This window comes from Microbacterium sp. MEC084 (assembly GCF_004514465.2).
Lineage (GTDB): Bacteria > Actinomycetota > Actinomycetes > Actinomycetales > Microbacteriaceae > Microbacterium.
On sequence record NZ_MYFP02000018.1, the window covers coordinates 1 to 46,942 of the forward strand.

General features: G+C 71.7%; 40 protein-coding genes and 1 tRNA gene. 14 read left to right on the forward strand and 27 right to left on the reverse strand.

What is annotated here, in order from left to right:
• Positions 1 to 222 (forward strand): integrase core domain-containing protein (locus tag B5M43_RS12365; protein WP_230668052.1); only part of this gene is annotated, 222 nt, incomplete at its 5' end.
• Here B5M43_RS12365 and B5M43_RS12370 read toward each other — a convergent pair.
• The 3 genes from B5M43_RS12370 to B5M43_RS12380 form a co-directional block, all read right to left on the reverse strand.
• Positions 174 to 1,037 carry a hypothetical protein gene (locus B5M43_RS12370; RefSeq protein WP_134747067.1) on the reverse strand — a complete coding sequence of 288 codons (864 nt, stop codon included), beginning with the start codon at positions 1,035 to 1,037 and terminating at the stop codon, positions 174 to 176. The genes B5M43_RS12365 and B5M43_RS12370 overlap by 49 nt on opposite strands.
• On the reverse strand, positions 1,037 to 1,465 hold the full coding sequence (locus tag B5M43_RS12375) for a hypothetical protein (RefSeq protein ID WP_134747065.1): 429 nt from the start codon (positions 1,463 to 1,465) through the stop codon (positions 1,037 to 1,039). The genes B5M43_RS12370 and B5M43_RS12375 overlap by 1 nt, the downstream gene beginning before the upstream one ends.
• 272 nt (positions 1,466 to 1,737) lie before the next feature.
• Positions 1,738 to 1,828 (reverse strand) — tRNA-Ser (locus B5M43_RS12380).
• Between the two features lie 83 nt (positions 1,829 to 1,911).
• Between B5M43_RS12380 and B5M43_RS12385 the strand changes: the two genes are divergently transcribed.
• A complete protein-coding gene (locus tag B5M43_RS12385; protein ID WP_134747063.1) occupies positions 1,912 to 2,868 on the forward strand; it encodes an L-lactate dehydrogenase in 957 nt (318 codons plus the stop codon).
• Between the two features lie 59 nt (positions 2,869 to 2,927).
• Positions 2,928 to 4,292 carry a DNA repair protein RadA gene (radA, locus tag B5M43_RS12390; RefSeq protein ID WP_134747061.1) on the forward strand — a complete coding sequence of 455 codons (1,365 nt, stop codon included), beginning with the start codon at positions 2,928 to 2,930 and terminating at the stop codon, positions 4,290 to 4,292.
• A 108-nt stretch (positions 4,293 to 4,400) separates the two neighbouring features.
• On the opposite strand, the gene B5M43_RS12395 is transcribed toward radA, so the two are convergent.
• From B5M43_RS12395 to B5M43_RS12420, 6 genes are all read right to left on the reverse strand, one after another.
• Positions 4,401 to 4,841, reverse strand: a complete 441-nt coding sequence (locus B5M43_RS12395) for a dehydrogenase (RefSeq protein WP_134747059.1) — start codon at positions 4,839 to 4,841, stop codon at positions 4,401 to 4,403.
• 247 nt (positions 4,842 to 5,088) lie between these two features.
• The gene (locus B5M43_RS12400; protein WP_055993546.1) at positions 5,089 to 5,424 is read right to left on the reverse strand and encodes a hypothetical protein; all 336 of its coding nucleotides are present in this window, start codon (positions 5,422 to 5,424) and stop codon (positions 5,089 to 5,091) included.
• Positions 5,425 to 5,519: 95 nt separating this feature from the next.
• Positions 5,520 to 6,170: a hypothetical protein gene (locus B5M43_RS12405; protein WP_134747057.1), complete on the reverse strand. Its 651-nt coding sequence runs from the start codon at positions 6,168 to 6,170 to the stop codon at positions 5,520 to 5,522.
• Positions 6,171 to 6,222: 52 nt separating this feature from the next.
• The gene (locus B5M43_RS12410) at positions 6,223 to 6,738 is read right to left on the reverse strand and encodes an amino-acid N-acetyltransferase (protein ID WP_055993542.1); all 516 of its coding nucleotides are present in this window, start codon (positions 6,736 to 6,738) and stop codon (positions 6,223 to 6,225) included.
• A gap of 184 nt (positions 6,739 to 6,922) precedes the next feature.
• Complete coding sequence (locus B5M43_RS12415; protein ID WP_134747055.1) at positions 6,923 to 9,448, reverse strand: ATP-dependent Clp protease ATP-binding subunit; 2,526 nt, start codon at positions 9,446 to 9,448, stop codon at positions 6,923 to 6,925.
• 135 nt (positions 9,449 to 9,583) lie between these two features.
• The gene (locus B5M43_RS12420; RefSeq protein WP_134747053.1) at positions 9,584 to 11,353 is read right to left on the reverse strand and encodes a sodium:proton antiporter; all 1,770 of its coding nucleotides are present in this window, start codon (positions 11,351 to 11,353) and stop codon (positions 9,584 to 9,586) included.
• Between the two features lie 51 nt (positions 11,354 to 11,404).
• Between B5M43_RS12420 and B5M43_RS12425 the strand changes: the two genes are divergently transcribed.
• A complete protein-coding gene (locus B5M43_RS12425) occupies positions 11,405 to 12,457 on the forward strand; it encodes an LLM class flavin-dependent oxidoreductase (protein ID WP_230668054.1) in 1,053 nt (350 codons plus the stop codon).
• A gap of 45 nt (positions 12,458 to 12,502) precedes the next feature.
• Here the strand turns inward: B5M43_RS12425 and B5M43_RS12430 are convergent, their stop codons facing one another.
• Together B5M43_RS12430 and pheA are read right to left on the reverse strand one after the other, a co-directional pair.
• Positions 12,503 to 13,510, reverse strand: a complete 1,008-nt coding sequence (locus B5M43_RS12430) for a hypothetical protein (RefSeq protein WP_134746124.1) — start codon at positions 13,508 to 13,510, stop codon at positions 12,503 to 12,505.
• A 127-nt stretch (positions 13,511 to 13,637) separates the two neighbouring features.
• On the reverse strand, positions 13,638 to 14,591 hold the full coding sequence (gene pheA, locus B5M43_RS12435) for a prephenate dehydratase (protein WP_134746123.1): 954 nt from the start codon (positions 14,589 to 14,591) through the stop codon (positions 13,638 to 13,640).
• Between the two features lie 65 nt (positions 14,592 to 14,656).
• Here pheA and pgm point away from each other — a divergent pair, with 65 nt between their 5' ends.
• Positions 14,657 to 16,300: a phosphoglucomutase (alpha-D-glucose-1,6-bisphosphate-dependent) gene (pgm, locus tag B5M43_RS12440; RefSeq protein WP_134746122.1), complete on the forward strand. Its 1,644-nt coding sequence runs from the start codon at positions 14,657 to 14,659 to the stop codon at positions 16,298 to 16,300.
• 112 nt (positions 16,301 to 16,412) lie between these two features.
• Entirely contained in the window at positions 16,413 to 18,515 is a 2,103-nt protein-coding gene (locus tag B5M43_RS12445) for a PhoX family phosphatase (protein ID WP_134746121.1), read from the forward strand.
• A gap of 74 nt (positions 18,516 to 18,589) precedes the next feature.
• On the opposite strand, the gene B5M43_RS12450 is transcribed toward B5M43_RS12445, so the two are convergent.
• From B5M43_RS12450 to B5M43_RS12495, 10 genes are all read right to left on the reverse strand, one after another.
• A complete protein-coding gene (locus B5M43_RS12450; protein WP_205829505.1) occupies positions 18,590 to 20,302 on the reverse strand; it encodes an alpha-amylase family glycosyl hydrolase in 1,713 nt (570 codons plus the stop codon).
• Positions 20,299 to 21,273, reverse strand: a complete 975-nt coding sequence (locus B5M43_RS12455) for a TIGR03885 family FMN-dependent LLM class oxidoreductase (protein WP_134746120.1) — start codon at positions 21,271 to 21,273, stop codon at positions 20,299 to 20,301. The genes B5M43_RS12450 and B5M43_RS12455 overlap by 4 nt, the downstream gene beginning before the upstream one ends.
• 75 nt (positions 21,274 to 21,348) lie before the next feature.
• Positions 21,349 to 22,467 carry an AI-2E family transporter gene (locus B5M43_RS12460; protein WP_230668063.1) on the reverse strand — a complete coding sequence of 373 codons (1,119 nt, stop codon included), beginning with the start codon at positions 22,465 to 22,467 and terminating at the stop codon, positions 21,349 to 21,351.
• A 136-nt stretch (positions 22,468 to 22,603) separates the two neighbouring features.
• Positions 22,604 to 23,167, reverse strand: a complete 564-nt coding sequence (locus B5M43_RS12465; protein ID WP_134746118.1) for a TetR/AcrR family transcriptional regulator — start codon at positions 23,165 to 23,167, stop codon at positions 22,604 to 22,606.
• 239 nt (positions 23,168 to 23,406) lie between these two features.
• Positions 23,407 to 24,837: an MFS transporter gene (locus tag B5M43_RS12470; RefSeq protein WP_230668055.1), complete on the reverse strand. Its 1,431-nt coding sequence runs from the start codon at positions 24,835 to 24,837 to the stop codon at positions 23,407 to 23,409.
• A 68-nt stretch (positions 24,838 to 24,905) separates the two neighbouring features.
• Positions 24,906 to 25,892 (reverse strand): LLM class F420-dependent oxidoreductase, encoded by a 987-nt coding sequence (locus B5M43_RS12475; protein ID WP_134746117.1) that lies wholly within the window; start codon positions 25,890 to 25,892, stop codon positions 24,906 to 24,908.
• Positions 25,893 to 25,902: 10 nt separating this feature from the next.
• Positions 25,903 to 26,823: a site-specific DNA-methyltransferase gene (locus B5M43_RS12480; protein WP_230668057.1), complete on the reverse strand. Its 921-nt coding sequence runs from the start codon at positions 26,821 to 26,823 to the stop codon at positions 25,903 to 25,905.
• Between the two features lie 26 nt (positions 26,824 to 26,849).
• A complete protein-coding gene (locus B5M43_RS12485) occupies positions 26,850 to 27,899 on the reverse strand; it encodes a biotin/lipoate A/B protein ligase family protein (protein ID WP_134746115.1) in 1,050 nt (349 codons plus the stop codon).
• 175 nt (positions 27,900 to 28,074) lie between these two features.
• A complete protein-coding gene (locus B5M43_RS12490) occupies positions 28,075 to 30,621 on the reverse strand; it encodes a thrombospondin type 3 repeat-containing protein (RefSeq protein ID WP_205829504.1) in 2,547 nt (848 codons plus the stop codon).
• Positions 30,622 to 30,760: 139 nt separating this feature from the next.
• Positions 30,761 to 31,732 (reverse strand): helix-turn-helix domain-containing protein, encoded by a 972-nt coding sequence (locus B5M43_RS12495; RefSeq protein ID WP_134746114.1) that lies wholly within the window; start codon positions 31,730 to 31,732, stop codon positions 30,761 to 30,763.
• 98 nt (positions 31,733 to 31,830) lie between these two features.
• Between B5M43_RS12495 and B5M43_RS12500 the strand changes: the two genes are divergently transcribed.
• From B5M43_RS12500 to B5M43_RS12510, 3 genes are read left to right on the forward strand one after another with little or no spacing between them, the layout of a single operon-like run.
• Complete coding sequence (locus B5M43_RS12500; protein WP_134746113.1) at positions 31,831 to 33,585, forward strand: circularly permuted type 2 ATP-grasp protein; 1,755 nt, start codon at positions 31,831 to 31,833, stop codon at positions 33,583 to 33,585.
• Positions 33,579 to 34,511, forward strand: a complete 933-nt coding sequence (locus B5M43_RS12505; RefSeq protein WP_134746112.1) for an alpha-E domain-containing protein — start codon at positions 33,579 to 33,581, stop codon at positions 34,509 to 34,511. Before B5M43_RS12500 ends, B5M43_RS12505 begins: the two co-directional genes overlap by 7 nt.
• Position 34,512: 1 nt before the next feature.
• The gene (locus tag B5M43_RS12510) at positions 34,513 to 35,358 is read left to right on the forward strand and encodes a transglutaminase family protein (RefSeq protein WP_134746111.1); all 846 of its coding nucleotides are present in this window, start codon (positions 34,513 to 34,515) and stop codon (positions 35,356 to 35,358) included.
• A 135-nt stretch (positions 35,359 to 35,493) separates the two neighbouring features.
• On the opposite strand, the gene B5M43_RS12515 is transcribed toward B5M43_RS12510, so the two are convergent.
• Both B5M43_RS12515 and B5M43_RS12520 read right to left on the reverse strand, forming a co-directional pair.
• Complete coding sequence (locus B5M43_RS12515; protein ID WP_167626790.1) at positions 35,494 to 36,867, reverse strand: MFS transporter; 1,374 nt, start codon at positions 36,865 to 36,867, stop codon at positions 35,494 to 35,496.
• Positions 36,868 to 36,872: 5 nt separating this feature from the next.
• Positions 36,873 to 37,295, reverse strand: a complete 423-nt coding sequence (locus B5M43_RS12520; RefSeq protein WP_055993505.1) for a MarR family winged helix-turn-helix transcriptional regulator — start codon at positions 37,293 to 37,295, stop codon at positions 36,873 to 36,875.
• Between the two features lie 77 nt (positions 37,296 to 37,372).
• Here B5M43_RS12520 and B5M43_RS12525 point away from each other — a divergent pair, with 77 nt between their 5' ends.
• Positions 37,373 to 38,239, forward strand: coding sequence for an alpha/beta fold hydrolase (locus B5M43_RS12525; RefSeq protein WP_134746110.1), 867 nt, complete (start codon positions 37,373 to 37,375; stop codon positions 38,237 to 38,239).
• Between the two features lie 64 nt (positions 38,240 to 38,303).
• On the opposite strand, the gene rocD is transcribed toward B5M43_RS12525, so the two are convergent.
• From rocD to B5M43_RS12545, 4 genes are all read right to left on the reverse strand, one after another.
• Positions 38,304 to 39,482, reverse strand: coding sequence for an ornithine--oxo-acid transaminase (gene rocD, locus B5M43_RS12530; protein ID WP_308068497.1), 1,179 nt, complete (start codon positions 39,480 to 39,482; stop codon positions 38,304 to 38,306).
• A complete protein-coding gene (gene ddaH / locus B5M43_RS12535; RefSeq protein ID WP_134746108.1) occupies positions 39,479 to 40,345 on the reverse strand; it encodes a dimethylargininase in 867 nt (288 codons plus the stop codon). The genes rocD and ddaH overlap by 4 nt, the downstream gene beginning before the upstream one ends.
• A gap of 139 nt (positions 40,346 to 40,484) precedes the next feature.
• Positions 40,485 to 40,688, reverse strand: coding sequence for a hypothetical protein (locus B5M43_RS12540; RefSeq protein WP_134746107.1), 204 nt, complete (start codon positions 40,686 to 40,688; stop codon positions 40,485 to 40,487).
• Positions 40,689 to 40,748: 60 nt separating this feature from the next.
• A complete protein-coding gene (locus B5M43_RS12545) occupies positions 40,749 to 44,735 on the reverse strand; it encodes a bifunctional proline dehydrogenase/L-glutamate gamma-semialdehyde dehydrogenase (RefSeq protein WP_167626789.1) in 3,987 nt (1,328 codons plus the stop codon).
• Between the two features lie 116 nt (positions 44,736 to 44,851).
• Between B5M43_RS12545 and B5M43_RS12550 the strand changes: the two genes are divergently transcribed.
• The 4 genes from B5M43_RS12550 to B5M43_RS12565 all read left to right on the forward strand — a co-directional run.
• Positions 44,852 to 45,601 carry a hypothetical protein gene (locus B5M43_RS12550; protein WP_134746106.1) on the forward strand — a complete coding sequence of 250 codons (750 nt, stop codon included), beginning with the start codon at positions 44,852 to 44,854 and terminating at the stop codon, positions 45,599 to 45,601.
• On the forward strand, positions 45,598 to 46,188 hold the full coding sequence (locus tag B5M43_RS12555) for a hypothetical protein (RefSeq protein ID WP_055993491.1): 591 nt from the start codon (positions 45,598 to 45,600) through the stop codon (positions 46,186 to 46,188). Before B5M43_RS12550 ends, B5M43_RS12555 begins: the two co-directional genes overlap by 4 nt.
• Positions 46,185 to 46,697, forward strand: coding sequence for a hypothetical protein (locus B5M43_RS12560; protein ID WP_134746105.1), 513 nt, complete (start codon positions 46,185 to 46,187; stop codon positions 46,695 to 46,697). The genes B5M43_RS12555 and B5M43_RS12560 overlap by 4 nt, the downstream gene beginning before the upstream one ends.
• Before the next feature lie 46 nt (positions 46,698 to 46,743).
• Positions 46,744 to 46,942: transposase (locus B5M43_RS12565; RefSeq protein ID WP_230668060.1), on the forward strand; the 199-nt coding region annotated here is incomplete at its 3' end.

Genomic DNA, 46,942 nt, shown 5'->3' on the forward strand with positions numbered 1-46,942 from the left:
ATCGGGCTGTTCAAGAACGAAGCCATCCGCGACGACTCCCCATTCCGCAACGGGCCGCTGCGGACCGTCGACGACGTGGAATGGGTCACCGCCGAATGGGTCGACTGGTACAACCACCGGCGCCTGCACTCCACGCTCGGCGATGTCCCGCCCGACGAGTTCGAGGCCGTCTACTACGCTGACCTCGAAACGCCATCCCACCCGGTGCTGGCACCCGCATAGGAGCGGCAGAGAACCGGGGACGCTTCAGTCTCGTCCGTTTCGTCCGTGATGTCGCGCCGTCGCAGTGCGAACACGTGCGAGGGGTGGAGAGCCACGTACGCTCGAGCCGCCGTCGTCTTCTCCACGTATCCGCTCGCGACAGCACCGTCCGGGAACGCGGCTTCCAGGTCGATCGGCGCCGGATCGAGCTGCAGCTCCAGGCCATCGGGACTGAGGTCGCCCGTCACGCGGTCTCCTGGTCGTACCGCCAGCCCGACCGACAGCTCCGCCGGGAAGCGGTCGCCACGGATCATCACGTTGCGATCGTCGTCGAGCCGGCCGGTGGCGAGTGACCCGTCGCCGTAGACCTGCAGCACCGTGGCCGTCGCTCTGGTGGAGGCTTCCACAGCCTCGGGGCTTGAGGTGAAGGCGACACCCGTGCCGCCTGCCTCGTCGCCGTCTCGGATGAGGTCCTCGTCATGGGCGACGCCGGCGAAGCGGAGCGTGCTGCGCTGCCAGACGGGGTCGACCCAGAAGTCGGGGGCGTACACGCGCGCGGCGCCGTTGAAGACCTGGCACTTGGGTGGCAAGCGGTCCTGCATGGCCATCGAGACAGGGCCGGTCTCGATCGTGACGACCTCGGCGCGGTCGCCTAGGGCATCTGCAATCCGGGCCGCGTCAAAGCGGATCGTGAGAGTGCCCGGCTCAGTGGAGATGACGACTAGTGGCTTGGTGCGCCGGGCGAGGATCTCCTCCGCCAGCATCCAAGCGGTAGCCGCATTGCTGACATGGCGAACGCCCGGCACGGGAGCCGTGATGAGAGTCGTGGTGGTCATCAGTAGGTGTCCCACCGCCGCGACAGCCGCGGCCGGATGGTTCCGCGGCGAAGTGCAGGCTCTCCTGCCTCCTGAGACTCAATCCGCTTGATTCGCTGAATCATCTTCGTGTCGTCGACAGCTTTCGCTTTGGCTCGGTCGACCTGCTCGGGGGTGCGCGCATCTTCGGCTTCAGCGAAGCTCGCGATGAGACGTTCGAACAACTCCTGCACTTCGGGCGACATCCGTGCAAGATCCGCTTCCCGTTGGCGACGCATAGCGTCGAGCACCTGCTCTTGGTTCTCGTGCAGCAGCGTCTTGATCCGATGGCGATCCGCAGGAGTCAGATCGCGAAGGAGCGTCTTCTTTCCGTCGCTCGCGGTCCAGTACTTCCCGTCGTCCTTCCATCCGAGCGGCAGCTCAGTGTCTGTGACGACGTCCCGCTTCATCCTCGGCATCAAGAACACCGCCCCGTCTGTTGCCCGACGATCGATTCAGCGTCTGCTGATTGCCCCACATCGTATGGCCGGGCACAGACATAAGCGGATGTTCCCTTGGCCGATCGCAGCAAGTGGCGCCTGGCTAGTGGTAGTTCCCTCCGCCGCCCGTTCGTCAAGCGACTGTGAACGATCTTGCTCGTTTCTTGCTCACGAGCCCTGCTCCGGACAACGCAAAAGCCCCGCGATCCCAGTGTTTCCAAGGGTTCGCGGGGCTTCGACGATGGCGGTGACGGTGGGATTTGAACCCACGGTAGGGGGTTACCCTACACAACTTTTCGAGAGTTGCACCTTCGGCCGCTCGGACACGTCACCGCGTTCGAGTTTACGGGAGGTTCATCGGGCGGCCAAATCGACGGGGCCTTACCGGGCTGGGCATCCGCTGACAGGATGGCGCCATGGCCGTCATCGAGAATGCGAAGCTGACCGTCGTGGGCGCGGGGGCGGTGGGGTCCGCGACCGCGTACGCGTCGCTCATCCGGGGCGCGGCGCGGCAGGTCGCGCTGTACGACATCGACGCGGCGCGGGTCGAGGCCGAGACTCTCGACCTGGCGCACGGCGCGCTGTTCACGGGTTCGAGCCAGGTCACCGGATCGGCCGACATCGCGGTGACCGAGGGGTCGCACGTCGTGATCGTCACGGCCGGCGCCGCGCAGCGGCCCGGCCAGACGCGGCTGGAGCTGATCGGGACGAACGCGCGGATCTTCCGCACGATGATCCCGCAGCTGGTCGAGGCCTCCCCCGACGCGGTGTTCGTGATCGTCACCAACCCGTGCGACGTGCTGACGCTGCTCGCACAGGAGCAGACGGGCCTGCCGCCCGAGCGGATCTTCGCGTCCGGCACCGTGCTCGACACGTCGCGGCTGCGGTGGCGGCTCGCGGAGCGGGTGGGCGTGGCGGCGCGGTCGATCCACGCGAACATCGTGGGCGAGCACGGCGACACCGAGTTCCCGCTCTGGTCGAGTGCCTCGGTCGGCCCGGTGCCGCTGAGCGAGTTCGCCGCGCGGGGCGCCGATCCGCTGACCCGGGACGAGCTGGACCGGATCGCGCAGGAGGTGCGGACCGCCGCGTACAAGGTGATCGAGGGCAAGGGCGCCACGAACTACGCCATCGGGCTCTCGGCCACGCGGATCGCCGAGGCGGTGCTGCGCGACGAACGGGGGGTGCTGCCGGTCTCGACGGTGCTCGACGACTTCCACGGCCTATCGGGCGTCGCGCTCTCGGTGCCGTCGATCGTGGGCTCGTCGGGCGCGTTCCCGATCCGCGAGACGCGCTTCTCCGACGAGGAGCTCGCGCTGCTGCACGCGTCGGCCGACACGATCCGGGCGACGGCGGACCAGGTGCGCGAGGGCTGAACGCCGGGCGCGCGGCGCGGTTCGAACGGATGTCCGAGCCCGCGCCTACGCTGGATCCCATGCCCAGCAAGCGCCCCGCCCCCGCCGCCTACCGCTGCACCGAGTGCGGATGGACGGCCGTCAAGTGGGTGGGCCGGTGCGGCGAGTGCCAGCAGTGGGGCACGGTCGTCGAGGCCGCCGAGCAGACGGGGATCACGCGCCGGCTGGACCCGATGATCCCGACCGCCGCGGCGACGCCCATCACCAGGATCGACACGGCCGAGGCACCGCGCCGCGCCAGCGGGGTGGGCGAGTTCGACCGCGTGCTCGGCGGGGGCATCGTTCCCGGCGCGGCCATCCTGCTCTCCGGCGAGCCGGGCGTCGGAAAGTCCACGCTGCTGCTCGAGGTCGCCGCGCGCTCGGCCGCCGAGGGCCGCCGCGTGCTCTACATCAGCGCCGAGGAGTCGCCCGCACAGGTCCGGATGCGCGCCGAGCGCACGGGCGCGCTGCACGACGAGCTGTACCTCGCGAGCGAGACGGATCTCGCAACCGTGCTCGGCCAGATCGACTCCGTCGAGCCGCAGCTCGTGATCGTCGACTCGGTGCAGACCGTGTCGTCGTCGCTGTCCGAGGGCGCCGCGGGCATGCCGGGGCAGGTCCGCGAGGTCGCGTCGACGCTCATCCGGGTCGCCAAGGACCGCGGGCTGCCGATCATCCTGGTCGGGCACGTCACCAAGGACGGGCAGATCGCCGGACCGCGCCTGCTCGAGCACCTCGTGGACGTCGTGTGCCAGTTCGAGGGCGACCGGCAGACCGCCCTCCGCTTCGTGCGCGCGCTCAAGAACCGCTTCGGCCCGACCGACGAGGTGGGCTGCTTCGAGATGACCGGCGACGGCATCGCCGAGGTGCCCGACCCGAGCGGCCTCTTCCTGTCGCAGGGCATCCCCGAGCCGGGCACGTGCGTCGCGATCGCGCTCGAGGGCCGCCGCGCCATGCCCGTCGAGGTGCAGGCGCTCACGATCCCGACCAACGCGCCCAACCCGCGCCGGATCGTGCACGGCGTCGACTCCTCCCGCGTGGCCATGGTGCTCGCGGTGCTAGAGAAGCGCGCCGGGATCAAGACCAGCGACCAGGACGTCTACGTCTCGACCGTGGGCGGCGTGCGGTTCACGGAGCCGGCAGCCGACCTCGCGATCGCGATCGCGGTCGCCGGGTCGGTCAAGCACTGGGCCGTGACGCGGGACATCGCGGCCGTGGGCGAGCTCAGCCTGGCGGGCGAGGTGCGCCCCGTCACGCAGGCCGCGCAGCGCCGCACCGAGGCGGCCCGGCTCGGCTACCGCGCCGTGATCGACGACCGGTCGGGCAAGCTGCGCGCCGCGCTCGACGACGTGCGCGCCCAGGGCCGGCCGCGGCCGCGCAAGCTCGAGGCCGTTCCGGAGTTCTGAGGCGGGGGCTTCGGCTCGCTGCGCCCGCTCATCTCGTTTCGACTCGCTTCGCTCGCTCAACGACCACGGGGTTCGCTCGCTCGACCACCGCGGCCGGGAGTGGGGGCGTCAGGTGGCCAGGTCGAGGGCCGCGAGGAGCTCGGCTGGGGAGGCCTGCATGGGGTGCGGGCCGGCGATGTCGAGGAAGACGGTCGTGATCGTGTCGCGGTGCTTGGTCAGGAACGACTTCAGCCACGCGGGCGAGTACAGCGCCACCCCGGGCGGCAGGTTCTCGGGCTTGTTGCGCGCATCGCTGAACAGCAGCAGCGCGACCTGCCCGGTGGCGGGGTCGCGGTACGTCCAGACCTCGCCGCCGTCGAGGGGATCGTCGCGCTTGCCGGGCTTGAGCAGCGGCACCACCGTGCTGCCGTTGCGCAGCGCCAGCGCGATCGCCGCCATGTCCTGCCGCTCGAGGGCCTGGGCGAGCGCCTCGGAGCGGAACTCCTGCGGATCGAGCGCCTGACGGGACGACTTCTTGCGGGCGGACGACGGGCGCTTGCGGGACACCATGTGTTCAGACTACGGCTACGCAGATCTAAGGATCCGGCCACCGCGGTTCAAGCATTCTGTCAGGTTCGCAAAATGGCCGTTGATAGTGTTGACCATGCCCGTTCGGGTGCGGCATCGGTGGGGACTGGTGGATCTACCGCACTCACAGCAGGTTTGGCGCTCGGCGCCCTGGGGGCCTGCGCGGGACGACGTGACAAGGCCCGGAGCATCGCTCCGGGCCTTCTCCGTTCCGCGCCGCGATCGGCGCTCAGCTGGCCTTCGTCTCGGGCACCAGCGTGGTACCGCCGTCGTCGGTGCGCTCGGGCACGAGCGTGATGCCGCCGAGCAGGTTGGCCGACTCGGCGAGCTCCTCGAGCCATCGCGCGTTGAGCTCGGGGCGCTGCACCTCCTCGAACGTGAACCGCAGCGGGATGGCGGAGCTCAGCCAGATCGCGCTGCGGCCGCTGCCGTCCTCGTGCTGGAACGAGAGCGTGAACGCCTCACCGCGACGCAGCTTCGAGACGATCACCATCTTCACGTGCGCGAGCGCACGGTCGTTGATCTCGATCGGAGTGCCCTGGGATCCGTAGTACAGCGTGCCCATCTCTCCACGCTATGCCGGTCGGCCGCCGCGCGCCAGGGACCCGGCTTCGCGACGTCCCACACACCGGGACCCGATCTCGCCCAGCGGGAGCGGGCTCACAGCAGGAAGAACTGCGCGGTCTCCTTGGACTTCACGTCCCCCACCTCGACCTGCAGGTGATATGCGGCGCCGCCGCCGGGCGCCCGCGGACGGGTCTCGCTGTCGCACGTCGAGACGTCCGACCGGGTGCGATCCCACACCAGCGGCTCGGCGCTCTCGACCGTCTGGCCCGCGGCGAGGGTGACGACCAAGCTGCTGGGCTCGCTCTGGCAGTCGGTCGAGCGCCACCACGTGTCCTTGCCGCTGGTCACCACGAACCGCTGCTGCGACGTGCCGACATCCATGGTGCAGTCCACCGAGCCCGTGTTGGTGAGCCGGATGCGCATCTCGACCGGCCGGGACGCGAACTTCTCGCCGCTCACGAGCGGAACCAGCTCGATCACGCTCGGGTCGCACGGCTGCGGCGTCGGCGGCACCGTCGAGGTCGGGGTGGGCGTCGGGGTCGGGTTCGACGTCGGGGTGGGCGTCGAGGTCGTCGGCGCGGCCGAGGGCTCCGCGTCGGCCTGGGACGCCGCGAGCGCCTGCCAGGGCTGCGCGATCAGCAGCCACGCCACGGCGCCGATCACGATCAGGGCGAGCAGCAGCACGACGAGTCGGCGCCGCCGGTACACGGCGGGCGACGGTCGACGACGCAGCTCGGATCCCACGTCATCCAGGGTAGGCGCGCACGCTGAGCGCCCCGGGCGAACGCGCCGGGCTCTAGAGGAGCTTGAGCATGCGCGTGTTGCCCAGCGTGTTGGGCTTCACGTGCGCGAGGTCGAGGAACTCGGCGATGCCCTCGTCGCGGCTGCGCACCAGCTGCGAGTACACATCCGGGTCCACGATCTGCTCCCCGATCGGCGCGAAGCCGCGGCGCAGGAAGAACTCGACCTCGAAGGTCAGGCAGAACAGGCGCTTCAGGCCCAGTTCGCGCGCCTTGTGCTCGAGACCCTCGACGATCGCGCGCCCCACGCCGTGATGCAGCCACGCGCGGTCGACCAGGAGCGTGCGGACCTCGCCGAGGTCCTCCCACATGACGTGCAGCGCGCCGCATCCGATGACCGTGCCGTCCACCTCGGCGACCAGGAACTCCTGCGTCGCCTCGTACAGCACCACGAGGTCCTTGCCCAGCAGGATGCGCTCCTGCACGTACGGCTCCAGCATGCGGTGGATGTGCACCATGTCGGCCGCGCGGGCCGGGCGCACGAGGAACGGCGCGCCCGTGGTCTCGGTCATGCGGTCAAGCTTAGGGGCGGATTCCTGGGAGCCTTCGGCTCGCTGCGCTCGCTCAGGCCGTTTCGTCTCCGCTCCTGCGTTTCGTCTCCGCTTCGCTCCGCTCAACGACCGCCGCTCAACGACCGGCGGTGAACGCCGAAGGGGCGGGCACCCGCAGGCGCCCGCCCCTTCGGGGAACGGAGGATCAGCTCGCGTTCGCGGCCATGTCCGGCGTGCCGGCGATGCCGCCGCGGGTGTTCACACCCACCGCGAGCGTCTCGCCGCGCGGCGCGTTCTGGAACACGAAGCGACCGCCCTCGACGTCGACCTTGATGTGGTGGCCGGTGTCGAGCTCGCCGCTCAGGATGCGCTCCGACAGACGGTCCTCGATCTCGTGCTGCATCGCACGACGCAGCGGGCGCGCGCCGAGCGCGGGGTCGAAGCCGATCTCGATCAGGCGCTCCTTGGCGGCCTGCGACATCTCCAGCGTCATGTCGCGGTCCAGCAGACGCTCGTTGAGACGCTTGGTGAACAGGTCCACGATCTGGATGAGCTCGGGCTTCGACAGCTGCGGGAACACGATGATGTCGTCCACGCGGTTGAGGAACTCGGGCTTGAAGTGACGCTTCAGCTCCTCGTCGACCTTGCCCTTCATCCGCTCGTAGGTCGTCGTCGTGTCGCCCTCGATCTGGAAGCCGACCGGGCCACCGGCGATCGCCGACGAGCCCAGGTTCGTCGTCATGATGATCACGGTGTTCTTGAAGTCGACCACGCGGCCCTGACCGTCGGTCAGACGACCCTCCTCGAGGATCTGCAGCAGCGAGTTGAAGATGTCCGGGTGGGCCTTCTCGATCTCGTCGAACAGGACGACCGAGAACGGCTTGCGGCGCACCTTCTCGGTGAGCTGGCCGCCCTCCTCGAAGCCGACGAAGCCGGGAGGGGCTCCGAACAGGCGCGAGACCGTGTGCTTCTCGCCGAACTCCGACATGTCGAGCGAGATCAGCGCGCCCTCGTCGTCGAACAGGAACTCGGCGAGCGCCTTGGCGAGCTCGGTCTTTCCGACGCCCGTGGGGCCGGCGAAGATGAACGAGCCCGAGGGGCGCTTCGGGTCCTTGAGGCCGGCGCGCTGGCGGCGGATCGTCTTCGACAGGGCGGCGATCGCCTCCTCCTGGCCGATGACGCGCTCGTGCAGCGCCTTCTCCATGAAGACGAGACGGCTGGTCTCCTCCTCGGTGAGCTTGAACACCGGGATGCCCGTGGCCTGGGCCAGGACCTCGGCGATCAGGCCCTCGTCGACCGTCGCGGCGGTGGTCACGTCGCCCGAGCGCCACTGCTTCTCGAGGCGCAGGCGCTCGGCCAGCAGCGACTTCTCCTCGTCGCGGAGAGCCGCGGCCTTCTCGAAGTCCTGCTCCTCGCTCGCGGCCTCCTTGGCCTCGCGGACCTTGGCGATCTTCTCGTCGAACTCGCGCAGCTCCGGCGGCGACGACAGGATCGACAGGCGCAGGCGGGCGCCGGCCTCGTCGAGCAGGTCGATGGCCTTGTCCGGCAGGAAGCGGTCGCTGACGTAGCGGTCCGAGAGGTTCGCGGCGGCGACGATCGCGCCGTCCGTGATCTGCACCTTGTGGTGCGCCTCGTAGCGGTCGCGCAGGCCCTTCAGGATGTTGATGGCGTGCGGCAGCGACGGCTCCGCGACGTTCACCGGCTGGAAGCGGCGCACGAGCGCGGCGTCCTTCTCGAAGTGCTTGCGGTACTCGTCGAGCGTCGTGGCGCCGATCGTCTGCAGCTCGCCGCGGGCGAGCATCGGCTTCAGGATCGAGGCGGCGTCGATCGCGCCCTCGGCCGCGCCCGCGCCGACGAGCGTGTGGATCTCGTCGATGAAGATGATGATGTCGCCGCGCGTGCGGATCTCCTTGGTCACCTTCTTCAGGCGCTCCTCGAAGTCGCCGCGGTAGCGGGATCCGGCGATCAGCGAGCCGAGGTCCAGCGAGTACAGCTGCTTGTCCTTCAGCGTCTCGGGCACGTCGCCCTTGACGATCGCCTGGGCGAGGCCCTCGATCACGGCGGTCTTGCCGACGCCGGGCTCGCCGATCAGCACCGGGTTGTTCTTGGTGCGGCGCGACAGGATCTGCATGACGCGCTCGATCTCCTTCTCGCGCCCGATGACCGGGTCGAGCTTGTTGTCGCGCGCGGCCTGCGTCAGGTTGCGGCCGAACTGGTCGAGCACCTGCGAGCCGCCCTTGGCGCCCTCGCTCTCGGTCTGGCTGCCCGCGGCGACGCCGACGGGCTCCTTGCCCTGGTAGCCCGACAGGAGCTGGATGACCTGCTGGCGGACCTTGTTCAGGTCGGCTCCGAGCTTGACCAGCACCTGGGCGGCGACGCCCTCGCCCTCGCGGATGAGGCCGAGCAGGATGTGCTCGGTGCCGATGTAGTTGTGGCCCAGCTGCAGCGCCTCGCGCAGAGAGAGCTCGAGCACCTTCTTGGCGCGCGGGGTGAAGGGGATGTGACCGGTCGGCTGCTGCTGGCCCTGGCCGATGATGTCCTGCACCTGCTCGCGCACGGCGTCCAGCGAGATGCCGAGCGACTCGAGCGCCTTGGCGGCGACGCCCTCGCCCTCGTGGATCAGCCCGAGCAGGATGTGCTCGGTGCCGATGTAGTTGTGGTTGAGCATCTTCGCCTCTTCCTGGGCGAGGACGACCACACGACGGGCACGGTCGGTGAATCTCTCGAACATGTCACTCCTCCGGGCGCATAGGCCAGTGACGCCTTCCGACGCCGTGACTCCACGGTAACGAGCAGGCGGGCGCCGCGGTCGCGTGTTCGCCGTGGGCATAGCGCGCGACCCGGGGGCTTGACGCGGCGAGCGCACTCAGTCGCGGGCGAAGTCCCGGACCGCGCCGCGGGTGTCGATCGCGAGCTCCTCGGCGTCGATCGCCGTCATGAGCTCGCGCATGACCTCCTCGCCGAGGTTGCCGCGGTCGCGCTCCTCGAGCAGCATCGCGCGCCGCGCCTCGAGCCACCCCTTGGACAGTGCGACGAGGTCCTCGTACGTCGGGCCGACCGGCGCCGCGCCGTCGGCCGTCTCGAGCACCTGGCCGGCGCGGTCGGTGTCGCGCTCGACCTTCAGCAGCGACTGCGCCATCCGGTCGAAGACCTCGGCGCCGCCGGGGCCGAAGCGCTCCTTCCACTCCGAGCGGCGCGCGCGCAGGTACGCCTTGCCGACCTCCTGGCTGCGTGCCTGGATCGCCCGCACCTGCGCGGCGTCCTGGCGGTGCTCCTCGTCGGCGCCGACGCCGAGCGCCCGGATGAGCGGCGCGAGGGTGAGGCCCTGCAGCAGCAGCGTGCCCACCGTCACGACGAAGGCCACCACGACCAGCTTCTGGACGTGCGACTCGGGCATCGCGTCGCCCGTGAGGTCGGGCAGCGCGGCGGCCATCGCGAGCGTGACGACTCCGCGCATCCCGGCCCACGACACCACCGCGCGCTCCTGCACCGAGAGCGCGGGCTCGAGGATGCGCTGGCGCAGGTTGCGCTCGTTCAGCTCGATGCCGCGCGCGGCCAGCTTGTCGCGCCGCTTGCGGATGATCGCGGCGCGCGGGTCGTCCGGGTTCCTTCGGAACGCCTCCTGCGCGTGCTTCCAGCGCATGATCCGGATGCGCTGCCACATCCGCCCCCACGCGTAGCTGGCGTAGACGAACACGGGCCGCACCGCGAGCACCACGGCGAACACCGCCAGGGCGAGCGCGATCGTCACGCCCGCGCCGCGCGCGCCGAGCTCGCTCAGCACGCGCGGGAACTGCAGCCCGATGTAGGCGAACACGAAGCTCTCGAGCAGGAAGTCGGCCGACTGCCAGAGCGGACGCTCCTGCAGTCGCGTCGTGTAATCGGTGCGAGGGGCGTGGAAGCCCACGTACAGCCCCATGGCGACGACCGCGAGCACGCCCGATCCGCCGAGGTGCTCCGCGATCGCGTACGCGCCGAACGGCACCACCAGCCCGGCCGTCCCGACCACGACCGGGTCGTCGAGCCGCACGCGCAGCTGGTGCAGCACGATGCCGAAGACCAGGCCGATCGCGACGCCGAGCACCACGGCGACCGCGAACGCCCACAGCCCGTCCCACACCGTGACCGTGGCGCCGGCGACGATCGCGGCGAACACCCGCACGAGCGTGAGCGACGTGGCGTCGTTGATCAGGCTCTCGCCGGACAGCACGGTCATCACCCGGCGGGGGAGCCCGAGCTTGCGCCCCACCGCGGCGGCCGAGACGGCGTCGGGCGGGCCGACGATCGCGCCCAGCAGCAGCGCGCCCGCGAAGCCGAGCTCCGGCATGATCCACCACGCCACGAGGCCGACGACCAGCGTGGTGACGAGCACGAGCCCCATGCCGAGCCGCCGGATGTGCGGCAGGCTGCGCGCGAAGCCGACGAAGGACACCTCGAGCGCGGCCGAGTACAGCAGCGGCGGCAGCGTCAGATTCAGCAGCAGGTGGCCGTCGATGTCGAGCGTCGGGATCGCCGGGATGAGCGAGACCAGGATGGCCGCGACCGTGATGACGAGCGGCGCCGGCCAGCCGCGCCAGCGCGCGAGGGCTCCCACGGCGAGCGCGCCGACCAGCACATAGAAGACCTCGGCATCCATGCGTTTCAGGCTATGGGAATGCTCTCGCTCAGCGGCGGGTTGGGGCTGACGATGAGCGACGCGAAGAGTCTGTCCCTGTCCGTGCTCGACCTGGTGCCGGTGCGCACCGGTCAATCCAGCGTCCAGGCGGTGACGGCGTCGATGTCACTCGCCCGGCGGGCCGACGAGCTGGGCTACCGGCGGTACTGGTTCGCCGAGCACCACAACATGCCGGCGGTGGCATCCACGGCCCCGCCGGTGCTGATCGCGGCCGCCGCGATGCAGACCTCGCGCGTCCGGGTCGGCTCGGGCGGCGTGATGCTGCCGAACCACGCGCCCCTGATCGTCGCCGAGCAGTTCGCCGTCCTCGAGGCGATCGCGCCGGGCCGGGTGGACCTCGGCATCGGCCGCGCGCCCGGCAGCGACCCCGTCATCACCCAGCTGCTGCGGCGCTCGGGCACGACCAGCGAGGTCGAGCAGTTCCCGCAGCACATCACCGACATCCTCAAGCTCGTGGGCGCGGAGGGCGCGACCGTGCGCTTCACGAGCGGAGGCGAGTACGAGGTGCACGCGACGCCCGCGGCATCCGGTGTGCCCGAGGTGTGGCTGCTCGGTTCGAGCGACTACTCCGCCACCCTGGCCGCGGCGTACGGTCTGCCGTACGTGTTCGCTAACCATTTCGCGGGCGACGGCCTCGAGCGCGCGATGGAGCTGTACCGCAAGCAGTTCCAGCCGAGCGAGCACCTCGACGCCCCGCGCACGTTCGTCACGGCGAACGCGGTCGCGGCGGCGACGACCGAGGAGGCCGAAGAGCGGGCGCTCCCTCAGCTGCGGCAGTTCGCGCGCCTGCGCAGCAACAAGCCGATGCGCGCGCTCGAGACGGTCGACGAGGCCCTCGCGACCCCGTCCGATCCGCTCGAGCAGAGCCTGGTCGACGGCGTGCGCTCGCGCTGGTTCGTGGGCACGGGCCCGGACGTCGCCGCCGGCCTGCGCGAGTTCGCCGCGCGGTACGGCGTGGACGAGGTCATGATCTCGCCCGCCGCGGGCACCTACGCCGCGGAGCCCCTCGACGCCTCCCCCGGCCGCACCCAGACCCTCGAGCTCCTCGCCGACGAGCTGGGCTGAAGGTATGAGATATGCACCTCCGGGCTGCCCCGAAGGGTCCATATCTCATACCTTCGCGACGCCCTGGCGGATGAGCGCTGCGCGGGCGCGGCGGACGACCTCGCGCTCAGGTCCCCGGAGGTCGCGTGCGGTGAAGTGCAGCACGTCCCCGCCGAGATCGGCGAGCCACTCCCGCTTGGCCACATCGCGCTCGAACTGCGCCTGGGTGCGGTGACCGGAGCCGTCGTACTCGTACCCGACCTTCCACTCCGGGTACGCGAGATCGAGGCACGCGACGAACGCGCCATACGGAGCTGACACGTCGTAGTCCAGCACGGGCTCGGGCAGGCCGCCGTCGACCAGGATCAGGCGAAGCCGCGACTCGCGTGGCGAGGAGGATCCGGTGCGAGCCCGAGCCAGCGCGCGACGCAGCCTCTCGGCGCCGCGACGCCGCCCGATCGCGTCCGCAAGCTGCTCTCGCGTGACGTGCGGCCCGCGCTCGGGTGGCCGGAACCCGCCCGGGTGGCGCGGGATCCGCAGCAGGTGGTCCGCCGCCGCGACGAGATCGCGCTCACCCAGCTCGACGCCGAGCATCGCCCAGGTCGAGGCGAGATCCGTCACACGAATGCCGTCGACCTCGACGACCGGGGCCAGTGCCGGATCGAGATGGATGCCGCGCACACGGGCGCGCCGCACCGGCGAGCGCGGCTTGTGGACGCCGACGACGAGCGGCGTGAGCTCGGGAGGCCCACCCCCGCCGGCCCGCCTCACCGAGTGATGGAACGGCGGGAGTGGGATGCCGTGCACCATCGCCGCGGTGATTCCCGCGAAGAACGCGTGATCGGCGAGCACGGCCGCGAGCTCGCGGACCTGCGCGAGCACTCGCGCGCGCTCCTTCGCGACATCCGGCACGTCATCCGGATCCGGACGCTCGACCCGGACCGACCGCGCCCCGTGGAACGTCGACGTCAGGTCCGATCCGCGGAGGCGACCGCGTCCGACACCCGCGTCGCGCGCCCGTCCCACCGCGAAGACGCCGCCCAGCTCCGGTGGCAGCTCGCGCCGAATCCCCATCCCCTCACGGTGCCGCACGCTACGCGAGCCGGGGTCCTGCTCTCCACAGGTTCACGAAGGTATGAGAAACGCACCTTTCCGCGCCCGGGAAGGTGCGTTTCTCATACCTTCAGGACCGCGCCCCGGGCTACTGGTCGGGCTCGCCCGCGATGAGGCCGCGGAGCCAGTCGCGCGCCTCGACGAAGACCTCGTCGGAGTAGCGGTCGCTGTACTGCACGATCGCGCGGTCGGCGCGCGGGTACGAGCCGAGGAACACCACGTTCGGGCTGAAGCGGCGCAGGCCCATCAGGGCGTCCGCCATGCGCTCGTCCAGGATGTGGCCGTCCGCGTCGATCACGAAGCGGTAGCGCCCCAGGGCGTCGCCGATCGGGCGCGACTGGATGAGGCTCAGGTTGATGCCGCGCGTCGAGAACTGCTCGAGCATCTCGAGCAGGGTGCCCGCGCGGTCCTCGGGCAGCTCGACGATCACGCTGGTCTTGTCGGCGCCGGTCGGCGCGGGCGGCGGGGTCGGGCCGCTGACCAGCACGAAGCGCGTCACGGCGTCGGGGTTGTCGCCGATCCCCCGCGCCAGCACCTCCACGTCGTGGTGCGCCGTGATGCCGGGCGGGGCGATGGCGGCGTCCGCGGGGCTCGAGCCGTCCAGGACGCCGACTGCGCTCGCGACGTTGCTCGAGGCGGGCACGTGCTGGTGCGTCGGCAGGTGCTCCGAGAGCCACCCGAGGCACTGGGCGTACGCGACCGGATGCGCGCTCACGAGCTGCACGTCCTCGAGCCGCGCGCCGGGCTTGCCGACGAGCACGAACTCGACCGGGACGAGGTACTCGCCGACGATCCGCAGGTTCGGGATGCGCGCGAGCGCATCCTGCGCGGTCGAGACGCCGCCGTCGATCGAGTTCTCGATCGCGATCATGGCGGCGTCGCTGCGGCCCGCCGCGACGTCGGCGAGCGCCTCGCCGACGTTGTGCACGGAGTGCCAGATCTGGCCGCGCGCCTCGGGCACCTGGTCGAGCGCCGCCTCCGTGAAGGTGCCGGCGGGGCCCAGGTAGCTGTACGTGCGACGAGGAGCGGCATCCGACGGCATGGCCCTCAGCCTAGCCATCGAACACCGATGGGCGCGGCCGGGTGACGCGTGCGAGGATGGGCGCCATGACGAGCCGAGCCGGACTCCCTGCCGAAGCCTCCGACCTCATCGACGTCGATGAGCTGATCAGCGCCTACTACGACCGCGTCCCCGATCCGTCGCAGCCCTCGCAGCGTGTGGCGTTCGGCACGAGCGGCCATCGTGGCTCGAGCCTCAGCACGAGCTTCAACGAGCAGCACATCCTCGCCACGACCCAGGCGATCGTCGACTACCGCGCCGAGCAGGGCATCCAGGGCCCGCTCTTCCTCGGCCGCGACACCCACGCGCTGTCGCTGCCGGCCGAGCGCAGCGCGATCGAGGTGCTGGTCGCGAACGCGGTGGACGTGCGCATCGACTCCCGCGACTCGTGGGTGCCGACGCCCGCGCTGAGCCTCGCCATCCTGACCTTCAACCGCGACCTCGCGGACGCCGACCCCGGCCGAGCCGACGGCATCGTCGTGACCCCGAGCCACAACCCGCCGGCCGACGGCGGCTTCAAGTACAACCCGCCGCACGGCGGCCCGGCGGACACCGACGCCACGAGCTGGATCGCCGCGCGCGCCAACCAGCTGATCGAGGCGGGCCTCGAGGGCGTCAAGCGGGTCCGCTTCGCCGACATCGACGCCGGCGCCCTGGGCACTTACGACTTCCGCGACGCGTACGTGCGCGACCTCGCCTCGATCATCGACATCGACGCTATCCGCGAGGCGGGCGTGCGCATCGGCGCCGACCCGCTCGGCGGCGCGTCGGTCGAGTACTGGGCGCTGATCGCGGAGCACTACGGGCTCGACCTGACCGTCGTGAACCCGGATGTCGACCCGACCTGGCGGTTCATGACGCTGGACTGGGACGAGAAGATCCGGATGGATCCGTCGTCGCCGTCCGCGATGGCGTCGCTCGTCGCCAAGCGCAGCGAGTACGACATCCTGACCGGCAACGACGCCGACGCCGACCGGCACGGCATCGTCACGCCCGACGCGGGCCTGATGAACCCGAACCACTACCTGGCGGTCGCGATCGACTACCTGTTCTCGCACCGTCCGGGCTGGTCGTCCGACGCCGCGGTCGGCAAGACGCTCGTGTCGTCGATGATGATCGACAAGGTCGCCGCGTCGCTCGGCCGCACGCTGCTCGAGGTGCCGGTCGGCTTCAAGTGGTTCGTGCCCGGCCTGATCGACGGCTCGGTCGCGTTCGGCGGCGAGGAGTCGGCGGGCGCGTCCTTCCTGCGCAAGGACGGCACGGTCTGGACGACCGACAAGGACGGCATCCTGCTGTGCCTGCTCGCGGCGGAGATCCTGGCCGTGACGGGCAAGACGCCCTCGCAGCGCTACGCCGAGCTCGAGGCCGAGTTCGGGGCGTCGGCCTACCAGCGCGTGGACGCCGCCGCGACGCCCGAGCAGAAGGCCGCGCTCGGCAAGCTCGGCCCCGAGGCCGTGACCGCCACGACGCTCGCGGGCGAGGAGATCGTCGCCAAGCTCACCGAGGCACCGGGCAACGGCGCGGCGATCGGCGGGCTCAAGGTGCAGACAGCAAGCGCATGGTTCGCCGCGCGCCCGTCGGGCACCGAGGACGTCTACAAGCTCTACGCCGAGTCGCTGCGCGGCGAGGAGCACCTCCGCGCCGTGCAGGACGAGGCCCGCGCCGTGGTCACCGCCGCCCTCGGCGGCTGACCCGGCGTCCGTCCCGGCCTGCGGCATGGCCGCGGGCCGGGACCGGAAGATGTCACCTCGCGTTCACCTTGGCGTCGCCTGCGCCTCAACCGCTCGGGCCACGGTGGGTGGCATGAGTGCACTGATCCCCCAGACGCCCGACGCCGGTGCCCGCCGGCCCCTGCTCAACCTCCTGATGACCGGCCGCACGCACGGCAAGCGCAGTGCGGTCACCTGTCACCTGAAGTGCGACAACGCGTGCTTCCACGCCGCGCCCAACACCTCGGAGAACGGCTACTTCCGCGACATCGCGAGCGCCGCGCTCAGCCGTCGCGCCGTGCTCGCCGGCGGCGCCGCCGCCGCCTCGGCGATCGTGATCGCCGCCGCGACCACCGGAGGCGACCGCGCCGCGGCCGCGACCGCGCAGATGGTCGGCCCGAACGACGGCCGCGCCTTCGGCTTCACGCCGATCGCGCCCGTGTCGGCCGACGTGGACGCCGTCAGCGTGCCCGAGGGGTTCCGCTGGGACCCGATCATCCGCTGGGGTGAGCCGCTGTTCGACGAGGCCGACGCGTTCGACCCCTTCAACCAGACCGCCGAGAAGCAGGCGCGTCAGTTCGGCTACAACGCCGACTACCTCGACATCATCCACGACCGCGGCGGCCGCACCGCGGTGCTCGTGAACAACCACGAGTACGTCAACCCGGGCATCATGTTCCCGCCGGCCGCATCCGAGGAGGAGCGCCACGAGCAGCTCCGCGTCTCGAAGGCCGCGCACGGCCTGTCGGTCGTCGACCTGGAGCGCAACCGCCCGGGCGACCGGTGGAGCTATGTCGTGGGCGGCGCCCGCAACCGCCGCATCACGGCCGACACCCCCTTCGCCGTCGACGGCCCCGCCGCCGGTTCCGACCTGCTGAAGACGGTCGACGACCCCGAGGGCCGCACCATCCTCGGCACGTTCGGCAACTGCGCCGGCGGCACGACCCCGTGGGGCACCGTCGTCTCCGGCGAGGAGAACTTCAACGGCTACTTCGTCGCGCCGGGCGTCTCGGCCGCGCAGAAGCGCTACGGGCTGCGCAGCACGCCCTCGACCTACGGCTGGGAGGCGATCGACCCCCGCTTCGACGCCACCAAGGAGGGCTACCTGAACGAGCCCAACCGCTTCGGCTGGATCGTCGAGATCGACCCGCAGAACCCGGATGAGCCTCCGGTGAAACACACCGCCCTGGGCCGCTTCAAGCACGAGGGCGCCAACGTCACGATCAGCGCGTCGGGCCACGCGGTCGCCTACATGGGCGACGACGAGCGCTTCGACTACCTCTACAAGTTCGTGTCGTCGCAGAAGTTCCAGCCCGGATCGAGCGCCGAGGCCCGCGCGCACAACAAGACGCTGCTGTCGTCGGGCTCGCTGTACGTGGCCAAGTTCACGGGCGACTCCCCGGTCTCCGAGATCACGGGCACGGGTGCCCTGCCCTCGGACGGCGAGTTCGACGGCACCGGCAAGTGGGTGCCGCTGATGCTGAACGACGAGAGCGCCGTCCCCGGCTTCACGGTCGAGGAGGTCCTGGTGAACGCGCGCCTCGCGGCCGACGCCGTAGGCGCCACCAAGATGGACCGCGCAGAGGACGTCGAGCCGAACCCCAAGACCGGCCGCGTCTACGTCGCCTGCACGAACAACACCGACCGCGGCAAGGTGGGCAAGGAGGGCGCGACCGAGCCCAACCCGCGCAACTCGAACCGCGACGGCCACGTCATCGAGATCACCGAGGCGGGCGAGGACGACTCCGCCACCGAGTTCGGCTGGAGCATCCTTCTGCTCTGCGGCGACCCGGCGAAGAACTCGTACACGTACTTCGCGGGCTTCCCGGCCGACAAGGTCTCGCCGATCTCGTGCCCCGACAATGTGGCGTTCGACTCGGCCGGCAACCTGTGGATCTCGACCGACGGCGCGCCGGGGACGATCGGCTACAACGACGGTCTGTTCCGCGTGCCGCTGCGCGGCGCCGAGCGCGGCCACGTGCAGCAGTTCCTCGCCGTCCCGCGGGACGCCGAGACCTGCGGCCCGGTCATCCACGACGTCGAGGGCAGCGTGTTCATCGCGGTGCAGCACCCGGGCGAGGACGGCACGTGGGGCGCGCAGCGCTCGCTGTTCCCCGACTACGTCGCCGAGGGGTCCTTCGCCGACGGCAAGTGGGGCGGGCCCCGCCCGTCGGTCCTGCAGATCACGCGCGCCTGAGACCGGCGCATCACGGCACGAGGCCGCGCGGGGCGATCCCCGCGCGGCCTCGTCGCGTGTCCGGGCCGGGTCGCTCAGCGCACCCGCACCCTCGCGTCCGCCGGATCGAGCTCCAGCCAGCGCCAGCCGTAGGGCTCGAGCTCGAGCGCGATGGGCGCCGAGGCGTCGATCCGCTCCTCGGGGACGCGGTCGGTCATCCACGCCTCATCCGACGACTCGGGCGCGACCGTCACACGCACGGTCGTGCCGTCGCGCGAGAGGTTGTGCAGCGCGAGCATGGCCCATCCCTCGCCGCGGCAGACGTGCGCGAGCACCTGCGGCGGCGCCCCCTTGAGCACCTCGAGCTCGGACCACGCCTGCGACGGCGCGTCACGGTACATCCGGGTGAGCCTCTGGATGTGCCGCCACAGCGAGCCCTGGTCCGAGCGCTGATCCTCGACGTTGGCGCCCTCGGGCCCGTACGGCTCGGTCGCCATCCGCCGCACCTGGCGGCGGGGCGGAGCTGTGGTGAAGCCGCCGTCGCGCGTCCACTGCATCGGCGTGCGCACGGCGATCCGGCCGTCGATCTCGAGGTTGTCGCCCATGCCGATCTCCTCGCCGTAGAACAGCACCGGGGCGCCGGGCAGCGAGAAGATCAGCGAGTAGACCATCCGGACGGCCCGTTCGTCCTCCAGCATCGAGGGCAGCCGGCGTCGGATGCCGCGCCCGTACACGCGCATGGCCTCGTCGGGCGCGTAGGCCGCGAAGACCTCGTCGCGCTCCTCATCCGACAGCTGATCCAGCGTCAGCTCGTCGTGGTTGCGCGCGAAGTGGGCCCACTGCTGGGCGACGTCGACCGCCGGGCGGCTGCGCAGGGACTCGGCGAGCGGGGTCGCGTCCCCGCGCGCCAGCGCGAGGTAGAGCCGCTGCATGGTGGGGAAGTCGAACTGCAGCTGAAGGCCGTCCCGGGCCTGCCCGAACCACGGCATCTGCTGCTCGTACGGCAGGTTCACCTCGCCGAGCAGAAATGCCTCGGCGCTGCGTCGCGAGACGAATCCCCGGATGCGCGCGAGGTGGTCCATGCCGTCGTACTCGTCCGCGGCCGTGCCGTCGCCGCCCGTGCCGCCCGCGTTCGAGCCGTGCGCGCCGGTGTCGGTCACGGCGCTGCTGAACATGAACGGCACGGCGTCGATGCGGAACCCCGAGATGCCGATCTCGAGCCACAGCCCCAGGTTCTTGTCGATCTCGCGCCGCACCTCCGGGAGCGCGACGTTGAGGTCCGGCTGCGTGTGGAAGAAGTGGTGCAGGAAGTACTGTCCCGCCTTCTCGTCGTGCGTCCACGTGCTGTCCTCGTCGCCCGGGAACACCGGCGGATCCGGATTCTCGGGCGGCTCGTCCCGCCACACGTACCAGTGCCGCTTCGGGTCGTCGGGCGAGCGCCGCGCGTGCCGGAACCAGGGGTGCTGGTCGGACGTGTGGTTCATGACGAAGTCGATGATGATCCGGATGCCGTGCGAGCGCGCCACCCGGACGAGCTCCACGAGGTCGCCCAGCGTGCCGAGGCGCGGGTCGACCGCGAAGAAGTCCGTGATGTCGTAGCCGTCGTCGCGGTGCGCGGTCGGGAAGAACGGCATCAGCCACAGGCACGTGACGCCCAGGTCGGCCAGGTACGGCACGCGGGAGATCAGGCCCGGGATGTCGCCGACGCCGTCTCCGTCGGAGTCCTGGAACGTCTCGATGTCCAGGCAGTAGTAGACCGCGTGCCGCCACCACAGGTCGGCCGCGTCGATGGGGACGGGCTTGGTCACGACAGGCTCCTCAGCTCGGGCAGGACGCGCTCGCCGAACCTGTCGATGAACGCCTCCTGCGCGTCCGCGTCGGCGCCCACCTGGTGCAGCATCACGGCGTCGAAGCCCGCGTCGGCGAGCTCGGCGATCCGGTCGCGGTGCACGGACGGGTCGCTCGAGATCAGCACGGCCGCGCGGAGCTGATCGTCGGTCACGGATGCCGCGCGCTGATCGAACTCCTCGGGGGTCGGCAGATCCCAGGCGTCCGGGGGCGTGATGGCGCCGTTCGGCCAGTCGCGGCGGGCCATCGCGAGCGCCGCGTCGTCATCCGGCGCCCAGGCGAGATGCACCTGCAGGCGGGCAGGACCCCGTCCCCCGGCCTCGCGGTACGCCTCGACGACCTCGCGCAGCGCGCGCGGGTCGCATCCGACCGTGATCAGGCCGTCGGCCCATTCCGCGTGCGCGGCCGCCGACTCCGGCGACACCGCGGCGGCGACGAGCGCCGGCGGCTCGGCCGGGCGCGACCACACGCGGGCCCGGTCGACCTGCACCTCGCCGTGGTGCGTGACCTCCTCGCCCGCGAGCAGCGCGCGGATGATGCCCACGCACTCGCGCAGCCGCCGCTCCCGCGTGGCCTTGTCGGGCCACGGGTCGCCCGTGACGTGCTCGTTGAGCGCCTCGCCCGATCCCAGCGCCGCCCAGAAGCGGCCCGGGAACATCTCCCCCAGGGTCGCGATGGCCTGCGCGGTCGTCACGGGATGCGTGCGCTGCCCCGGGGCCGTCACCACGCCGAACGGCAGCTCCGTCGAGGCGAGCGCGGCGCCCAGCCACGAGAACGCGTAGCCGCTCTCGCCCTGCGCCACGCCCCACGGGGTCAGGTGGTCGGAGCACATCGCCGCGCCGAACCCGGCGTCCTGCGCGCGGACCACGTGGCGCAGGAGGCGGGAGGGGGCGATCTGCTCGTGCGAGCAGTGATAGCCGTAGTCGGTCATCCCCCCATGCGATCCCAGCCATCGGGATGCGGCAAGGGGGTTGCGGGCCGGGCGGTGGATGCGCTCCGCGGCCGGTCAGGCCGTGCGGGGCCCGTTCTTCGGGCGGGCCCAGCGGGCGGGGAGGCCGGGGCCGTCCCAGACCTTGATGATCCCCCACGCGACCGCCGTGAGCGGCACGGCGAGGACCGCGCCGATGATGCCGCTCAGGACCGTGCCGATCGTCAGCGCGATCAGGATGACCAGCTCGTGCAGCTTGAGGGCCCGGCCCATCAGCACGGGCTGCAGGAAGTTGCCCTCGAGCTGGTTGACGACGATCACGATGCCGACCACGATCAGCGCGGCGACCAGGCCGTTGGCGACGAGCGCCACCAGCGCCGCGATGATGCCGGCGAGCACCGCGCCCACGATCGGGATGAACGCCAGCACGAACACGAGCACCGCCAGGGCCGGCCACAGCGGCACCTGCAGGATCGCCAGGCCGATGCCGATGCCGACGGCGTCGACGGCCGCGACGGTCGCCGTCCCGCGCACGTACGCGCCGAGGGTGTCGACCGTGACGCGGCCGGCGCGCTTGGCCCGGTCGTGCCACTCACCCGTGAACGGCCGGCGCAGGAACTCCCAGATCTCCGGGCCGTCCTTCAGCAGGAAGAACAGCACGACCACCATCAGCACGAGCCCGGTGACGAAGTCGGCCACGGCGCCGACCCCGGCGAGCGCGCCGCTGCCGAACTGCGCGCTGGTCACGAACGCCGTCAGCTGATCCAGCCACTCCTGGATCTGCTGCTGGTCGATGTCGAACGGCAGCGTGCCGGCCCACGCGAGCACCTGGTCGATGCCGCGACGGGCCTGGTCGTAGAGCTCGCGCCACTGGTTGCTCACGGCGCTGACGATGATCCACCCCACCGCGCCGAGCGCGAGCAGGATCGCGAGCAGCACCAGGAGCGTGGCAGGCATCGAGCCGATCCCGCGCCGGCGCAGCGCCGCCATGAGGGGCTCGAACGCGCTCGCGAGGATGAGCGCGAGCAGCACCGGGATCACCACCAGGGTCAGCGACCTCAGCCCCCAGATGATGCCCGCGGCGAGCAGCACCACGGCGATGATCTGGAGGGAGCGCGTCGCGAGCGTGCCGAGGCCGTCGGTCCACAGCCGCCGCACCGCGGGCACCGGCGGGGCGTCGGGCCGGGTGTTCTGCATCTTCACGGGCTTGCGGCGTCCCCACGTCATGTCGTCGTCCCCTCGTCGGCGGCAGGTGCTCCCATACTGACCGGATGCGGGCGATGCCGCCTAGTGGTTGACGGGCGCGCCGTGCGTCCGGACGGATCCGCGCGGGTCAGCGGGGAGCGAAGGCCGCGTCGAACAGGCGGCGGGCGCGGCGGGCGACCGCGGCGCGGTCGGGCTCCGGCGTGGCGGCGAGCTCGTGCGCGATCATGCTGACGGCGATGCCGACGTCGGCCGCCTCGACGTGAGCGCCGATCCGGCCGGCCTCGCGATCGCGTTCGATGAGCACGGCCACGACGGCCTCGAATCGCGCGGCGAGCTCGCCCGTGCGCGCATCGGCCTCGGGGCCGAGGAGCAGTTGGATGAGCGCCGTGGAGGCGGTGGCCTGCTCGACGATGCGGTCGAGCAGGCCGGCGATCGTGCCGTCGTCGCGCAGCGCCTCGAGCGCCGCGATGTTCTCCTCGAACACGGCCACCGCCAGGGAGACGCGATCGGGGAAGTGCCGGTACAGCGTGCCCTGACCGACCCCGGCGCGCTTGGCGATCGCGGTGAACGGCGCGGACGGGCCCTCGGCCGCGAAGATCTCGCGCGCGGCCGCGATCAGGGCACGGCGGTTGCCGGCAGCGGCCGCCGGGCCACGGTTGGGCCGCCGCGGGGGCGTCTCGGGAGCAGTCATCGGGTGTAGCCTAGCTACCGGACAACAGCGTCCGGTAGGCGGGCGCGCTGGTCCACGAGAGCGGACGTGATCGTGAGCGATGCTGCAGCCGCCCAGGGACCGCAGGTCCAGAGCTGGGACGAGAGGATCACCGAGGGCCGCTTCGCCGGCAGGACGGTCAGGCGCATCCGCCTGCCGTTCCGGCGCCTTCGCGCCCTCATGCCACGGGATATGGGCCGAAACGCACCGGAACGACCGGGTCAGGACGGGTCGGGCTGCTCCGGGAGGCCGCCCGCCTTCGAGGCGATCGCGTCGCCCGAGGGGGTCTCGCCCGCGGCGGCCTCGCTCTCCTCCGGCGCGGGGGCGGCCTCCTCGTACTGCGCCGACAGCTCGCGGTACTGCGGCGTGAGGAACGCGAGCACCGCGATCAGCGTGCAGATGAGGCCGGCGACGAGGAAGATCAGCGCGATGCCGCGGTTCACGCCCTCGCCGAGGAGCCACGACCACTGCGCCTCGCCCTCCTCGCGCATGTACGGGATGACCCACACCTGTGCGATCGGCGCGATCAGCAGCGAGGTGATCGGCGCGGCCGCGGCCTCGAACGTCATCGCGAAGCCGAACACGCGGCCCTGCTTCTCGTAGGGGACCACGCGCTGGATGACCGTCTGCTCGGCCGCCTCGACCGCGGGGATGAACGCCATGTAGACCCAGCAGCCGAGGATGAACAGCCATCCCCACTCGCGCAGCGTGAACACCGCGCCGACCAGGCCGATGAAGGCCGCGATCAGCAGCATCGTCCGCATGGGCCGCTTGCCGAGGCCCGTCGCCGCGATCACCGCGCCGCCCGCGATGAAGCCGGTCGAGGCCACGGCGAACCAGATGCCCCAGCCCTGCACCTCGAACAGGTCGATGCCGTACGGGTCCATCAGCGCCATGTACACGCCGCCGACCAGGTTGTTGATGGTCGAGAACAGCACGAGGGCGAGCAGGCCCCGCGCCGCCAGCACCGCCTGCCAGCCGCCGCGGATGTCGACCCACTTCGTCGTCCCCTCGACGTGCACGATCTCGCGCTCGGGGATGCGCAGCGCCGCCAGGTGCAGCATCGCGAGCAGCATGGCGGCGAGGCCGATCACGAGCGTCCACCCCATGCCGAGGTAGCCGACCGACAGGCCGCTCAGGACGCTCGTCACGAGCATCGAGACGCCCTGCACGGTGCCGACCATGCCGTTGGCGTTCGCGTGCCGCTCGTCCGGGACGAGCAGGGTGACCGTGGTCGACAGCGCGATGCTGCGGAGCTGCTCGACGACCGCGCCCGCGAGCATCACGACCGCGAAGATCCAGAACCAGGGCGTGGTCAGGTCGACGATGGCGGCCTCGCCCACCCAGAAGAACAGCGCGGTGTCGAGGCAGAACACGACGAACGCCGCCACGGTCGCCCACAGCATCACGGGCTTCTTGCGGAACCGGTCGACCATGGTGCCGAAGAACATGCTGAACACCGAGATGAACAGCATGTAGGCGCCGCCGATCACGCCGGTGGCGATCACGTTGCGCGTCTCGGCGTAGATCCAGAACGTCAGCCCGAACCACAGGAAGCTCGTCGTGATGTTCGCGACGGCTGTGTTGACGAGGACATGCAGGAAGGTGCGCATCCCGTTCTCGGGGGGCGCGATGGAGGCATCCGTGGCCATGTCCCCCACGCTAGGACCGGCCACCGACATCCGGAAGACCGGTCAGCGCGGCCGGTCTTCCGAGCCGGTCAGCCGAGCGCGGGGATCACCTTCTGCTCGAACAGCTCGACGCCGGAGCGGTCGTACGCCGACTCGGGGAAGTAGTGGATCGCGTAGCCCATACCCGCGTCCCGCATGCCGGCGAGCTTCTCGGTGACCTGCTCGACCGTTCCGACCAGGCTCTCGCCCGCCGAGTAGTTGTGCATGAACCGCTCGATGCCGTCGCCGAGGTACGGCTCGACCCGCGCCCGGATGGCCGCGAGGCGGTCCTTCACGTCGGCCTCGGTCTCGCCGATCACGGTGTTGAAGTTGGCCGAGCGCGTGATCTCCGCGAAGTCGCGCCCGAGGCGGTCGGTGTGCCCGCGCAGGATCTCGCTCTTCTGGCGGAACACCTCGACGCCGCCGTTGAAGTTCGTGTAGCTCGCGTACTTGGCCGCGATCTTCAGCGTCACCTTCTCGCCGCCGCCGGCGATCCACATCGGGATCCCGCCCTCCTGCAGCGGCAGCGGCCGGACGATCGCGCCGTCGACCTGGTAATACGTCCCGTCGAGGGTGGCCGAGCCGGTCTCCCAGGCCTGCTTCATGATCTCGACGCCCTCGCCGAGCATCCTGAGGCGGTCCGGGATCTCGGGGAAGCCGTAGCCGTACGCGCGCCACTCGTGCTCGTACCAGCCGCCGCCGATGCCCATCTCGACGCGGCCGGCCGAGACGTGGTCGACCGTCGCGGCGACCTTCGCGAGGTACGCGGGGTTGCGGTAGCCCATGCACGTGCACATCTGCCCGAGGCGGATGCGCGACGTCGACGCCGCGAAAGCCGACATGAGCGTCCAGGCCTCGTGCGTGGCCTCGTCGCTCGGCACCGGCGTGGTGTGGAAGTGGTCGTAGACCCACAGCGACTCCCACGGACCCGCATCGGCGGTCAGCGCGAGCGACTGCATCGTGCTCCAGTGCGCGGCGGGGTCGATGTCGACCAGGTCGAAGCGCCAGCCCTGCGGGATGAAGATTCCGAATCGCATACCTCTCACCCTAGGGATGCAGGAGCGCGTGGGGAATCCTTTCCCGGATGATCCGGATGGCCTCGGGGCTCTCGTCGACCAGGACCGCGTCGCGGCCGAGCGCCGACGCGACCGCTCCGGTCGTGCCGCTGCCCGCGAACAGGTCCAGCACGCGGTCGCGGGGGCGCGACGACGCCTGCACGATGCGCCGCAGGATCCCCTCGGGCTTCTGAGTGGGGTAGCCCGTGCGCTCGCGCCCGCTCGTCGTGACGATCGTGTGCCACCACACGTCGGTGGGCAGCTTGCCGCGCGCGGCCTTCTCGGCCGTGACCAGGCCCGGTGCCATGTACGGCTCACGGTCGACCGCATCGGAATCGAACCAGTAGCGATCCGGATCCTTCACGTAGACCAGGATCGTGTCGTGCTTCGTGGGCCAGCGGCTGCGCGACTTGGCGCCGTAGTCGTACGCCCAGATCAGCTCGTTGAGGAAGCACTCGCGCCCGAACACCGCGTCGAGCATCACCTTGGCGTAGTGCGCCTCGCGATAGTCCAGGTGCAGGTAGAGCGTGCCGTCGTCGGCCAGCAGCCGCCACGCCTCGAGCACCCGCGGCTCGAGGAACGCCCAGTAGTCGTCGAACCGGTCGTCGTACGTGCGCAGCGCGCCCCGGATGCGCTCGTATCCGCCGCCGCGGTAGCCCGCCCAGACCCGGACGGGTCCGACAGAACGCAGGACTTCTGAGGCCGGATCGGCGTGTCGTGGCTCCGACACGCCGTCGGCGGCGCTGAGGTCCTGCGTTGTGTCCGAACGCCGGGCGGTCTGCGTGCGGTGCTCGCGGGCGCGGCCCGTGTTGAACGGCGGGTCGAGGTAGATCAGCGTGAACGCGCCGTCGGGCAGGGTGCGGGCGACCTCGAGGTTGTCGCCGTGGTGGACGGTGACGGATCCGCGAGTCACGGATCCCTGGCTCAAGGGACCCTCGCTCAAGGAACCCGGTGCAGCCACGCGTCGGTCGCGAACTTGGAGGCGACCAGGGCCTCGGCCTCGGCGTACTCGTCGGGGGCGATCGATCCCATCGTCGCGCCCGTGAAGCCCTGGAAGGTCCTGATCAGGCTGTCGATGATCTCGCGGCGGCTCATGCCGGTCTGGCTGCGGAGCGGGTCGACCCGCTTGGCGGCCGAGGCGGTGCCCTTGTCGCTGAGCTTCTCGCGGCCGATGCGCAGCACCTCGGTCATGACCTGGCCGTCGATGTCGTAGCTCAGCGTGGCGTGGTGCAGCACGCCGCCGCCCGCCAGGCGCTTCTGCGCGGCGCCGCCGATCTTGCCGCTCGGGCTCGCGATGTCGTTGAGCGGCTGGTAGGTCGCGTCGATCCCGAGCGCGCGCAGCGCCTGCAGCACCCAGTCGTCGAGGAACGCGTACGAGTCGGCGAACGTCAGCCCGGCGACGAGCGACGCCGGCACGTACAGCGAGTACGTGATGATCTGGCCCGCCCCCATGAGCATCGCGCCGCCGCCCGAGATGCGGCGCACCACGTCGAAGCCGTGCCGGGCGGCGCCCTCGGGGTCGACCTCGTTCCGATACGACTGGAACGACCCGATCACGACGGCCGACTGGTCCCACTCCCAGATGCGCAGCGTCGGCTTGCGGCGCCCGTCGCCCACGCGACCGGTGAGCACCTCGTCGAGGGCCAGGTTCATGTGCGGGGAGACCGCGGGGTCGTCCACGATCTCCCATTCGAAGTCGGTCCACGCCGACGCCGTGACGAGGGCCCGGCGCACGGCGGTGCCGACCGACTCGGGCGTGAAGCCGAGCAGCTGCGCGCCCTCGGGCAGCGCCCCGCGCACGGCTTCGGCGATGGCGGCTACGTCCGCCGTCTCGGGAAGCCCGTTCACGGCCGCGTTGATGTCGAGCAGCGCGTCGTCGGGCTCGAGGAAGAAGTCGCCCGCGAGGTGGAAGTCGGCGATGCGCCCGTCCACGACCTCGAGGTCGACGACCACGAGCTTGCCCCCGGGCACCTTGTATTCGCCGTGCATGGCTCCAGCCTACGGTCGGGCCCGCGCCGCCTGGCCCGGACCCCGCCGCCTGGCTCGGGCCCGCGCCGCCCGGCTCGGGCCCCGAGACTGGTCCCGGGCGACGAGACTGGTCCTCCCGACGCCAGTCTCGCCTCCCGGGACCAGTCGAAGGCAGGGGGCCGCCGCGACCCCGGGGTCAAACCCGGCGCGTGGGCTGCGAGGCCGCGTCGTACGGGTCGGTGCCGTGCGCGCGCTCCTTGGCGTTGCTGTGCCCGTCGCCGTCGATGTCGCCGTCGCACGCGTCGCCCGCGCCGTCGCCGTCCAGGTCGGCCTGCGAGGCGTTGGGCTGGCGCTCGCAGTTGTCCGACGCGTCCGCGATGCCGTCGCCGTCGCGGTCGACGCCCGGGGCGGTGTGCACGACCGTGCGGGTCGCGGTCTGGAAGACCCCTCCGTCGCGCTCCCACACGATCCCGATCTCGTGGACGCCGACCGGGACGTGCACGTCCGCAGCGAACACGTCCGCCCGGTCGCCTCCGGTGGTGTCGACGTCGATCACCGCGACCTCGGCGCCGTCGACGGAGATGCGCACGTGCTCGTTCGCCAGCGAGGCGTCGGTGCCGGGCTCGGGCTCGCCGCCCGGATCGCCGGGCGCGGGCACGACCGTGGCCGTCAGCGTATATGCCGTCTCCGGCACGCCCACGACGAGGTACGGGTCGATCGCGATGTCGAGCGTGCCCGTGACGCCCTCGAGAAGCACGACCTCGGGCTGGGAGGAGCTCGCCGAGCGACCGGATGCCGCTCCGGTGATGAACATGTCGAGGTCGCTCGCGTCGGCCCACTCGAGCCGCACCTCGACGTCGCTCCGCTCGGGCACGGTGAGGGTGTGGTGCTGGATGGTCGCGTCCAGTTCGCCGAGCGTCGAATCGGTCACCGTGAAGGTGTTGCCGTCCGGGTGCTCCAGCACGATCGTGTCGATCAGGCTGCCGGCCTCGGTGCCGCCGGTCGCGCCGCCGTCGCCCGCCGACGCGGCCGGCTCGGTCCCCTCCGGGGCCGCGACGCCGACCTGGCCGGCGTCCGGAGCGCGGTCGTCCTGCACGACGGTCCAGGCGCGGGTCGGCGCCTTCAGCCCCGAGAGGGCGAACACGTCGTACGGCGCGGTGACGGATGCCGCGGCGAGGTAGCTGCGCGGGATCCGGAACGTGACGGTGTCACTCACGGCGTCCCACTGCGACCACTCGCTCGGGAGCGTGCGCTCCATCGAGTGGTCGTACGTGACGACGTCGCTCGAGGCGCCCGGCTCGGCGAGCCACGACTCGATCTCGCGCCCGTCGATCGCGACGCCGAACTTGGTCAGGCTCGTCGAGTCGGCCGGCCACAGCTCGGCCGCCTGGATCACCACGTCCACCGTGAGAGGCGTCACCTCGACGTCGACGCGCTCGATGTCGGTGAGGTCCGAACTGGCGTCGCCCGAGGGGTCGTCGATCGCGACCGACGTGGCGACGGGCTCGTCACCCAGCGGCAGGCGCTCGACCGTGCCCGCGACATGCACGTGGCCGTCGGCGGTCTCGTGCCCGTGCTCGGGCGAGTCGACCGTGAGCACGTTCTCGTACGAGCTCACGGGCTCGGGCGTCCAGTCCACAGGCTCCGCCGCCGGGACCAGGCCGAGGTCGGGCTGCGGGCAGTCCCACACCGATCCGGTGCTCGAGGCGTACAGGTGGTTGTCCGGGTGCTGCACCTGGAACGGGTTGCCGTCGCCCTGCTGGTCGTTGACGTGCAGGTGGTCGTGCTCGTCGACCGCCTGGTCGCCATTCACGTCGAGGTAGCGGCTCATCCGGGCCGCGAAGCCCTCGACGTTCAGCGTCGAGACGCACTTGCTCTGCCCGGCCGGGTCGGCGCTGTAGGCCATGATGTCGGTCGTGGGCACGGGGCCCCACTCGCCCTCGGCGCCGTCGCCGACGTGGCCGAGCGTGAGGCAATGGCCCGTCTCGTGCAGCACGAGGTCGAACAGCGAGAAGGTGTCCGTCGTGCCGGGCACGGGGTCGATCGCCCCGTTGACCGAGAAGCAGACGTTGCCGCCGGCGCCGCCGCAGTCCTCGACGTAGTAGCCGCCGCCGTCGCCGTGGTGGCCGTCGTAGCCCGGCATGCCCTCCCACGTGTCGAGCGAGAACGGGTTCGGGATGCTGTGGCACGGCACGCCGTTCTCGTCCATGACGCCGATCGAGTCGGTCAGGTACGTCGGGTCGATGCCGATGCCGATGCCGCCGACCGGGTTGGTGGCGATGATCACGATCTCCGGGTCGTACAGCGGGTAGGTGCTCGGCACCGCGCCGTCCGTGAGGCCGACGATGTCGGTGCTGATGGTCCACTCGACGCCGTCGCGCAGCCAGTCCAGCCCCATCTGGTCGGCGAGGTACTCGATGCCGCCCTCCCAGGCCTCGGCGGCCTGGCGCATGATGCGCAGGTCGCGCTCGGCCGTGGGCGAGGCGGGCACCAGCACCGCCACGTCGATCTTCGGGCTGTCCAGCGTGTTCAGGCCGGTCTTGCCGTGGAAGCAGATGTTGTCGGGGTTGTCGCGGCTGTAGTCCTTGATGCAGCCCGGCGGCAGGTTCCCGTCGCCGTAGTAGGGGCCGACGTAGTCCTCGGAGGGCGCCGCGGTCGCCGCGACGGGGGCGACCCAGGACGCGGCTCCGAAGGCGAGGGCGGCGAGGAGGACCAGGATGACGCGAGGCAGACGACGGCGCATAGGACGCTCTCTTCACTGAGAAGGGGCGGCGTCGCATCGGGGCGGGCCCGACGCTCGGCCAGGTGGTGAGCACGCTACTCCCGAGCGCGTGACCGGATCCGGCCAATGTCCGCTGGCGGCCAGGATTCGCTCGGAACGATCAGATCCAGCCCCGCTTCGCCGCGATCGCTCCCGCCTGGAACCGCGACTGCGCCCCGAGCTCGTCCAGCAGCTCCTTCGTGCGGCGGCGCACGGTCCTCTCGCTCAGCCCCAGGTGGTGGGCGATCGAGAGGTCGGTCATGCCCGCGACGAGCAGCCGCGCGAGCTCGCGCAGGTCGGCCTCGTCCGACTCCCGCACCGCGTCGCCGTCGCCGGGCCGGATCTCGGATGCCTGCGCCCACACGGACTCGAAGAGGGCGATCATCGAGTCCAGCAGCACCGAGCGCCGCACGATCACGACCGCCTCGGCGGCCCCCGCATCGGACTGCAGCAGCGGGAGCATCCCCCACTCCCGGTCGATGATCGCGAGCTTGAGCGGCACCGGCGCGACGCGCGCCTGCTCGCCGCCCCGCACGCCGTTCATGATCCGCCGCACCTCGACGGGGTCATCCAGCAGCCCGCGGTCGAACACGGTCCGGATCCGCACGCCGTCCGTCTGGAACCGGCGCGCCTGCTCCTCGCGGACCTCCTCGATCTCCTCCGGCGGCGTGGCGTACGGCGGACGGTCGAACACCGCGATCTCCTCGCGCGCGCTGCGCACGACCTGCCGGAACAGCTGCCGCGCCGATCCCGGCCCCGACACGACCTCGATCAGCGACGCGGCGTCGTCGCCCCGGTCGGCCGCGCGGACCCGGGCCGCGAGCTCCGTGGCGCGCGCCCGCACCTGGCGCAGCGCCGCCATCTGCTCGGCGACCAGGACGTCGATCGCGTACTCGGGCGGCGCCACGACGTACACGGGCTCGGGCCCCGCCGCCCGGCGGACCAGGCCCCGGCTCTCCAGCGTCTCGAGCGCGATCCGCTGGGCCTCGCGCTCGCCCAGCGCCAGCACGTCGTCGAGCGCGAGCCGGCCGCGCGTCACCAGCAGCTCGTAGAGCTCGGCCTCCGCTCTGCCGAAACCGAGGGCCTCGAGCATGCGTCCTCCCGACGTCCGGCGCGCCCGCGCGACGCGCACTTCAGTGTGCCCCACACCCGAAACATCGCCGCAACCTGACTCCCCGGTACGCTCGCCCCATGGGGGACCTGTTCGACGGCTACGGATCGACGCTCGCTCCGCGCAAGACGCCTCAGGGCCTGCCCGCGTTCGACGAGATGTTCGGCCAGCCGGCCGGCTCCGGCGACACGGCGGAGGCCCGCGCGGCCTACCGCGAGCTGTACCACGCGCTCGCGCGCATGACGCAGGACGAGCTCCGCGGGCGCACCGAGTCGCTCGCCTCCAGCTACCTCGCGCAGGGCGTCACGTTCGACTTCGCGGGCGAGGAGCGGCCCTTCCCGATCGACCCGGTCCCGCGGGTGATCGCGTACGACGAGTGGGCGCGCGTCGAGGCGGGCGTGAAGCAGCGCGTCAAGGCGCTCGAGGCGTTCCTGGAGGACGCGTACGGCCGCCGCTACTGCGTGCGCGACGGGGTGCTGCCGGCAGCGCTGATCGCCTCGTCGCAGTACTTCTACCGCCAGGCCGCGGGCATCCATCCGGCGAACGGCGTGCGCATCCAGGTGGCCGGCATCGACCTGATCCGCGACGAGCACGGCGAGATGCGCGTGCTCGAGGACAACGTGCGCGTGCCCAGCGGCGTCAGCTACGTCATCTCGAACCGCCGGGTCATGGCGCAGACGCTGCCCGAGCTGTTCGTCTCGATGCAGGTGCGGCCGGTGGGCGACTACCCGAACAAGCTGCTGGCGGCGCTGAAGGCGGCCGCTCCCCCGGGCATCGACGAGCCCAACGTGGTCGTGCTGACGCCCGGCGTGTACAACTCCGCGTACTTCGAGCACACCCTGCTGGCGCGCCTGATGGGCGTCGAGCTGGTCGAGGGCCGCGACCTCGTGTGCACGGGCGGGCGCGTCTACATGCGCACCACCCGGGGCCTGCGCCGCGTGGACGTGATCTACCGCCGCGTCGACGACGACTTCCTCGACCCGCTGCAGTTCCGGGCCGACTCGATGCTCGGAGCCCCGGGGCTGCTGCTCGCCGCGCGGCTCGGCAACGTCGCGATCGCGAACGCGGTCGGCAACGGCGTCGCCGACGACAAGCTGCTGTACACGTACGTGCCCGACCTCATCCGGTACTACCTGGGCGAGGAGCCCATCCTGAAGAACGTCGACACGTGGCGCCTGGAGGATCCGGGTGCGCTCGAAGAGGTGCTCGACCGTCTCGACGAGCTGGTCGTGAAGCCGGTCGACGGCTCGGGCGGCAAGGGCCTGGTCGTCGGGCCGGACGCCTCGCCCGCCGAGCTCGAGAAGCTGCGGAAGCGCCTCATCGCGGACCCGCGCGGCTGGATCGCGCAGCCGGTCGTGATGCTGTCCACGATCCCGACCCTCGTGGAGGACGGGATGCGCCCCCGCCACGCCGACCTGCGGCCGTTCGCCGTCAACGACGGCAGCGACGTGTGGGTGCTGCCCGGCGGCCTGACCCGCGTGGCGCTGCCCGAGGGGCAGCTGGTCGTCAACTCCAGCCAGGGCGGCGGATCCAAGGACACGTGGGTCGTGGGCGGCACCGCCCCCGAGCACGTCGAGTACGGCCAGGGCACGGGGCTCGCCGGCCTCGTGGCCGACCAGGCCGCGACGGTCACGCAGGCCATCCCGATCATCTACGACCCGCAGGACGAGGTCGCGCACTCGCCGCACGACGATCCGGGATCCATGGCCCAGAGCGAACAGCAGCAGCAGGGCCGCTCCCTGCCCGGTTCCCATGTCTCACTTTCGGCCGCTGAACGCCCCTTATTCCGGCCCGAAGTGAGACATGGATCCGGGGCGGGGGAGGGATCATGCTGAGCCGCATCGCCGAGTCGCTGTTCTGGATCGGGCGGTACATCGAGCGCAGCGACGGCACGGCGCGCATCCTCGACGTGCACCTGCAGCTGCTGCTCGAGGACCCGTGGATCGACGAGGACACCGCGTGCCGGTCGCTGCTCGCCGTGATGGGGGCCATCGCCCCCGGCGAGGTCGACCAGGTGCGCCGCGAGCACGTGCTCGAGTACCTGGCGGTGAGCCGCGGCACGCCGTCGAGCATCGCGTACTCGCTCACCGCCGCGCGCGAGAACGCCCGCCGCGCGCGCGAGATCGTCTCGACCGAGCTGTGGGAGTGCCTCAACACCACCCGGGCCCGGATGCCGCGCCGCCTGCAGTCCGAGAAGGCGCACGAGTTCTTCCAGTGGGTGCGCGAGCGCGCCGCGCTGGCCGTCGGGATCGCGGACTCGTCCACGAGCCGCGACGAGTCGTGGCAGTTCTTCACGCTGGGCCGCAGCATCGAGCGGGCCGACATGACCGCCCGCCTGCTCGCCACGCGCTCGCTGACGCAGGCGTCCGGGCCGTCGTGGACGACCATCCTGCGCTCGTGCGGCGCGTACGAGCCGTACCTGCGCACCTACCGCGGCATGCCGAGCGCCAAGAACGCGGCCGAGTTCCTGCTGCTCGACCGCCTGTTCCCGCGGTCGATCATCTTCTCGATCTCGCAGGCCGAGCAGTGCATGCAGGCGATCGACCCGACGGCCGACCGCGTGGGCCACTCGAACACGGTGCTGCGGGCGCTGGGCCGCATCCGGAACGACCTCGAGTACCGCCCGATCGGAGAGATCCTCAGCGAGCTGCCCGAGCACATGGATCGCGTGCAGCACGTCACGCGCGAGGCGTCGGACGCCATCCGGCAGCGGTTCTTCCCGACGCAGGTCGAGCCGACGTGGATCGGGGAGGTGTCCTGACGTGAAGAGGCTCCGGATCGAGCACGAGACCGGCTTCCGCTACGCCGGCAAGGTCGCGGCGTCGTACAACGAGGCGCGGATGCTGCCGGGCACGACGGACAGCCAGTTCGTGCTGTCGTCGGGTCTGGACATCCACCCCACGGCCGCCGTCAACTCCTACGTCGACTACTTCGGCACGCGGGTGACGTCGTTCGACGTGCTCTCGCCCCACGACGAGCTGCGGATCGTGTCGCGCAGCCTGGTCGAGGTGCGCCCGCGCCCGATCGAGCACGCCGACACCACGTGGGAGCGGCTGGCGCGCGACGCCGAGCGCTCGATCGACACCGTCGAGATGCTGGTGCAGACCGCGCGGACGCAGCCGCATCCCGAGGTCGCGGAGATCGCCCGGCGCATCGCCGACGCGCACGACAACCCGAGCGAGGCGGCGCACGCCATCGCGACCGCGATCGGCGAGGCCGTCGAGTACATGCCCGGCGTCACCGAGGTGCACTCGACCGGCGCCGAGGCGTGGGAGGCCCGCAAGGGCGTGTGCCAGGACATCACGCACATCGCGCTCGGGGCGCTGCGGTCTGTGGGCATCCCCGCGCGCTACGTGTCGGGCTACCTGCACCCGCGGCCGAGCGCCGAGGTCGGGGAGGCCGTGAAGGGCGAGTCCCACGCGTGGATCGAGTGGTGGGCCGGCGACTGGCAGGCGTACGACCCGACGAACGGCATCGAGATCGGCGACCGCCACGTGCTGGTGGGCCGCGGCCGCGACTACAACGACGTTCCGCCGCTGCGCGGCGTCTACGCCGGCCCGCACAAGAGCGAGCTCTACGTCACGGTGACCATCACCCGCGAGGCGTGAGGTGGGAAGCGGCTTCGGCCGTTTCGTCTCCGCTCCTTCGTCGCTCCGCTCAACGACCGGCGGCTCCGGACCCCGGTCGTTGAGCGGAGGCGAGGAACGAGCCGGAGTCGAAACGACCCAAGCCCGCCGCGGGCCTCAGCGGCGGACGGGCACGGAGCCGGTGTCGAGGTCGTCGCGCTCGCCCAGGCGGATGGGCGTGGTCTGCGCGCCCTCGTTGCTGAACTCCTCGGGCGCGACCGTCGGCTGCGGGCGCGTGATGACCGAGATCGGGCGCGTCTCGTCGAGCACGAGCCCGAAGCCCTCGTCCTCGGGGCGGCGGTGCAGGCGGCCCGACGCGATGACCCACGTGAGGCCGATCGCGCACGCGGCCAGGCCTCCCGCCGCGCCGACCAGGATCGCGACGCGCGGGCCGAACTCGGCCGCGACCCAGCCCACCAGCGGGGCGCCGAGCGGGGTGCCGCCCATCAGGATCGCGACGTAGAGCGCGAGCACGCGGCCGCGCAGCGACGCGTCCGTCGTGGTCTGGACGTACCCGTTCGCCGTGGTCAGGGTCGTCACGACCGTGAACCCGACGAACACGAGGCAGAGGGCGTAGAGCCAGTAGAGCGGCATGAACGCCGACACGATCGACACGACGCCGAAGCCGCCGGTCGCCAGGATGGCCACGCGCAGGCGGGCGCGGGCGCGGCGGGCTGCCAGCAGGGCGCCGGCGAGCGACCCGATCGCGAGGATCGAGCTGAGCAGGCCGAAGCCGTCGGCCTCCTCCCCGAACTCGAGCGCCATGGTCGAGGCGAAGATCGGGAAGTTCATGCCGAGCGCGCCCATCAGGAAGACCATCGCGAAGATCACGAGCAGGTCGGGGCGGCGCGCGACGTAGCGGAAGCCGTCGGCGAGGCGCGCCGAGGCGTCCGCCCGCTTGCGGGGGATCAGCTCTCCGGTCCGGATGACCGCCAGCGCGATCAGCATTCCCGCGTAGGCGATCACGTTGATCAGGAACACCCATCCGGTGCCGACGGCCACGATCAGCAGGCCCGCGACGGCCGGGCCGATCATCCGGGCGCCGTTGAACGACGCCGCGTTGAGCGCGACCGCGTTGGACGCGTTCTCGCGGTGCACGAGGTCGGACACGAACGCCTGGCGCGCGGGGTTGTCGAACGCGAGCACCACGCCGGTCGCGAGCGCGAACGCGTACATGAGCGGCAGCGTCATGAGCCCGGCGAGCAGCAGGATGCCGATCGCGAGCGAGAACAGCAGCAGCACGCACTGCGTGATCAGCAGGATGCGGCGCCGGTCGAAGCGGTCGGTGACCAGACCCGACAGGCCCACGAGGAGCAGCGGCGGGCCGAACTGGAGCGCCATCGTGACGCCCATGGCGCCCGCGTCGTTGTCGGTCAGCTGCGTCAGCACGACCCAGCTCTGGGCGGTGGACTGCATCCATGCGCCGATGTTGGACACGAGCGCGCCGATGAACCAGACGCGGTAGTTGAAGGAGGCGAAGGATCGGAACATGGCACTCATCGCTCGATGACCTTCAGGATGATCTTCGCGGCCGCGCGGAGCGTCTCACGGTCGCCGTCGGGCAGGTCGGCCAGCACCCGGGCGAGCCATTCGTCGCGCCGGTGGACGGTCTCCTCGACGACCTCCAGGCCGGTCGGGGTGATCGCGATGTTGACCTTGCGACGGTCGTCGGCGTCGGGCTCGCGGGTGAGGTACCCCTCCTCCTCGAGGCAGTTGACGGTGCGGTTCATCGACGGCGCGGTCACGCCCTCGCGCTCGGCGAGCGCCGTCAGCGTGTGGGGGCCGTGCAGCTTGAGCGCGACGAGCACCGCGAACTGACCGTCCGACATCGTCGTGACCGCGCGCTGCTGCCGCAGTCGGCGGGCGAGGCGGAAGGTGGCGGCGCGGATCTCGGAGGCGTCGGAGGAGAGATCTGGCATCGTGTTCCTTAGCCTAACTCATTAGTTAGGCTAAGGATCTGTCGGGCTCCGCTCAGCGGGAGTGGCAGGATCGGGCCATGCCGTCAGAACGGGACCTGCACTTCGTCGACGACCACGGCGTCGAGATCGTCTATGACGTCCACCGCGCCGACACCCCGCGCGGGGTCGTGCAGCTGCTGCACGGGGTGGGCGAGCACGCGGGGCGCTACGCCGCGCTCATCGACGCCCTCGTGGGGGCGGGCTTCACGGTCTACGCCGACGACCACCGCGGCCACGGGCGCACCGGCATGCGCCAGCACGGCGATGCCGCGAAGCTCGGGCGCCTGGGCATCGGCGGCCACCGCGCCGCGGTCGCGGCGTGCGCGCGGATGACGCGGATCATCCACGACGAGAACCCGGGCCTGCCGTTCGTCCTGCTGGGGCACTCGTGGGGATCGTTCCTCGCGCAGATCCTGCTGAATCTCGAACCGTCGGCGTACGACGCGGTCATCCTGAGCGGGTCGGGCCTGCGGACGCCGACGTCCCTGAACTTCCTGCCGCTCAACGCGCGGTGGAAGGGCCCGGATGCGACGGGCGCGGAGTGGCTCGCGACGGACCCCGAGGTCGGGCGCGCGTTCCTGGAGGACCCGCTGGCGACGGACGTGCCGATCCAGAAGCTCTTCGGGGTCGTGGAGGGCGCGCGCATCTACGGACTGCCGCGGCGCGACCTGCGGGCGGCCGCCGGGCACGACGTCCCCGTGCTGCTGATGGTGGGGAGCGACGATCCGGTGGCGGGGCCGCTCTCGGTGCACCGGCTCGCGCGGGCCTACCGCGATCGCGCGGGCCTCGAGGACATCACCACGCTCGTCTACCCGGGCGCGCGCCACGAGATCTTCAACGAGGTGCAGCAGGCCCAGGTGCGCGCCGACCTGCTCGCCTGGCTGGACCGGCGCTTCCCGGCGTGATCCGGTGCGGATGCGCCCTGACGAGACTCGATAAGGGCGCATCCGCACCGGAACGCGGGCGGTGTCAGCCCTTCAGGGCGAACGCCAGCTGCTCGAGCGCCCAGTCGATCTCGGTCGCGCGGATCACCAGGGGCGGCGCCATGCGCAGCGTCTGGCCGTGCGTGTCCTTCGCGAGCACGCCGCGGGCGAGCAGGCGCTCGGCGACCTCGCGTCCCGTGCCGGCGGCCGGATCGATGTCGATGCCCGCCCACAGGCCGGCCGAGCGCACCGCGGTGACGCCCTCGAGCTTCTCGAGTCCGGCGCGCAGGTGCTCGCCGAGCTGACGCGAGCGCTCCTGGAAGCGGCCGGTCTTCAGCAGCTCCACGACCTTCAGCCCCACGGCGGACGCGAGCGGGTTGCCGCCGAACGTCGAGCCGTGCTCGCCGGGCCGGATGACCCCGAGCACGTCCTCGTCCGCCACGACCGCCGACACCGGCAGGATGCCGCCGCCCAGCGCCTTGCCGAGCAGGTAGACGTCCGGCACGACGCCCTCGCGGTCGCACGCGAATGTCTCGCCCACGCGGCCGAGGCCCGACTGGATCTCGTCGGCGATGAACAGCACGTTCCGCGCCTTCGTGACCTCGCGCACGCGGCGCAGGTAGCCGTCGGGCGGCAGCACGACGCCGCCCTCGCCCTGGATCGGCTCGATCAGCACGGCGGCCGTGTTCTCGTCGATCGCGGCCTCGAGCGCGTCCGCGTCGCCGAACGGCACCGCGACGAAGCCCGGCGCGTACGGGCCGAAGTCGTCGTGCGCGGTCGGGTCGTCGCTGAAGCCCACGATCGTCGTGGTGCGGCCGTGGAAGTTGCCGAGCGCGACGATGATCTTCGCCTGCTCGGCCGGGATGCCCTTGACCCGGTAGCCCCAGGCGCGCGCGACCTTGATGCCGGTCTCGACGGCCTCGGCGCCCGTGTTCATGGGCAGCACGAGGTCCTTGCCGCACAGCTCCGCGAGCGCGGTGGCGAACGGGCCGAGCTGGTCGTTGAAGAACGCGCGGCTGGTCAGCGTGAGCCGGCCCAGCTGATCCTGCGCGGCCTTCACGAGCTCCGGATGCCGGTGCCCGAAGTTGAGCGCCGAGTAGCCGGACAGCATGTCGAGGTAGCGCTTGCCGTCGACGTCGGTCACCCACGCGCCCTCACCGTGCGAGACGGTGACCGGAAGCGGGTGGTAGTTGTGTGCGACGTTCGGCTCGAGCGCCGCGGTCACTTGCGACCCCGGAGCTCGAGCGTGCAGCACTTGATGCCGCCGCCGCCGAGCAGCAGCTCGGACAGGTCGACCAGCACCGGGTTGTAGCCGCGCTCGCGCAGCTGCTGCTCGAAACCCTTGGCGCGCGGCGAGATGATCACGTTGTACCCGTCGCTCGCCGAGTTCAGGCCGAACACGGCGCCGTCCTCGTCAGACACGCGGATCGCGTTCGGGAAGCGGCGCTCCAGCTCCGCCTGGCTCGCCTCGTCGAAGGCGTGGGGCAGGTAGGCGATGCCGGGGTCCGCGCCGTCCTCGACGATCGGGTCGAGCACGGCCAGGGCGGTGTCGAGGTGGTAGAACCGCGGGTCGACCAGCGTGAGGCTCACGACCTCGCGGCCGAAGACGCGCGCGACCTCGGCGTGGCTGTCGCCCGTCGAGCGGAAGCCGGTGCCGGCCAGGATCACATCGCCGGCGAGCAGGAAGTCGCCCTCGCCCTCGTTGACCTCCTCGGGCTCGCGCGTGTCGAAGCCGTTCGCGCGGAACCACTCGATGAACGCGGGGGCCTCGCCCTGGCGCTCCTCGTAGCGGAACTTCGGGCCGTAGGCGATGCCGTCGATCAGGAAGCCGCCGTTGGCGGTGTACACCATGTCGGGGTAGCCCGGCACGGGGTCGATCAGCTCGACGTCGTGGCCCAGCTCGAGGTACGTGTCGTACAGCTTCTGCCACTGCGACACGGCCAGCGCGGTGTCGGTGGGGTTCGCGGGCTCCATCCACGGGTTGATGGAGTAGCTCACCGTGAAGTGCTCGGGCCGGCACATCAGGTAGCGACGCTTGTGCTGCGTGCGCTGCGGGGCCGTGATCGACGCGGTCGCGGTTTCGGACATGGTGCTCCTCTGCAGATAGCGGCGGACGCTGTCCAGAGGCCCGGCGGAGCTGTGAGAAGCCAACGGCACGGGCACGCCGGGATCATTCTCGCACGCACGCCCGGATCCGCGCCGGATGTCCGCGCGACGGATCGCGAGGTCAGAACGTCGGGCGCATCCAGCTCGAACGGCCCTCGGCGCGCAGCGCGGCCGCCTCGCGCGACTGCTCGGGGGCCGTGCCGGCGCGCAGGGTGTCGTCGCGCACGGCGTCGCGCGCCCGGCGCCGCTCACGCAGCCGCCACATCACCGCGCCGCCCAGGATCGCCGCCAGCAGCGCCGCCCCGCTCAGGGTCAGGATCTCCATGGCGCCACGGTACCGGCGCCGCCCGCACCGGGAAAGGATGCCGCCGAGGTGCCCGGGTGGTCAGATGACGTCGGCGCTGAGGCGGTCGGGGTTGCCGAAGCGGTGGGCGGTGATCGTCACGGACTGCTCGCGCAGGAACGGCAGCAGCTCGATCCGCCCCGCCGTGGTGACCTCTCCCGCGTAGACCGCGAGATCCGGGTCCCCGGCGACCGCCTCGGCCAGCGCGGCGTGGAGGCGGGCGACCGACTCGGGCGAGCCGACCAGCCGCACGCGGGAGGGGCGCGGGCGGTCGGAGAGGAGGTCGGTCATGGCCTCGTCGGAGGCGCTCTCGCCCTCGCCGGGCTCGAGCTCGTCGGAAGCCGGCTTCGGCTCGCTTCGCTCGCTCAGCCCGTTTCGACTCCGCTCGCTGGCGCTCGCTCCGCTCAACGACCGGGGGGAGGGGACCGGCTCCGCTCCGCTCAACGACCGGGGGGACGTGGCCGGCTCAGCTCCGCTCGACGACCGGGGGGTATGGGCGTCGTCTTCGGTCACCGGCGACTCCGCGGCGACGCCGCGCATGCGATCGATCCACTGGTCGTCGGTCTCGACGTGCACGGAGACGTCGAGCTGGCCGAGCATGCGGCGCACCGCCGCCGGGAGCCCCACCGGGGTCGACAGGACGAAGTCGCCACCGGTGCGGACGCCCGCGATCACGACGCGCAGCACCGCCTGCCACGTGGCGTCCGCCGTGGCCCGCACCGCGACCGGCACGGGCCGGTACCGGAACAGGTTGCGCTCGACGCCCAGCCGCGACACGTCCTTGACGCGGCCGAACTCGCGGTCCCACGCGACGGCATCCGAGAGCGCGGCGCGGCGCAGCCAGTCGAACTCCTCGTAGCTCAGCGACGGCTGGGCGGCCTCGATCACGGCCGCGATCCGGGTGTCGAGCCCGCGCAGGTGCAGCGAGCGCCCCGACGGCCCGCCCGACGAGGGGCGCCACGATCCGAGGCCGATCAGGTAGTTCGGGCCGCCCGCCTTCGCCCCGGCGCCGACCGACGAGCGCTTCCAGCCGCCGAACGGCTGCCGCTGCACGATCGCCCCCGTGATGCCGCGGTTGACGTACAGGTTGCCCGCCTCGACCGTCTCGAGCCACAGGGCCAGCTCGTGCGGATCCTGCGTGTGGAGCCCGGCGGTGAGGCCGTAGTCCACGGCGTTCTGCAGCTCGATCGCGCGCGCGAGGGTCGGCGCGTGCATGATGCCGAGCACGGGGCCGAAGAACTCCTCCCGGTGGAAGCGGGATCCGGGCTGCACGCCCGTGCGGATGCCGGGCGTCCAGTACCGGCCCTCGCCCTCCCATCCGGTGTCGCGCACGCGATGCGGCTGCACGAGCCAGCGCTCGCCCTCGTCCAGCGTGGTGAGCGCCCACTCGAGCTTGCCGGTCGGCTCCTCGATGACCGGTCCGATCTCCGACAGCGGATCCGACGGCGGGCCCACGCGCAGGGAGCGGGTCGCGTCGACCAGCTGCCGCGCGAACCGCTTGGACCGCGCGACCGGGCCGACCAGGATCGCGAGCGACGCGGCCGAGCACTTCTGGCCCGCGTGGCCGAACGCGCTCTTGACCAGGTCGGCCACGGCCAGGTCGAGGTCGGCCGACGGCGTGACGACGATGGCGTTCTTGCCGCTGGTCTCGGCCAGCAGCGGCAAGTCGGGACGCCAGCCGCGGAAGAGCTTCGCGGTGTCCCACGAGCCGGTCAGGATGACCCGGTCGACCGCCTCGTGCCCGATGAGCCGGCGGCCCAGGTCGCCCGAGCCGCGATCGCCCTCGGAGAGGTGCACGAGCGCCAGGACGTCGCGCGGCACGCCGGCGTCCCACAGCGCCTCGGCGACCACGGCCGCGCAGCGGCGGGCCTGATGGGCGGGCTTGAACACGACGCCCGATCCCGCGGCGAGCGCGGCCAGCACCCCGCCCGCGGGGATCGCGATCGGGAAGTTCCACGGCGGCGTCACGACGGTCAGGCGCGACGGCTCGAACACCGCGCCGGGCACCCGGTCGAGCTCGCGCGCGGTCGCGGCGTAGTAGTTCGCGAAGTCCACGGCCTCGCTCACCTCGGTGTCGGCCTCGGCGAACACCTTGCCGGTCTCCGACGCCGCGACCTCGATCAGCTCGCCGCGCCGGGCCTCCAGCGCGCGGGCGGCGCGCCGCAGCACCTCGCCGCGCTCGGCGGCCGGACGCCGGCCCCAGTCCTCCCCCGCGGCGCGCACGCGGGCCACCAGGTCCTCGAGCGCCTCCGCATCGGTCACGCGCGCCGCCGCGATCGTGGCATCGCCCGCGGTCGACCCGGGGATGCGCGCCAGGATCTCGCGGGCCCAGGCCCGGTTCGCCGGCAGCGCGGGGTCCGAGTCGGGCGCGTTGCGGAAGCCCGGCGCCCCCTCGGCGCGGGTGCTCTCGCGGCGCGCGAACACGGCCGTCTCGACCCAGTCGTCGCCGAGACCGCGGAACTCCACGGTCGGGTCGTCGATCTCCTCGTCGCCGAGCGCCGGCGATCCGGATCCGCGCGCGATGTCGAGCACGGCCTGCGTGAGGTCCTCGTCCGCGCGCTCCGCGGCATCCGCGTCCGATGCCGGTGCATCCGCCCGGTCCTGCGCCCGGTTCGGCCCGGTCGGCAGCGTCGGATCGGCCGCGCGGCGCACGGAGGCCACGAAGCGGTCCCGCTCCCGGATGAACAGGGCGCGGTCCTCGTGCATGCCGAACGCGGCGGACAGGAAGTTCTCGCCCGACGCGGCCTCGTCCAGGCGCCGCACCAGGTAGCTGATCGCGACGTCGAACTCGTCGGGCCGGACGACCGGGACGTAGAGGAGCACGTGGCCGACCTCGCGGGACACGGCCGCGACCTGCGCCTGCGCCATGCCGAGCAGCATCTCGAACTCGACGTCGTCCCTCACCCCGCGCTCGCCCGCGAGCAGCCACGCGTACGCGATGTCGAAGAGGTTGTGGCCGGCGACGCCCACGTGGACCCCGCGCGTGTGCTCGGGCCGGAGGGCGAAGTCGAGGCACCGCAGGTAGGACGCGTCCGTGTCGAGCTTCGAGTCGTGGGTCGCGAGCGACCAGCCGTGCATGATCGCGTCGACGCGCTCCATCGGCAGGTTCGCGCCCTTCACCAGGCGGATCTTGACCGGAGCGCCGCCCGCGTCGACCCGCTCGTTCGCCCAGGCGGTCAGGCTCTCCAGGGCGGGGAGGGCATCGGGCAGGTACGCCTGCAGCACGATGCCGGCGCGGTAGTCCATGAGGTCCGGATCCTCGAGGAGCCGACGGAACACCGCGATCGTCAGGTCGAGGTCGCGGTACTCCTCCATGTCGAGGTTGAGGAACGTGCCGTGGTCAGCCGCCGTGAGGTACAGCGGGCGCAGCCGCTCGACCACGAGATCGACCGTCTCGTCGAACGCCCACATCGACAGGTGGCTCGCGATGGCGGACACCTTGACCGACACGTAGTCGACGTCGGGGCGCCGCACCAGCTCGTGGATGCCCGCGAGGCGACGCATCGCCTCCTGCTCCCCGAGCACCGCCTCGCCGAGCAGGTTGAGGTTGAGGCGCGCCCCGCTCTCGCGGATGCGCTCGATCGCCGGACCGAGCTTCTCGGGGCGGGCGTCGACGATCAGGTGGCCCACCATCTCGCGCAGGATGCGGCGCGCGGCCGGCACGACCGCCACGGGCAGCACCGGCGCGACCGCGCCCCCCGCGCGCACGGCGCCGCGCAGGTACCAGGGCAGGAAGTCCGGCACGAGCGGGGCGATCCGGTTGAGGTTCGCCGCCGCGGCCGTGAGGCTCTCGGGACGCATCACGCCGTCGACGAAGCCGAGCGTGAACGGCAGGCCGTTCGGGTCCTGCAGCACGCCGGCCAGCCGGCGCGCCGAGGCGTCGGTCTCGGTCTGCGCGGCCTCGCTGACCCAGCGCTGCGCCAGGGCGACGGCGTCCGCCACGAGATCGCCGGATCCGGCGGGAGCAGGCTCGGGCGGGCCCGGATCCGGGGCGCCGGATCCCGAGGACGGGTCGAGGACGTCGGCCATGCGATCAGCCTAGGTCGGCCCGCGGCGCCGCGCAGGGTTCTCCACCGCCGTGCCGCGGACGGCGGTGGGCACCTCTGTCACGCGCGTGCGGGCGCGCGCACGCGCATACTGACCACATGCGCGAGGGGGAGGCGTTCACGCAGGCGGCCGACGTCGCCGCACCCGCGTCGGCGCCCGAGGATCCCGCGTCGGCGCAGAAGCGCACGACGCCGCGGCAGTGGATCAAGGTCGCGGCCGGAAAGGTCCCCGCGACGTGGATCACGGTCGCCGCGACGGCCGTGTTCCTGGGCGCGACGGCCGGCTTCGGCGGGCTCGCGGACGCCCCCGTTCCGGAGCCGGAGCCGCTGCCGGTGCTCGCGGCGGGCGAGACCCACACGAACCAGCAGTTCGACATCACGGTCGAGCGGGCGGTGCTGATCGACGAGCTTCCCGGCTCGGGCACCTATCCGGAGGAGGGCGAGCGCGTCCTGGCGGTCGTCGCGACCCTGCAGAACATCACGGATGACCCGCTGCTCAGCTCGCAGTTCAGCGAGGCCACCTTCACGATCGAGGAGCTGCCCGCCGAGCGCCCCTCCGGCGACGAGGCGACCAGCTCGATCGCCCGCGTCGACGACTCGACTCTCGCGCCCTGGCTGCAGCCGGACGTCCCCGTGCAGGTCGTGGTCACCTGGCCCGTCCCGGCCGACCTGCTCGGCGCGGGCGACCTGGTGCGCCTCACGCTGTCCGACTACGAGCGGTACGACTGGGCACGGCTCGGCGGCAGCGAGGACGACCACAGCTGGGTGGACCCCGCCCCCGCCGCGTACGTCGACCTCGAGATCGAGGATGTCGGAGCGGGCGCGGACAGCGAGGAGGACGGCGGATGAGTCCCCTGAGCGCGACGCACCTGCACTCGGCCGGGCGCTGGGCCATCGGCGTCGGCTTGGTGGCCGCGGCCTGGGGCGTCATGGCCCTGACTCCGGACACCGACTTCCCCAAGCAGCCGTTCCCCGTGGCGGCGACGCTCGGCGAGCCGGCCGAGGCGCGCAACCTGCGCCTGACGGTCCTGGACGTGTCGGGCGCGTCCGAGCTGTCCGACGCGCACGGCTGGAGCGGCCCGGGCCCGTGGCTGCTCGTGGAGTTCGAGGCCGAGGCGGTGTCGGAGGAGGCCACGGCCTCGCTGCAGCGCATCGAGCTGCGGATCGGCGACCGCACGTACCGCGCGACCGACCGCCCGCTGTTCGCGGCGCCGCGAGAGCGCCTCCGGATCGGCCTGCCGGCCACCGCGACCGCCGCGTTCGAGCTGCCCATCGACGCTCTCGAGGACAGCGCGCAGAATCGCCGCGCGGTCGTGAGCTTCGCCTACGACGACATCAACAGGCAGCTCGACTCGGTCGTCACGCACGAGGTCGACCTGACGCAGATCTCGTTCGCCGCGCCCGCGGAGATCCCCGACCGGGAGTGGTCGCGATGAGCTGGTGGCGTCGCAACGGGCTCGCGCTGGGCGCGCTCGCCGCGCTGATCCCCGCCGCGGTGGTCGTGATCGGCGGGCAGGAGTGGATCACGTACTACGGCTACCGGCCGATCTCGCCGATCGAGGTGCCCGAGGGCGAGTCGGTCGAGTTCGCCGGCGCCACGTTCGGCGACGCCGGGCTGACGGACGCGACGGCGGAGCTGACCGACCAGATCCCGGCTGACGCGAAAGTGGTCGTCGTCGAGATCGCGGTGCGGCCGGGCGCGGAGCCTCCGATGTGCGACCTCACGCTGCGCGAGGCCTCCGGCGCTCGCCACTGGGAGCGCGCGTCATCGCCGTCGGGACCGCTCGACTGGGACGGAACCGACTACTGCCCGTCGGACAGCACCGCGCCGTACCTCATCGAGGCGCCGTTCCTCCTCCCGGAGGATGCCGAGGGCCCGTTCGTCGCGGAGCTCGTGGTCGCGGACGAGCTGCCGCGGTTCCTGCGCCTCGAGGTCGGCGACTAGGGCGTGTCTGACAAATAGTTCGGCGGCGCGCTGAGAGTCTGAGGTCGTGACGCGGTTTCAGGTGCTCTCGGATGCTCAGTGGTCGTTGCTCGAGGAGATGCTGCCGCGCCCGACCGGGCGCAGGGGACGGCCCTTCGCGGACGCGCGGTTGATGGTCGAGGGCATCGTCTACCGGTATCGGTGCGGGATCGCGTGGCGGGATCTGCCGGAGGTGTTCGGGCCGTGGCAGACGGTATGGACCTGGC

What these genes read in the sequence shown, in the direction of transcription:
- pgm (WP_134746122.1), top strand. Translation starts at nt 14,657, where the DNA reads ATGACGAGCCGAGCCGGACTCCCTGCCGAAGCCTCCGACCTCATCGAC.
- B5M43_RS12470 (WP_230668055.1), bottom strand. Translation starts at nt 24,837, where the DNA reads ATGGCCACGGATGCCTCCATCGCGCCCCCCGAGAACGGGATGCGCACC.
- B5M43_RS12475 (WP_134746117.1), bottom strand. Translation starts at nt 25,892, where the DNA reads ATGCGATTCGGAATCTTCATCCCGCAGGGCTGGCGCTTCGACCTGGTC.
- B5M43_RS12560 (WP_134746105.1), top strand. Translation starts at nt 46,185, where the DNA reads ATGAGCTGGTGGCGTCGCAACGGGCTCGCGCTGGGCGCGCTCGCCGCG.
- B5M43_RS12545 (WP_167626789.1), bottom strand. Translation starts at nt 44,735, where the DNA reads ATGGCCGACGTCCTCGACCCGTCCTCGGGATCCGGCGCCCCGGATCCG.
- B5M43_RS12500 (WP_134746113.1), top strand. Translation starts at nt 31,831, where the DNA reads ATGGGGGACCTGTTCGACGGCTACGGATCGACGCTCGCTCCGCGCAAG.
- B5M43_RS12540 (WP_134746107.1), bottom strand. Translation starts at nt 40,688, where the DNA reads ATGGAGATCCTGACCCTGAGCGGGGCGGCGCTGCTGGCGGCGATCCTG.
- B5M43_RS12385 (WP_134747063.1), top strand. Translation starts at nt 1,912, where the DNA reads ATGGCCGTCATCGAGAATGCGAAGCTGACCGTCGTGGGCGCGGGGGCG.
- B5M43_RS12370 (WP_134747067.1), bottom strand. Translation starts at nt 1,037, where the DNA reads ATGACCACCACGACTCTCATCACGGCTCCCGTGCCGGGCGTTCGCCAT.
- B5M43_RS12495 (WP_134746114.1), bottom strand. Translation starts at nt 31,732, where the DNA reads ATGCTCGAGGCCCTCGGTTTCGGCAGAGCGGAGGCCGAGCTCTACGAG.
- B5M43_RS12400 (WP_055993546.1), bottom strand. Translation starts at nt 5,424, where the DNA reads ATGGGCACGCTGTACTACGGATCCCAGGGCACTCCGATCGAGATCAAC.
- B5M43_RS12515 (WP_167626790.1), bottom strand. Translation starts at nt 36,867, where the DNA reads ATGTTCCGATCCTTCGCCTCCTTCAACTACCGCGTCTGGTTCATCGGC.
- B5M43_RS12525 (WP_134746110.1), top strand. Translation starts at nt 37,373, where the DNA reads ATGCCGTCAGAACGGGACCTGCACTTCGTCGACGACCACGGCGTCGAG.
- B5M43_RS12490 (WP_205829504.1), bottom strand. Translation starts at nt 30,621, where the DNA reads ATGCGCCGTCGTCTGCCTCGCGTCATCCTGGTCCTCCTCGCCGCCCTC.
- B5M43_RS12395 (WP_134747059.1), bottom strand. Translation starts at nt 4,841, where the DNA reads ATGGTGTCCCGCAAGCGCCCGTCGTCCGCCCGCAAGAAGTCGTCCCGT.
- B5M43_RS12410 (WP_055993542.1), bottom strand. Translation starts at nt 6,738, where the DNA reads ATGACCGAGACCACGGGCGCGCCGTTCCTCGTGCGCCCGGCCCGCGCG.
- B5M43_RS12375 (WP_134747065.1), bottom strand. Translation starts at nt 1,465, where the DNA reads ATGAAGCGGGACGTCGTCACAGACACTGAGCTGCCGCTCGGATGGAAG.
- B5M43_RS12455 (WP_134746120.1), bottom strand. Translation starts at nt 21,273, where the DNA reads ATGACCGACTACGGCTATCACTGCTCGCACGAGCAGATCGCCCCCTCC.
- radA (WP_134747061.1), top strand. Translation starts at nt 2,928, where the DNA reads ATGCCCAGCAAGCGCCCCGCCCCCGCCGCCTACCGCTGCACCGAGTGC.
- ddaH (WP_134746108.1), bottom strand. Translation starts at nt 40,345, where the DNA reads ATGTCCGAAACCGCGACCGCGTCGATCACGGCCCCGCAGCGCACGCAG.
- B5M43_RS12425 (WP_230668054.1), top strand. Translation starts at nt 11,405, where the DNA reads ATGAGCGACGCGAAGAGTCTGTCCCTGTCCGTGCTCGACCTGGTGCCG.
- B5M43_RS12485 (WP_134746115.1), bottom strand. Translation starts at nt 27,899, where the DNA reads ATGCACGGCGAATACAAGGTGCCCGGGGGCAAGCTCGTGGTCGTCGAC.
- B5M43_RS12520 (WP_055993505.1), bottom strand. Translation starts at nt 37,295, where the DNA reads ATGCCAGATCTCTCCTCCGACGCCTCCGAGATCCGCGCCGCCACCTTC.
- B5M43_RS12460 (WP_230668063.1), bottom strand. Translation starts at nt 22,467, where the DNA reads ATGCAGAACACCCGGCCCGACGCCCCGCCGGTGCCCGCGGTGCGGCGG.
- pheA (WP_134746123.1), bottom strand. Translation starts at nt 14,591, where the DNA reads ATGCCGTCGGATGCCGCTCCTCGTCGCACGTACAGCTACCTGGGCCCC.
- B5M43_RS12550 (WP_134746106.1), top strand. Translation starts at nt 44,852, where the DNA reads ATGCGCGAGGGGGAGGCGTTCACGCAGGCGGCCGACGTCGCCGCACCC.
- B5M43_RS12505 (WP_134746112.1), top strand. Translation starts at nt 33,579, where the DNA reads ATGCTGAGCCGCATCGCCGAGTCGCTGTTCTGGATCGGGCGGTACATC.
- B5M43_RS12420 (WP_134747053.1), bottom strand. Translation starts at nt 11,353, where the DNA reads ATGGATGCCGAGGTCTTCTATGTGCTGGTCGGCGCGCTCGCCGTGGGA.
- B5M43_RS12555 (WP_055993491.1), top strand. Translation starts at nt 45,598, where the DNA reads ATGAGTCCCCTGAGCGCGACGCACCTGCACTCGGCCGGGCGCTGGGCC.
- B5M43_RS12465 (WP_134746118.1), bottom strand. Translation starts at nt 23,167, where the DNA reads ATGACTGCTCCCGAGACGCCCCCGCGGCGGCCCAACCGTGGCCCGGCG.
- B5M43_RS12415 (WP_134747055.1), bottom strand. Translation starts at nt 9,448, where the DNA reads ATGTTCGAGAGATTCACCGACCGTGCCCGTCGTGTGGTCGTCCTCGCC.
- B5M43_RS12430 (WP_134746124.1), bottom strand. Translation starts at nt 13,510, where the DNA reads ATGGGGATTCGGCGCGAGCTGCCACCGGAGCTGGGCGGCGTCTTCGCG.
- B5M43_RS12445 (WP_134746121.1), top strand. Translation starts at nt 16,413, where the DNA reads ATGAGTGCACTGATCCCCCAGACGCCCGACGCCGGTGCCCGCCGGCCC.